Annotated in this window: 43 protein-coding genes and 1 tRNA gene (2 of these 44 running past the window's edge); 24 read left to right on the top strand and 20 right to left on the bottom strand. The window is 39.7% G+C overall.

What is annotated here, in order from left to right; all coding sequences use genetic code 11:
- On the bottom strand, positions 1–1,863 hold the 5' portion of the coding sequence (locus tag ACVWYN_RS02365; RefSeq protein WP_457287213.1) for a carboxypeptidase-like regulatory domain-containing protein. 966 nt of this gene lie to the left of the window's left edge; only the first 1,863 of its 2,829 coding nucleotides appear in the window; it begins with the start codon at positions 1,861–1,863; the stop codon falls past the left edge of the window.
- A 346-nt stretch (positions 1,864–2,209) separates the two neighbouring features.
- Between ACVWYN_RS02365 and ACVWYN_RS02360 the strand changes: the two genes are divergently transcribed.
- Positions 2,210–4,837, top strand: coding sequence for a carboxypeptidase-like regulatory domain-containing protein (locus ACVWYN_RS02360; protein WP_457287212.1), 2,628 nt, complete (start codon positions 2,210–2,212; stop codon positions 4,835–4,837).
- Positions 4,838–4,918: 81 nt separating this feature from the next.
- Positions 4,919–5,638 (top strand): hypothetical protein, encoded by a 720-nt coding sequence (locus ACVWYN_RS02355; protein WP_457287211.1) that lies wholly within the window; start codon positions 4,919–4,921, stop codon positions 5,636–5,638.
- A 1,671-nt stretch (positions 5,639–7,309) separates the two neighbouring features.
- Here the strand turns inward: ACVWYN_RS02355 and ACVWYN_RS02350 are convergent.
- Both ACVWYN_RS02350 and ACVWYN_RS02345 read right to left on the bottom strand, forming a co-directional pair.
- On the bottom strand, positions 7,310–8,524 hold the full coding sequence (locus ACVWYN_RS02350) for an ATP-binding protein (protein ID WP_457287210.1): 1,215 nt from the start codon (positions 8,522–8,524) through the stop codon (positions 7,310–7,312).
- A gap of 107 nt (positions 8,525–8,631) precedes the next feature.
- Positions 8,632–8,997, bottom strand: a complete 366-nt coding sequence (locus ACVWYN_RS02345) for a hypothetical protein (RefSeq protein ID WP_457287209.1) — start codon at positions 8,995–8,997, stop codon at positions 8,632–8,634.
- A gap of 72 nt (positions 8,998–9,069) precedes the next feature.
- Here ACVWYN_RS02345 and ACVWYN_RS02340 point away from each other — a divergent pair, with 72 nt between their 5' ends.
- From ACVWYN_RS02340 to ACVWYN_RS02330, 3 genes are read left to right on the top strand one after another with little or no spacing between them, the layout of a single operon-like run.
- The gene (locus ACVWYN_RS02340) at positions 9,070–9,276 is read left to right on the top strand and encodes a YtxH domain-containing protein (protein WP_457287208.1); all 207 of its coding nucleotides are present in this window, start codon (positions 9,070–9,072) and stop codon (positions 9,274–9,276) included.
- A gap of 8 nt (positions 9,277–9,284) precedes the next feature.
- The gene (locus ACVWYN_RS02335; protein WP_457287207.1) at positions 9,285–10,682 is read left to right on the top strand and encodes an MBL fold metallo-hydrolase RNA specificity domain-containing protein; all 1,398 of its coding nucleotides are present in this window, start codon (positions 9,285–9,287) and stop codon (positions 10,680–10,682) included.
- 14 nt (positions 10,683–10,696) lie between these two features.
- Positions 10,697–11,386, top strand: coding sequence for a class I SAM-dependent methyltransferase (locus ACVWYN_RS02330; RefSeq protein WP_457287206.1), 690 nt, complete (start codon positions 10,697–10,699; stop codon positions 11,384–11,386).
- Here ACVWYN_RS02330 and pepT read toward each other — a convergent pair.
- On the bottom strand, positions 11,364–12,617 hold the full coding sequence (gene pepT, locus ACVWYN_RS02325; RefSeq protein ID WP_457287205.1) for a peptidase T: 1,254 nt from the start codon (positions 12,615–12,617) through the stop codon (positions 11,364–11,366). The two genes, ACVWYN_RS02330 and pepT, sit on opposite strands and share 23 nt — an antisense overlap.
- A gap of 35 nt (positions 12,618–12,652) precedes the next feature.
- Here pepT and ACVWYN_RS02320 point away from each other — a divergent pair, with 35 nt between their 5' ends.
- From ACVWYN_RS02320 to ACVWYN_RS02310, 3 genes are read left to right on the top strand one after another with little or no spacing between them, the layout of a single operon-like run.
- A complete protein-coding gene (locus ACVWYN_RS02320) occupies positions 12,653–13,354 on the top strand; it encodes a hypothetical protein (RefSeq protein WP_457287204.1) in 702 nt (233 codons plus the stop codon).
- Positions 13,355–13,363: 9 nt separating this feature from the next.
- Complete coding sequence (locus ACVWYN_RS02315) at positions 13,364–15,091, top strand: M14 family metallopeptidase (protein WP_457287203.1); 1,728 nt, start codon at positions 13,364–13,366, stop codon at positions 15,089–15,091.
- 13 nt (positions 15,092–15,104) lie between these two features.
- Positions 15,105–15,722: a rhomboid family intramembrane serine protease gene (locus tag ACVWYN_RS02310; RefSeq protein ID WP_457287202.1), complete on the top strand. Its 618-nt coding sequence runs from the start codon at positions 15,105–15,107 to the stop codon at positions 15,720–15,722.
- 7 nt (positions 15,723–15,729) lie between these two features.
- Here the strand turns inward: ACVWYN_RS02310 and ACVWYN_RS02305 are convergent, their stop codons facing one another.
- Positions 15,730–16,695, bottom strand: a complete 966-nt coding sequence (locus ACVWYN_RS02305; protein ID WP_457287201.1) for a hypothetical protein — start codon at positions 16,693–16,695, stop codon at positions 15,730–15,732.
- An 85-nt stretch (positions 16,696–16,780) separates the two neighbouring features.
- Here ACVWYN_RS02305 and ACVWYN_RS02300 point away from each other — a divergent pair, with 85 nt between their 5' ends.
- A complete protein-coding gene (locus tag ACVWYN_RS02300) occupies positions 16,781–17,830 on the top strand; it encodes a dipeptide epimerase (RefSeq protein WP_457287200.1) in 1,050 nt (349 codons plus the stop codon).
- Here ACVWYN_RS02300 and ACVWYN_RS02295 read toward each other — a convergent pair.
- On the bottom strand, positions 17,793–18,005 hold the full coding sequence (locus tag ACVWYN_RS02295; RefSeq protein WP_457287199.1) for a DUF6358 family protein: 213 nt from the start codon (positions 18,003–18,005) through the stop codon (positions 17,793–17,795). The two genes, ACVWYN_RS02300 and ACVWYN_RS02295, sit on opposite strands and share 38 nt — an antisense overlap.
- 3 nt (positions 18,006–18,008) lie before the next feature.
- Positions 18,009–18,326: a rhodanese-like domain-containing protein gene (locus ACVWYN_RS02290; RefSeq protein WP_457287655.1), complete on the bottom strand. Its 318-nt coding sequence runs from the start codon at positions 18,324–18,326 to the stop codon at positions 18,009–18,011.
- A 131-nt stretch (positions 18,327–18,457) separates the two neighbouring features.
- On the opposite strand from ACVWYN_RS02290, the gene ACVWYN_RS02285 reads away from it, so the two are divergent.
- Together ACVWYN_RS02285 and ACVWYN_RS02280 are read left to right on the top strand one after the other, a co-directional pair.
- A complete protein-coding gene (locus ACVWYN_RS02285; RefSeq protein ID WP_457287198.1) occupies positions 18,458–19,543 on the top strand; it encodes a DUF4407 domain-containing protein in 1,086 nt (361 codons plus the stop codon).
- Positions 19,544–19,554: 11 nt separating this feature from the next.
- Positions 19,555–20,499, top strand: a complete 945-nt coding sequence (locus ACVWYN_RS02280) for a M20/M25/M40 family metallo-hydrolase (RefSeq protein ID WP_457287197.1) — start codon at positions 19,555–19,557, stop codon at positions 20,497–20,499.
- Between the two features lie 6 nt (positions 20,500–20,505).
- On the opposite strand, the gene ACVWYN_RS02275 is transcribed toward ACVWYN_RS02280, so the two are convergent.
- From ACVWYN_RS02275 to ACVWYN_RS02265, 3 genes are read right to left on the bottom strand one after another with little or no spacing between them, the layout of a single operon-like run.
- Positions 20,506–21,000, bottom strand: coding sequence for an N-acetyltransferase family protein (locus ACVWYN_RS02275; RefSeq protein WP_457287196.1), 495 nt, complete (start codon positions 20,998–21,000; stop codon positions 20,506–20,508).
- Entirely contained in the window at positions 20,997–21,563 is a 567-nt protein-coding gene (locus tag ACVWYN_RS02270) for a thiamine pyrophosphokinase (protein ID WP_457287195.1), read from the bottom strand. The genes ACVWYN_RS02275 and ACVWYN_RS02270 overlap by 4 nt, the downstream gene beginning before the upstream one ends.
- 14 nt (positions 21,564–21,577) lie before the next feature.
- Entirely contained in the window at positions 21,578–24,037 is a 2,460-nt protein-coding gene (locus ACVWYN_RS02265; RefSeq protein WP_457287194.1) for a family 20 glycosylhydrolase, read from the bottom strand.
- 204 nt (positions 24,038–24,241) lie between these two features.
- Between ACVWYN_RS02265 and ACVWYN_RS02260 the strand changes: the two genes are divergently transcribed.
- Entirely contained in the window at positions 24,242–25,429 is a 1,188-nt protein-coding gene (locus ACVWYN_RS02260) for an ROK family protein (protein WP_457287193.1), read from the top strand.
- 462 nt (positions 25,430–25,891) lie between these two features.
- A complete protein-coding gene (locus ACVWYN_RS02255; RefSeq protein WP_457287192.1) occupies positions 25,892–27,106 on the top strand; it encodes a glycosyltransferase WbsX family protein in 1,215 nt (404 codons plus the stop codon).
- A 14-nt stretch (positions 27,107–27,120) separates the two neighbouring features.
- Here ACVWYN_RS02255 and ACVWYN_RS02250 read toward each other — a convergent pair whose 3' ends face one another.
- A complete protein-coding gene (locus tag ACVWYN_RS02250; protein ID WP_457287191.1) occupies positions 27,121–30,984 on the bottom strand; it encodes a TIM-barrel domain-containing protein in 3,864 nt (1,287 codons plus the stop codon).
- Between the two features lie 376 nt (positions 30,985–31,360).
- On the opposite strand from ACVWYN_RS02250, the gene ACVWYN_RS02245 reads away from it, so the two are divergent.
- Complete coding sequence (locus ACVWYN_RS02245) at positions 31,361–33,286, top strand: hypothetical protein (RefSeq protein WP_457287190.1); 1,926 nt, start codon at positions 31,361–31,363, stop codon at positions 33,284–33,286.
- A gap of 856 nt (positions 33,287–34,142) precedes the next feature.
- Here ACVWYN_RS02245 and ACVWYN_RS02240 read toward each other — a convergent pair.
- A tRNA-Arg gene (locus tag ACVWYN_RS02240) sits at positions 34,143–34,214 on the bottom strand.
- 292 nt (positions 34,215–34,506) lie between these two features.
- Between ACVWYN_RS02240 and ACVWYN_RS02235 the strand changes: the two genes are divergently transcribed.
- The gene (locus ACVWYN_RS02235; RefSeq protein WP_457287189.1) at positions 34,507–35,334 is read left to right on the top strand and encodes a hypothetical protein; all 828 of its coding nucleotides are present in this window, start codon (positions 34,507–34,509) and stop codon (positions 35,332–35,334) included.
- On the opposite strand, the gene metG is transcribed toward ACVWYN_RS02235, so the two are convergent.
- Entirely contained in the window at positions 35,327–37,432 is a 2,106-nt protein-coding gene (metG, locus tag ACVWYN_RS02230) for a methionine--tRNA ligase (protein WP_457287188.1), read from the bottom strand. The two genes, ACVWYN_RS02235 and metG, sit on opposite strands and share 8 nt — an antisense overlap.
- Before the next feature lie 40 nt (positions 37,433–37,472).
- On the opposite strand from metG, the gene ACVWYN_RS02225 reads away from it, so the two are divergent.
- On the top strand, positions 37,473–38,375 hold the full coding sequence (locus ACVWYN_RS02225; RefSeq protein WP_457287187.1) for a S66 peptidase family protein: 903 nt from the start codon (positions 37,473–37,475) through the stop codon (positions 38,373–38,375).
- Between the two features lie 75 nt (positions 38,376–38,450).
- On the opposite strand, the gene ACVWYN_RS02220 is transcribed toward ACVWYN_RS02225, so the two are convergent.
- The 3 genes from ACVWYN_RS02220 to ACVWYN_RS02210 all read right to left on the bottom strand — a co-directional run bounded on the left by ACVWYN_RS02220 (position 38,451) and on the right by ACVWYN_RS02210 (position 46,010).
- On the bottom strand, positions 38,451–39,950 hold the full coding sequence (locus ACVWYN_RS02220; protein WP_457287186.1) for a SusD/RagB family nutrient-binding outer membrane lipoprotein: 1,500 nt from the start codon (positions 39,948–39,950) through the stop codon (positions 38,451–38,453).
- 14 nt (positions 39,951–39,964) lie between these two features.
- The gene (locus tag ACVWYN_RS02215) at positions 39,965–43,201 is read right to left on the bottom strand and encodes a SusC/RagA family TonB-linked outer membrane protein (protein WP_457287185.1); all 3,237 of its coding nucleotides are present in this window, start codon (positions 43,199–43,201) and stop codon (positions 39,965–39,967) included.
- Between the two features lie 319 nt (positions 43,202–43,520).
- Positions 43,521–46,010: a M14 family metallopeptidase gene (locus ACVWYN_RS02210; protein WP_457287184.1), complete on the bottom strand. Its 2,490-nt coding sequence runs from the start codon at positions 46,008–46,010 to the stop codon at positions 43,521–43,523.
- 86 nt (positions 46,011–46,096) lie between these two features.
- Here ACVWYN_RS02210 and ACVWYN_RS02205 point away from each other — a divergent pair, with 86 nt between their 5' ends.
- Positions 46,097–47,398, top strand: a complete 1,302-nt coding sequence (locus ACVWYN_RS02205) for a UDP-N-acetylmuramoyl-tripeptide--D-alanyl-D-alanine ligase (protein WP_457287183.1) — start codon at positions 46,097–46,099, stop codon at positions 47,396–47,398.
- On the opposite strand, the gene ACVWYN_RS02200 is transcribed toward ACVWYN_RS02205, so the two are convergent.
- The 3 genes from ACVWYN_RS02200 to ACVWYN_RS02190 are packed head-to-tail and all read right to left on the bottom strand — an operon-like array spanning position 47,381 to position 50,394.
- Complete coding sequence (locus ACVWYN_RS02200) at positions 47,381–47,857, bottom strand: gliding motility lipoprotein GldH (protein WP_457287182.1); 477 nt, start codon at positions 47,855–47,857, stop codon at positions 47,381–47,383. The two genes, ACVWYN_RS02205 and ACVWYN_RS02200, sit on opposite strands and share 18 nt — an antisense overlap.
- A complete protein-coding gene (locus tag ACVWYN_RS02195; protein WP_457287181.1) occupies positions 47,850–49,244 on the bottom strand; it encodes a PSP1 domain-containing protein in 1,395 nt (464 codons plus the stop codon). Before ACVWYN_RS02195 ends, ACVWYN_RS02200 begins: the two co-directional genes overlap by 8 nt.
- A gap of 1 nt (position 49,245) precedes the next feature.
- A complete protein-coding gene (locus ACVWYN_RS02190) occupies positions 49,246–50,394 on the bottom strand; it encodes a DNA polymerase III subunit (RefSeq protein WP_457287180.1) in 1,149 nt (382 codons plus the stop codon).
- A 298-nt stretch (positions 50,395–50,692) separates the two neighbouring features.
- Between ACVWYN_RS02190 and ruvX the strand changes: the two genes are divergently transcribed.
- From ruvX to ACVWYN_RS02155, 7 genes are all read left to right on the top strand, one after another.
- Positions 50,693–51,106, top strand: a complete 414-nt coding sequence (gene ruvX, locus ACVWYN_RS02185) for a Holliday junction resolvase RuvX (protein WP_457287179.1) — start codon at positions 50,693–50,695, stop codon at positions 51,104–51,106.
- A 25-nt stretch (positions 51,107–51,131) separates the two neighbouring features.
- Positions 51,132–51,767 (top strand): O-methyltransferase, encoded by a 636-nt coding sequence (locus ACVWYN_RS02180; RefSeq protein WP_457287178.1) that lies wholly within the window; start codon positions 51,132–51,134, stop codon positions 51,765–51,767.
- Positions 51,767–52,690, top strand: coding sequence for a glucosaminidase domain-containing protein (locus ACVWYN_RS02175; protein ID WP_457287177.1), 924 nt, complete (start codon positions 51,767–51,769; stop codon positions 52,688–52,690). Before ACVWYN_RS02180 ends, ACVWYN_RS02175 begins: the two co-directional genes overlap by 1 nt.
- A gap of 49 nt (positions 52,691–52,739) precedes the next feature.
- Entirely contained in the window at positions 52,740–53,492 is a 753-nt protein-coding gene (locus ACVWYN_RS02170) for a hypothetical protein (protein WP_457287176.1), read from the top strand.
- Between the two features lie 51 nt (positions 53,493–53,543).
- Positions 53,544–54,569, top strand: coding sequence for a DUF3078 domain-containing protein (locus ACVWYN_RS02165; RefSeq protein ID WP_457287175.1), 1,026 nt, complete (start codon positions 53,544–53,546; stop codon positions 54,567–54,569).
- 136 nt (positions 54,570–54,705) lie between these two features.
- A complete protein-coding gene (gene ffh, locus ACVWYN_RS02160; RefSeq protein WP_457287174.1) occupies positions 54,706–56,046 on the top strand; it encodes a signal recognition particle protein in 1,341 nt (446 codons plus the stop codon).
- A 74-nt stretch (positions 56,047–56,120) separates the two neighbouring features.
- Positions 56,121–57,659: a YifB family Mg chelatase-like AAA ATPase gene (locus ACVWYN_RS02155; RefSeq protein WP_457287173.1), complete on the top strand. Its 1,539-nt coding sequence runs from the start codon at positions 56,121–56,123 to the stop codon at positions 57,657–57,659.
- Here the strand turns inward: ACVWYN_RS02155 and ACVWYN_RS02150 are convergent.
- Positions 57,656–57,671, bottom strand: partial view of a hypothetical protein gene (locus tag ACVWYN_RS02150; RefSeq protein ID WP_457287172.1) — the end only. Its footprint extends 245 nt past the window's final position; the window shows 16 of its 261 coding nt (coding positions 246–261); its start codon lies off the right edge, out of view; it ends in the stop codon at positions 57,656–57,658. The two genes, ACVWYN_RS02155 and ACVWYN_RS02150, sit on opposite strands and share 4 nt — an antisense overlap.

The raw sequence follows: 57,671 nt of genomic DNA, 5'->3' as shown, positions 1-57,671 counted from the left end.
GCCATTTGCATCGGCAGTAGCATTTTGAAGGATTCCCACTTTTGTAGCCAAAAGCATGAGTTTGGCATTAGGAACTGCTTTGCCACCCAGCGTTTTTACCGCTCCAGTAATGTCGATACCCAAGCCTTCCGGTTTGAACATCGCATTGGTTAGGTAGGCTGTATTGGGATCTATGCTGGCGTTTGATTCCAGAGGACTGTTTGCTGTACTACCGGCAATTTCCTTCCAGCTAAACCTACGGTAACCCTGTGTCAGCATCAGGTTATCCAATGCTTTGTTCACTTTCTCATCATCCTTTGTAAAGTAATAATTAGGTTTTTCAATATATCCTTTCAAGTCCGCAGTCAGCAACAAGTTCGAAAAGATCGTACTTTCCCTTTCTTCCTCAAAAGGCACCTTGCTCTCATCAATCACTGTTACCGAGAAATTTCCCACTGTCGGCTTATCATCTTTATCCTTTGCATCCAACTCCAGCTCCACAGCTTCTTTGCTTTTGTAAGTTTTCTTTGCTGTCGATAAACTCAGCTGCATCTGGTCCTTGCTCCTGATAAAAGCAATCCGCTCATTCAGAGGCTCCCCGGCAGCATTGAACAGCGTAAACTGTGCTATCCCGGTGGGGAAGGCACTCTTATCCAACCAGAACGAGCTGATCTGCCTGCTGATTTTAACAGGTGAGGCATTGATTGTTGCGCCTCCAGATTGTACAATGATACTCAGGTTAACTGAGTTTTGCACTGCCGCCAGGGTCTTAGCTGAGGTACTTACCCTAACAAGGATACTGTCTTTATTGGGTTGATAGACACTCAGCACATAACCCTCATCTAGTGCCGGGGGCAGTGGCATCATCTTTTCGGTACTGTCAGCAAACCTGATTTTTGCCGTGTAGGTTTTCCCTGCCTCAGGGATGATGTTAAAGCTGCCCATTCCAAACTTTAAGCTTTCAAAGTCTGCTACCTCCTTGTTTTCATTGTCCAGTATTTTGCCTGTTACCATGATGCCAGCACCATCAATTCCGATAGCTTTAAAAGCCACCTTGCTAGTCACCCCGTTTATTAAATTCCCACTCTCGGGAAAGAATTGAACATCGCTTTGCGCCAAGCCAGCTTTAATCGGGAAATCTTTGGTTACCTCCTTTTTTCCGCTTGCTGTTTCTGAAACTATTCTGGTACGGATATAGGCACCACGTAAGTCTGCCTGGTTCTCATTTGAAATTTTTACTGTAATATTTCCCTGCTGGTCGGTTTTAGCCGATTTGCTATAGGCCCTTTGCTGATCAATCATGATGTCGTATGCCACATTTCTTCCCGATAAGGGTTTACCTTCCTCATCGGTGTATTGAAGGGTGGCAGTAAGTACAGATTTATTGTCAACAGTTTGATAACGGTAATCTGATCTGCCTATAACTTCCTCGCTAACTGGGCTGCCGACAGTAAACGTATGGTCAAAGAAATAATCTTCACCGGCATTCCTCATCCATTGTGTATAGGCCCTTATTCTGTAATTGCCTTCCCTCAGCTCATCTTCCAGTACAAAATCACCCATACTCATTCCGGCAGAAAGAGGAAGTTTCAAAGATCGTACAATAGAATCCTTTTCAGTGATCAGGTCTACATGCAATGCCCCGCTAATGGCAGAAAGCTGGTGGCTGCTGCCCGTAGTTACATACGCCTTAAACCAAATCGTATCGCCCAATGCATAATAAGGTTTATCCATATGCAGGTAAACCTTTTCCTGGGGATGGGTATCTGTCCATTGCCTTAGTGAAGCGACCAGCCTGTCTAAAGGATCCTCATCTTTGGAAACAAAAGCACTAAAAATAAAAAGGAGTAAAAGAGGTATTGCTATTTTTTTCAGAGGCGTCATAACAAAAGAGATATACTTGGTTTCAATTAAAGGCAATTCAGAAATGGAAATAGGGGACAACAATCGGATATTAATTTAATGCCACAGGATACAGATATACTTGTCGCCCGATTTGCCCGTCGGAATTAATCCCCTTAACTATCACTTTATAAGTACCAGGCCCATCTGCATTGAAATAATTAAGCTTGGCTTTACAGGTACTGTATGTTTTAACACTTGCATTCCTACTATTTAACAATTAGCTCATCCGGCAGAATGCAAAATATTTTTATTCCTGATAAGTCGTTACCATTGATAACATTTTCGTATTTTGCTTTCGTTACCCCTTTACTAAATTAACTCTCATATGATAGCTCTCCGGTTTTTCGTTATTATCATTTTATTTATTTTCGTAAAAAACGCTCCTAAGGAGTCTGTAGATCCTACAGTTCATGAAAAGGTCTACATCCAAACCAATAAGCAGAATTATACTGTTGGAGATACCCTTTGGTTTAAGGCTTATGTTACCAGTGGCCCAGACAATCGCCTAAGCAATCATAGCGAATCAGTTTATGTTGAATTGATTAACGAAAAAGATTCTGTACAGAGAATCATTAAAGTACCCATTAACAAAGGAGTAGGTTTTGGGGATATCGTTTTGGAAAACGAAATACAACAAGGCGCTTTCAGGCTTCGGGCTTATACCCAGGTCATGAGAAATAATGATCCTAGTTACTTTTTTGATAAATCATTTTTCATTCGCGGGTATTTTGTAAAAGGAATTAAAGCAAAAGCTAACTATGAATTTGTAACTAAGGGAAATCAATCTTCAATATTGGTCAAACTTAATTATAAAGGATTAGATGGCGCCCCCTTATCGGGACAGCAAATTCGTTATAACATCATTTCTGAAAGAGAGCTGATATCTAAAGGCACAAGCAAAACTGATGCATTGGGCAATATAATGGTCGAGGTACAGAAATCTGGTAAAATAAATCTGGATGACAGCTATTTAGAATCTTTTGTAGAACAAAAGCGGGGGGGTGTGATCACTAAAACTTTCCCATTGTTTGGAAAGTGGTCACAATCTGATGTTCAGTTCTTGCCGGAAGGTGGAGTCTTACTTGCCGGTGTTAAAAATAAGATAGGCTTTAGAGCAGTGGGACAAAATGGAAAAGGTTTGGCAATAACAGGTAAAGTTGTAGATGGGGAGGGTCATTTAATCAGTAATATTAATACAACACATGCAGGAATAGGGAGTTTTGAAATTGATACTAAAGCTGGAGTAGATTACACTGCTGATGTTCAGTTGCCAAGTGGCCAGCAAATATCTTATAAGCTTCCAAAGGCTAGAACGGATGCTTATCAATTAAGTTGTAGCCTGCAGGATACCCATCAACTGATTTCAGTGCGGACGAATGAGCCCAGTTTAAGCAACAATAAAGATTTAAGTGTAGTGATTAGTTCAGGGGGAGCAGTTGTTTATCAAAAACCTATAAAATTGATTTCAGGAGAGGCTAATATTGAGATTGAATTAGACAGCCTTCCGATGGGCGTGTCGAAAGTAGAATTGATCAACAAGAATGCAGTGGTCAATTCCAGAACCATTTTTGTAAAGAACCATAAGGTGTTGACTGCAAAATTGAAGCTGAACAAGCCTTCGTTTTTAAAGAAAGAGCTAGTGAAGGTTTCCGTAGAATCGATAGATCAAACGAAATTGAACGGTAGCTTTAGCGTTACCGTAACGCGTCTGGATACTTTACAAAACAATAAGAAAAATGAAGTGACTATTTTTTCCAGTTTGTTGCTTTCGGCGGATTTAAAAGGCTACATAGAAGAGCCTAACTATTATTTTTTGGATCGTGACGAGAAGAGAGGAAAAGCATTGGATAATCTGATGCTAACTCAACAACTTGATAAATACAAGAAAGTAAGAGGTGCTGCGATAGATCAACTTTTTACCGTTGAGAAAGCAAAGACAATCGTTAGTGGTAAAGTAACGACTTTAGATGGCCGGCCGGCCGTTAATGCAAAATTGATTATGGTTTCCCTGAATAGTAATATCATGGAAGAAACCAAATCTGACGGAGCTGGAAAATTTGCCTTCGATGGTATAAGGATTAGTCAGGGTACACGGTTCACGGTTCAAGGCAGGCTGGCAAATAATTCAGATCGATTAATAATTTCAATTGATGAGGTTGCGCGTGTAAGCATGAGTTTAAATCCGAGTAAACCTGAACTCAATATGACGTTGCTAGATATGGATCAGAATGATACCGAAGCACCTCTTTACATAGCCGCAAAATCCAGAAACTTAAAAGAAGTTAAAATCAATGCACAACGTATGCAAGAGGTAACCTATACGAAGCAATATGGAAATATTGTGCCAGATGGCCATTCGGATCAAACCTATATTATTCGGGACGCAGAATATTGCGCATCGTTAGGTCAGTGTTTACAGGGAATGCTTCACAGCATTATCTTCAAGGAATATAAATCCGTGAATTACTATCCATTCTATCGTGACTCTGCAATGACAGTATTTTTAGATGGCAGAAAAGTTATGACTATTGATGAAATCAGAGATATTTTTGATAATAATGTGTTGGAACCAATGGATATTGGAAAGATAGAAGTTGTGACCAACAATTTGGCAATACAAACGATGTTAGGTGGACCGTCTCTTTTAATTATCACTAAAAAAAGAGAGAAGAGAGAAAAATTGTACACTCCGAATATTACTAACTATTTTCCTCTAGGTTTTACCAAACCTCATTCTTTCTTTCTACCGGATTATAGCTCCGGTCAATTTGAATTTATGAATGACTACAGGACTGCAGTTTATTGGAACCCTAAGCTGCTTGGGAATGGCAGTAATAAAATTGAATTTGATTTTTATAACTCAGATCAACCTGGTACATATGAGGTGGTCTTTGAGGGGATCAATAATTTAGGATATTTATGCAGACAAGTGGCCTATTATGAAGTTAAGTAAACCGTATTTAGTAAAAGTGATCCTTTTGTTGACCATGTTTATATTGCATTGGAGACCTATCTTGCTCAGTATCCATTTAATTTGCAAATTAAAATACCTGCTGGCAAAATAAGTTCATTTACGGAAAGCAGCTTTGATCAAAGCTCTGGTCAGCCGGTGCTGATAAAAAAAAGCACTTTCTCTTTTGATGTTAAAGGCAATCTAATTGAGCAGATCATATTTGATACTATTGACAGCAATGTTGTGGAGAACACGATTGTTTATCGTTACGAAAATGATCAGCTAGTAGAAGAAAAGGACAAATATTCTATTAAAAAATACCTTTATGATGTTTTGGGAAATAGGACAGCCATTAAAGAAACAAATGATTCAATCAGCACGTTAACCAGGTATTTGTATAATGTAAAGAAGTTGGTTGAACAGCGTGTTCAATATGCAGAGGATGGCACGCTAAATTTCGAAGAAAAGTTTGTATACGATCTGGAAAGTCATCTCTTATCAAAAAATGTGTTAATCCCTGATACGCTTTCGAAAAGTTATTATGCCAATTACACCTGTGATTTAAAAGGAAATGTAGTCAATGATAGAGTCTATGCGATGAACAACCACATCAAATGGTCAAATAGTTATTCTTATGACCAGTACGGTAATTTGATTGAGCAAAAAAGGCTTAATGAGAACGGTGTAGAACAGTGGAGAATCTCCTGCAAATATTTAATGGACAAATTAGGGAACTGGACGACATTGAAAATTGTACGCGATAAAAACAATTTTTTAATCAAAAGAATTATCAACTATTGAGCTACTCTTTCGGATGTGCCGATGAACCCCTTCGATTAAAGGCAATTCAGAAATAGTTCACTAATATTTAGAAATAATTTTTAAGCAGGTAGGTCCGCATTCCTTACTATCTAATTAATGGGAATTAGGAAATGTTTTAAACAAGAAATTTTGAATTAAGGGACAACATTATAATTGCTTAAAAAATAAAGCAGCATATGTCGGGTAAAATTTATCGCTCAAAGATTTAAAAATAGAAACAATACTTTGGTATTCTCTAAATTTTTCCTCCAAATTCGGGTATAGGTATGCGAATCGCTCAGGGTTATCGAAGTCAGATTCCGTTGTAACTCTGTCTACTTTAGCTTCGACCCAAAAGGACCTGTAGTAACCAAATTTTGGCAAAAGATTTTTTTGGTCTTGCAAGGCCAAAACTTTTTTAGAAATCAAATTTTTGTATATGGAATCAAGATTTTCTCCTAAAATTTGAAATCTTTTATAGGGGTATACCTCCCATTGATAGATCCCTTTTACAGAATCTGGCCTGGGAAAAGGGCTCGTCACCTACTTCCATGTTCACTCGCGGTATATAGCCGAATTTCTATTTCGTTTTTTGATTCTATTATAGGCTTGAGGTGAAAACCCAACATCCCTCCGGTATAAGTAAATTCATCACAATCTTTACAATGTCTATCAATAGTCTTGTACGGATAAAGCTTTTGCGCATGACAAGATAAGCTAACTAAAAGTAAATAGATCGCAAATCTAAATGAGAGACTCAATTTTGAAAACATTTTCATTAATTTAAAAAATCTGTGATATGGTTGCGCTAACAATTCTTGCTTTGTCATATTGAAAACGTTTAACTATATAAATATAATGACATTATTTTACACAGGGGTATTATAGGACTGAAAGTACCTTTAGCCGTACTTTGGAGGGGAAAAGGGTACCTCTAGTGCTCCAAGATACCTAGTAGCCTGCACGAAAGGCGCTCTAAGCGATGTAGGTGCTATGGAAAATATTAGGAAATCAACTGTACCATTGGTTTGGCATCATTCTCGGCTTAAAGGTAGTTTAACCGTAATTTAGTTGTGGTTTCTTCGTGTATGAGGTACCTTAAGTCGCACAAACCGCGACTATACCACGAACAAAACACGAGTAAACCCAAAACAGAACCCCTCAAAAGGTTTAATCAGTATTGCCGGTAGCTGCACAGCTCTACCCCTACACTGACGAGATATTATTACCACATACTGCTGGCATCCCTCTATAAAATGTCACTAGAATCCACGCTTAATTATAGCACCAAAACAAGCGATAATTAAGGTTTAAAACCAGTCTTATTATAGCTACAATCAATAGACATAAAGCGCTGTAAATCAAAGAGTTTAATTCGAAATAATGCCAAAATTTATTTGGAAATATCAACTATTTTTCTTACATTTGCACTTGTAATAAAACGAGCTTTTTATAAGCCACAATTATACCAGCCTATCGGGTAAATCCCAACAATTTGTAGGCATCTGGAATATACTCCGCCATCGCTGATCAGCAAAAAATACCAGGCAAGTATTCCATTTTCAATTTTTTAATTAGTCGACTAGTTAAATTTAAACTGCCAGCTGCGATAGCCGGTAGCATTAGTTCATTGACGTATTAAAAGCTGGTTGGGCTTTCAAGACCAACTTGCTAAAAGTTATCCTCCATCAGAAAATCCCTGATGTTCATGTGGAGGATGCCTTGCTGACTATTGCCTTCAAAATGGGTATTGGTGATGACAATTTTTGGGTAATTGTCCGGTATCTTTAGCAGGTTGCCAAATTCTCGTTCTATAGTTTTTTCACTGTCTAACTTTAGCGCAACCTGTACATACCTGAATTCGCCATTTCGTTCACAGACAAAGTCGATTTCCTGGGTGTTTATGGAGCCGACCTTAATGGTGTAACCAAGGTATAACAAGTGATTGTATACCACGTTTTCGAGCAGTTTTCCAATATCGTTAGGCTTGTAGCCAATAATTGCGTTTCTAATTCCTGTATTTTCGAAATAAAACTTACTACCCGTTTCAAAAATCTTTTTCCCAATGATATCGTACCGCCCTACTTCGTGAACAATGTAGGCGTTTGTTAAATAGCTAGTATAGGTTTGGATTTGATTAGGGGCTATATTTATTTGTTGAGACTTTAGGAAATCACTAATTCTTTTAGCTGAAAAAAGACTCCCTATTGCATCCGCCAGGAACAAAACTAGCTTCTCCAGGAAAACACTATTACGCAGACTATATCTAGCTACCACATCTCTAAATATAATGGTTGAATAGACTCCCTTAAGGTATTCGAACGCCTGGTTATTTAACGGAAGGTTGATTAGGTATGGTAAACCACCATAAGTAAAGTAATGTGATAAACTTAAATCGCTGTCTGCCAATTTGTGAAATAATAGAAATTCTTTGTAAGACAAGCTGTATACCGGAAACTCTATATACCTGCCGCTTAAATAAGTAGCCAGTTCGCCGGATAGCATTTTAGCATTACTCCCGGTAACATATAAGTCATTATTTTCATCAAGCAATAAGGACCTTAATGCTTTTTCAAAATCGGCAATGTCTTGTATTTCGTCTATAAATATATAATTACGTTGATCGGCATTCGTCTTGGACAACACATAGTCGTTCAGGTCCTTGGCTGTTTTTATGAAATCAAATTGCAAATCTTCCATATTGATATAGATCAGATTTGCATTTTTATCTAGGTCTTGAATGCTATTCATCAATTGAAATAATAAATAGCTTTTACCTACCCGCCTCTGACCGGTAATTACCTTAATAAGATTTTTACCTATAAAGGGTTTAAACCGTTCAATATAAGTTGGTCTAACAATAAGATTTGAAGGAATCTTGTTCATAACTCAATACAACTATAATTATAACTAAACCAAATATAACGCTAAATTATAATCATACTTATAACTTTTTCAATAAACACTACAAATTATAATCATGATTGTTAAACTCAATGCACTACGCCTTGTCTGTATTTCAAAAAGACCAGGATGAAATGTAATCCGATAGAAATAACGAAGGGTATGGTTATTAGGATGTAAAGCCAGGTATTGGCAAAATAATTATACCGAATGGAAGACAAGATAACGTGGGTTACCCACAGCACCAGGAATGCCGCAAAGAAAACATTGGTAGCACCAATTATAAAATGCACCAACTTAAAGGATTTACCTTGCTCTATATTTCTAAGCACTAGCGAATTGAAAACAATGACCACCGCTATTCCAGCCATCGCGTAAGCAGTGCTATTCAGCAGGTAGAGCAGGAAATAAAGTATCGCAAAAGCAATATTTAAGTAGGATAAAATTTTCAGCATCTTTATAAATATAGTCATTCCCAGAACTATTCGGTGTCATTGTTGTTAGTATTTATAACAAATTATAAGAAGATGAAAAAGGAAACAAAAATAATTGCAGGTGTATTAGCAGGTGCTGCTCTTGGTGCAGCAGTGGCATTAATTTTATCGTCAAGTAAATCTGATGATGTTAAAGACAAAGTAGCAGACTGGTTTTGCGAACTGTTAGATTCTTCTAAGGATAGACTAGCAGATGTAGCTGATAAGTTTAAAGACAGCATAGCAAACATTAAGGCATAGTTTACTGAATGAAGATTGCTTTTCATGGTGCAGCACGTACTGTAACCGGCAGTAAACACCTGATTACTTTAAAAAACAAAAACCAAATATTACTAGACTGCGGAATGTTCCAGGGCATGGGCGAGGTAACCGATAAGTTAAATGGTTACTTCGGCTTTGATCCTTCGGAAGTTACTTACATGGTCTTGTCTCATGCGCACATAGACCATTGCGGCTTATTGCCAAAATTGGTGGCAGATGGTTTCAAAGGAAATATCTATGCTACCCCCGCTACAATGGATCTGGCTAGAATACTGTTAATGGACTCTGCAAAGATCCAGACACAGGATGCTGAATATATGAACAGGCATAAAAAAGAGCATGATGAACTAGAGGAGCCGCTTTATACAGAGGATGATGTGATCAAAACATTGAGTCAGTTTAAAGTTGTCGATTACAATGAAGATTTTCAACTGGACGATCAGATAAGCTTACATTTTACGGATGCCGGGCACATAGTTGGTAGTGCTGCCGTACATCTTACCATAACTGAAGAAGGCAAAACAACTAAGGTGACCTTTAGTGGTGATGTTGGCCGCTATGGTGATCTCCTGCTCAAAAGTCCGCAGCGCTTTGAACAAGCAGATTATATTTTAATGGAATCTACTTATGGAGATTCTTTGCATAAGGACCTTGATCCTATTGAGGACATGCTGCTTGAAATTATCAAGAATACCTGTGAGGTTAAGAAAGGCAAAGTGATCATTCCTGCTTTTAGCGTGGGCCGTACGCAAGAGCTTCTTTACGCTTTGAATGGTCTTGAATTGAAGCATAAATTACCTGATGTGCCATTTTATGTAGATAGTCCGCTTTCCACTCAGGCTACTGAAGTGTTAAAAAGTCACCCTGAAGTTTACAACAGTGGCGTTAAGCAAGTGCTTAAGGTGGATCACGACATCTTCGGCTTCAAAGGCCTTCAGTTTATTGAAAGTGTGGAAGAGTCTAAGGCTTTGAATAACGACCCGCGACCATGCGTCATCATTTCTGCATCTGGTATGGCTGAAGGGGGAAGAATAAGGCACCACATTAAAAATAACATTGGCAGTAGTAAAAACACCATTTTGATGGTTGGCTATGCAGACCCGAACTCTTTGGGTGGCAGGTTAATGGCCGGTAAGAAATCGGTACGGATATTTCGCGATGATTATGATGTGGCGGCTGAAGTGAAGTCCATCAGGTCTATGAGTGCCCATGGCGATTATGAAGATCTTTTACATTTTCTTTCCTGTCAGGACCCAAAATTAGTAAAGCAATTGTTTCTGGTACATGGCGAATATGATGTGCAGCAGAAATTCGCTGTGCGGTTAAAAGAGGTGGGATTTGAACATGTTGCCATTCCTGAGTACCATCAGGAATATGAAATATAAATTATCTTTGTCCAATGGACGTTTTTGGTGAAGCTTTAAAGGATCAGTTTTTAAAACCGCCTGCAGAAACCCTTTGGGTACACAATTCTTATGATGATCCTGAAGAGATGCCAGTGGATATCTACTTTAGGGATGAGGAGGAAATGCCTGAACTGGAACTGCGCGCAATGGAACTTTGCAAAGGCAAAACGCTTGACGTGGGCGCAGGAGTTGGAAGTCACGCGTTGATACTCCAACAACGTGGCTTTGATATTACCGGCATGGATATTTCTGCTGCAGCGGTTGATATTATGAAAAAGCGTGGTTTAAAAAAGGCAATGGAAGGCGACATCCTCAAATACACCGCCGATACTTATGATACCTTGCTTTTTATGATGAACGGCATTGGCTTAACAGGCACAATTGCTGGTCTTACCTCCTTTTTAGAGAAAGTTAAAGCGCTGCTTAATCCAGGCGGGCAACTGGTATTTGATAGTTCAGACCTGTCTTACCTTTACCAGGAAATTGAATTCCCGGCAAAGGGGTACTTTGGAGAAGTAAGCTTTAGGTACGAATATAGAAGCACCAAAGGCAGTTGGTTTAAATGGATTTATGTGGATCAGCAAACACTAAAAACTATCGCCTCAAAAAAAGGCTGGACAGTAGAAATCATCTTTGAAGACGATAGTGATCAGTACCTGGCTAGGCTTTCTCTTCCCAAATGATAGCAATGTTGACAATCGTTTGAACCGCTTTTTCCATATCCTGCACAGAAGCCCATTCTTGTTTTCCATGGAAGGCATGCTCGCCAGCAAATATATTCGGACAAGGCAGTCCCATAAAAGATAACCTCGAGCCGTCTGTGCCACCTCTTATACTTTGTTGCTTAGGTGTTATTCCCGCTCTTTTGATGGCTTCAATACCGACAGCAATCACTTGTGGATACTGATCCAGTATCTTTTTCATATTGCGGTACTGCTCGGTTATCTTTAGCGTATAAGTAGCGTTTGGATAGTCTTCAATAATATTTTGTACTGTAGCATCCAGGAACTCACCGTTTGCCTGCAATTGCTCATCGTCAAATGCCCTGATGATAAATCTTGCTTCAGCTTGCTCCACACTGCCGGCAATGCTTACCGGATGGATAAAACCCTCTTTATCTTCAGTTGATTCTGGAGAAAGACAATCTGTAGGCAATGCAGTAATCACGTCTGAAAGGATCTTAATGGCACTCTCCATTTTTCCTTTTGCAAAACCTGGATGCGTGCTCACACCATGTATGGTAAGGACGGCGCCATCAGCAGAAAACGTTTCGTCTTCAATAGAACCCAATGTTTCTCCATCAATGGTGTAACCAAAATCAGCACCCAACTTCTTTAGATCTGCCTTGTCCACACCGCGCCCAATCTCCTCATCTGGTGTAAAAAGAATTTTGATCACCCCATGCTTGATGTCAGGGTTTCCCATTAAGAATGCTGCCGCCTCCATAATTTCTGCTACACCAGCTTTGTTGTCTGCCCCAAGTAGGGTAGTACCGCTGGCGGTAATGATATCGTTGCCGATCTGATCTTTCAGGTCCGGATGTTCACTCATTTTCAATACGATGCTTTTGTCGTCCGGCAATACCAGGTCCTGTCCCTGATAGTTTTCATGCACAATTGGCTTAACATCCTGACCACTGCAATCTGGTGAGGTATCCATGTGAGAACAGAAACAGATTACAGGTACATGCTTGTTAGAAGTAGCAGGTATGGTGGCATATACATAACCAAATTCATCCAGATGTGCATCAGCAATGCCGATTGCCAGCAGCTCTTGTACCAGTACTCGACCAAGATCCTTCTGCTTTTCAGTAGAGGGTATGGAAGGTGATAGCGGGTCTGACTGGGTATCTATCTGTACATACTTTATAAAGCGTGATTCGAGTGATTTGGTTTTATTTTGATAATTTTGCATGACTTTTTTAAAAACACAAAGTTATAGAAAGATTCATGAAAAGAGTGAGCGCTTCATTATTTGCAATGCTACTAAGTTTAACAGCTTTGAGCCAATCCAACTTTCAAAAGCTAAGTTTAGGAGCTGGGTTTGGAACCACGCATTCGTTTACAGATTTGCAAAAGCACGACTTTGGTCTGGCAGGTTATGGCACACTAGATTACTATTTTACTCCCTTTTTTAGTATTGGAGGTGAGTTGCAAAAGGGTGAAATAGTAGGTGGCGACATTAATACCGATCCTCATGAGCGGCAGTTTATAAACAGTTACGCTACTGCTACATTAAATGGTAAAGTTGCCCTGGGCACTTTTATTAATTATGAACGCAATTCCTTCAGCAATGCGATAAAAGACCTCTATATTGGTGCAGGAGCGGGCTTGGTACACAACAAAATGAAGAGCGTGGTTAGATATCAGCCAAGTACCGGGTATAAGTTTCCTGGGATGGATAGGTCGTATAATCTTGTTTTTCCAGTTAACCTAGGTATAAACTTCTATTTTAGGAGCAACGATGGAGTTCCAAGATTGGCTTTGAATATTAATCTGCAAAGCAACGTAACCATTGGAGAAGGATTGGATGGATATGACGACTCATCAATAATATTTAAGAACACCAATCCAGATATTTACAATTATTATAGCGTTGGTCTGCGGTACCATTTTGGCCCGTATGGTATTTCTAAAAGAAATCTGTATTAATCCCAGCCAATGAGACTATTATTCCTTTACTTTATTCTTTTCTCAGCAATGGAATCTTCAGCCCAACTAACTCCCTATGAAATCAGCGGAAAAACTGAAACTGCAACCTATAACCAGGCCATTAAACATTATGAGGCTTTAGCAAAAACCTATCCACAGGCCAGGTTGCTAACTTACGGAACTACCGATTTCGGTCAGCCTTTGCACCTGTTAGTATTGTCTAAGGATAAGATATTTAGTCCTGCAGAGATCAAGAAACTGAATAAACGTGTTTTGCTGATCAACAATGGCATCCATCCCGGAGAGCCTGAAGGTATTGACGCAAGTATGATGTTGGCCAGGGATTTACTTAAAGCCAATCTGATACCGAAAGATGTGGTGATTTGTATTGTTCCTGTGTATAACATCGACGGTAGTTTTAACAGAACGGGCACTTCAAGAGCCAATCAAAACGGTCCGCTTGCCTATGGCTTTAGGGGCAACAGCAAAAACTACGACCTGAACAGGGATTTCATTAAATCAGATTCAAAAAACTCGTTGGCTTTTCAGGAAATTTTTAATACCTGGCAGCCTGAGGTATTTGTAGATACGCACACCAGCAATGGGGCCGACTATCAATATACGATGACGCTCATCCCTACCCATAAGGACAAGCTAAATCCCATTCTGTCGGCGTATATGACGGGTGAAATGATTCCTGCGCTATACACAGAGATGAAAAAGGTGGGTTATGAGATGACGCCCTATGTAAATTCTGTGGAAGAAACTCCGGATGCAGGAATCACTGGGTTTTTGGAATCGCCAAGGTATTCTACAGGTTACACTACCTTACACAATACCATTGGTTTTATGCCGGAAACCCACATGCTAAAGACCTACGATAAACGCGTTGATGCTACTTATAAATTGCTGCAAATTTATATTGACCTGGTAGCGAGGGATGCCAAATTGATTGGGGAAAACAAAGTAAAAGCGGATGCTTCAGTAGCGGAACAAAAGGATTTTCCGGTAGAATGGAAGCTGGACGAGAAAACATTTGACCTATTTGATTTTAAAGGCTTCGCTGCAAAGCAAAAGCCCAGTGAGGTGAGTGGCCAGGATCGATTGTATTATGACCGCAACGCGCCTTATACCAAGCCCATTAAATACTGGAATAACTTTATTGCCACAACCGTTGTAAGCAAGCCGGTGGCCTACATCATCCCGCAGGGGTGGACAAAAGTAATTGAGCTGCTAAAATTGAATAGGGTAAAAGTAACTCCATTGCATTCGGACAAAAAGCTTGATGTGGAATTGTATTATATTGATGATTATAAAACTGGTGCCAAACCATTTGAAGGCCATTACCTTCACTCAGCAGTAAAATTAAAGTCGGTACAGCAATTTCTGCAATTTTATGCCGGCGACTACGTTGTGTATGTAAACCAGCCAGCCAACCGGTATATTGTAGAAACACTGGAGCCACAGGCGATGGACTCTTTTTTTAACTGGAACTTTTTTGACTCCATATTGAGCATGAAAGAGCATTTTTCTGCCTACGTTTTTGAGGATACCGCAGCAGAATTGCTAAAGAAAGACCCTGAACTTAGAAAACGCCTGGAAGAAGAAAAGCTTAAAAATAAAGAGCTGGCACAAAGTGCGGCAGCACAACTCGACTTTGTTTATAAAAACTCCGACTATTTCGAGAAAACCTACAACCGTTACCCCATTGCCCGATTGCTTAAAGATTACCAATAAATTAACAAAATAAATGGATTTCATCAATAACACACCAGTAGCCTCTTTTATCTTAATTTTTACTGTTGTTACCAGCATTTATGCTTTTAACGACCATAGCGTGATGGCCAGATTTATACTAAGCCCATATAACGTTTCCCGTAGGCATAAAATCTATACGTTAATCACCAGCGGCTTTATACATGCCGATTGGATGCACCTTCTATTTAACATGTTTACCTTCTTCTCATTTGGCTTTGCATTGGAAAGCATGATCGGCTCTGTAAATTTCGCTATTCTTTATTTTGTGAGTTTAGTGGCCAGCGATTTGCCTACGGTTTTTAAGCATAAGAATGATACTTGGTACCACAGCTTGGGCGCGTCTGGTGCAATAAGTGCGGTGTTGTTTAGCTATATCTTATTTCAGCCGTTCTCACAGATGTACATTATGCCTATCCCATTTGGTATTTGGTCGATAGCTTTTGGCCCGCTATACCTTTTTTATTGTGTGTATGCATCCAAGCAAGCCAGAGATAACATTAACCATGATGCACACTTTTTTGGGGCGATTGCAGGAATTATCTTGACCATACTATTGATACCTGGTGTAATCCCTAACTTTCTACACCAGATTGCTGCAAAAATAGGCTAACAGATTTCTAGTTTTCGGGCAGTGATGCTGGGTTAAAATAGCTGATTGGATGAGTTGGGTCTTTAATGATCTCGAATAAGGTATGTCCCCATGGCTTCCAAAAATCCTGCAGCACCTGTGCATACGTTTTATGTTGCCAGTGATCGAACAATGCCTTATTGAGCGTACCTCTTAGCGGCATCGCATCCACATAGATAGCACCTTCTACAGGTAATATGGTATATTCAGGGAGGCGGTTAAACAGGTAAGCCGAGTAATAAAAACGGGCTGTGAGCTCTTCTAGCTGTTGTGGGCTTAATGGTGTAGTCCCAATCTGGTCCAGTATTTCCTGGTGATATCTTTTATTGGTGCCGTTATCCTGAAGTATGGCGATGATAGCAAAATCCTTTAGCTTTAAGGAGAAAGTAAGGGTATTGATTTCATCCCTGAAACTGAAAGATGTATCTGTCTGCTCCAATGGTAATACCAGGATAGACCAGGGTTTGAAATCTTCAAATACCACACTGGTATAGATTCCTTGAATCATGGTGTGCAAATTCCCGAATTTGTGCATCAGGCCTTGCGACATGTTGATCCCATCTTCACTAATTTGTTGCTGCTTTACCGCGGCGTGCATTTCCACATACAATAACCCGTACATGAACTTGCCTATCCAACGGAAAAGATCCACCTCCTCCAGTTCGGAGACGGCCTTATACCCTATCGCAAATGCGGAAGCAATCTTTTCTTCCAGCGGAGTGATAAAATGCTGGAGCACTTCTTCATTTACCGGAACCTTTAATGAATTGTAACTCCTGATGCTCTCGTCCAGCAGCTTAATTTGCTCTTCGCCGCTATAGTTGGCCACTTCAAGAAGCCATTGTGGTAAGATCGGCGTTTCAACGATGGGCGTAGAAAAAGTATCCCCACTTAAAAAGCAGTTCTTGTATTTGAAGTCGAAGTTTTTAAAAGGCTGATATATGGTACTGTTCATTAGGGGAGCAATATTAAATCTGTTTGCCTGCAAAGCTATGATAAATGATCGTTAACTTTAGCATTACGGAACAAAGCGAAAGATCATGCAAGCAGTTTACAAGCCCTACCTATTAGAATTGAAGCACGCATTCTCTATTGCAAAATTCTCCAGAACCAATACCCCGGTTATGTTATTAAAGTTAACCCACGAAGGTATTGATGGTTACGGCGAGGCTTCAATGGTACCGTACATGGGTGAAAGTTTTGAAACTGCAACACGTTTTTTAAAGCAGGTAGAGTGGAATAGGTTTAGCTATCCTTTTGATTTTAAAGCCATCCTATCTTACCTGGACGATATAGAAACCGGGCATCCTGCCATTAAAGCATCAATAGACATTGCGCTAAATGACATTAACGGGAAGATGCAAGGAAAGCCCTGCTACGAAATCTATAGCGCTGAACCTTCAAAAATGCCGGTAACCTGTTATACTATAGGAATAGATGAACCCGAAATAATCCGTAAAAAGATTGCTGAAGCCAGAGACTTTAAAGTTTTAAAAATAAAACTAGGAAGGGACAACGACAAGGAGCTGATCAATACCATTAGATCTGTAAGCGACCTCCCGCTATATGTAGATGCCAACCAGGGCTGGACAGATAAAGCGCAGGCCATTGATTTAATATACTGGCTGCACGATCAGGGCGCAAGATTGATTGAGCAACCAATGGACAAATTAAACCGTGATGGAAATGCCTGGTTAACAGAAAGGAGTCCTATCCCAATACTGGCTGATGAAGCAGTGCAAAGACTGGCAGATATGGACGAACTGAAAGGTGTATATCATGGTATAAACATGAAATTAATGAAAAGCACGGGCATGTATGAAGGACATCAAATGATTTTGAAAGCCCGGTCATTGGGTATGAAAGTATTGATTGGCTGTATGAGCGAAACATCCTGCGCTACTTTGGCAGGAATTGCGCTGGCGCCGCTGTGCGATTGGGCAGATCTTGACGGGCCATGGTTAACGACCAATAATCCCTTTAAAGATCCTGAACTAAAAGACGGCAAATATTTACTGGAAGAGCTTCCAGGATTGGGCTTGCAGGGAGTTCCTACAGCTCTTTTCCCTTACTCTTTTCCTCACTCTTAAGTGTGGAACGAACATCCTTTATAAGCTGGATTTTCAGATATAGAAAAAAAGCTGATGCGGCTACAAACAAAGCCATGATCAGGTAATTGTTGTTTTTAAAGGCCCAGAATAACCCGCAGACTGAAACGATCAGTCCGAGGTTATAAAATACATTTAAGGCGATCTGCTTCTTCATCGTTTAATAAACCTGCATCTCAGGATCAAATTCTTCCTTCCAGGCAAGAATACCTCCCTTAAGGTTATACAAATTTGTTAATCCCAACTGTTGTTCCAGTTGCATTATTGCAGCGGCACTTCTCTTACCACTTTTACATTGTACAATAACGGGCTTATCAGTAGCAATCTTGTCTGTCTCTAATAGAATACCTCCCAAAGGAATATTTTCTCCGTTAAGGTTAGACGTTTCGTATTCGAAAGTTTCTCTAACATCGATCAGCTGAAAATCTTCTTTATTGTCTATTTTATCTTTTAGTTCTTGAACCGTTATTTCCTTAATCATAACACTTGGATTTTTTTCAAAGATACGAATACTAGCTAGTTTCTAATAATAGTTAGTCAGACTGCCGTAAACAAACAAATTCTGGTTGCAAAACTGTAACAACTAGGTAGTTCGGGCGTTTAATACTTATGAATTCTATATCCAGATTCTTTTGGTTTTGTTCTGGCGCGCACATGGCTACGCTGGAGAAACATCCTACCGAACAAAATAAATATATCGGTATTGGTGCTACCATTTTCTTTACCGGGCTATTTGCTACGCTTTCTGGCGGATATGCCATGTACTTTGTCTTTAAGGGAGACCCTGCCGCTTTACTTTTTGCTGTCCTTTTTGGACTGATCTGGGGCCTTGCCATTTTTAATATGGACAGGTATATTGTTTCCAGCATTAACAAGAGCGCGAGCAACGGAAAGCAAATTCTGCAAGCTACCCCAAGGATCTTGCTAGCCATTATGATCGGTATGGTGATATCCCGGCCACTTGAGTTGAAGATTTTCGACAAAGAGATTAGGGAGCGCCTTAAAGTTAGTTACCTGAACAACCAGCGTGCTAAAATAGATACGCTTAACCTGGCGTTCGACAATAAATACAAAATTGAAATAGGTAAGCTTAATGAAACTAAGGCGCAGCGTGATTCTATGGAAAGCGCCATAAAGTCTGATCGACAAAAGCTGAACTTCGAGATATTTGGCAACAAGACCACTGAGACCTCTGGTGTAATGGGGTATGGTCCATATGCCAAAAGAAAAGATACTGAGTTACAACAGCGACAAAAGGATTTGGATACCCTGTCTTCATCGGTGCGCAGACTGGAAGGTTTTGTGCTGGACCGCAAACAGTTTGATGGAATGATGAATGAGCGATTGTTTACTGGAAAACAGTTGGATAGTTTGGCTTCCATTGCAGGATTTGCAGACCGAAACTGGGCACTTGGGCAACTTAGCTTTAATCCAAATGGAACAAGAGACACGGATACTTCACTTGCTGTAACTTTTATCGGATTACTGTTTATCTTTTTTGAATGCCTTCCGGTATTTGTTAAGCTGATGAGCTCCAGAGGCCCCTATGATAACTCCATATCAAATATAGAAGCGGCACAAGTCCATGAGTCTGATAAAGACAAAGATTTTGAAGTAACGGTGATTAATGGCGTTCATGATACCCGCGTTTCAACAGCCATTAACCAACGAAAAAATAAATTGAACTCATTATAGTATTTACAAGTATGAAAAAAGTCCTCTACCTCCTATCAGCCTTATTCATTAGTCATCAAAGTTACGCTCAAAACATAGATAAAATCATTACTAAAGATTACGTAGAGCGGCTGATTAAAACCCTGAGCAGTGATGAAATGGAAGGTCGAGCAACGTTTTCACCAGGTATTGATAAAGCTGCAAAATTTATAGAATCGGAGTTTAAAAGTATCGGGCTTCAACCGCTCACGGGCGAAACAGGATTTAGACAATCTTTTGAGAAAGATGGCAAACCGCTATTTAACGTGGCAGGAATGATACCTGGCAAAAGTAAAGCAAACGAAATTGTTGTATTCTCCGGCCATTACGATCACCTTGGTATTGTAATAGGAGATGCACAGGATAGTATTGCGAATGGCGCAGACGATGATGCTTCTGGAACTACGGCCGTGATTGCCTTGGCGAAATATTATAAAAAGCTAAACAATAATGAGCGCACACTTATTTTTGTTGCCTTTACTGCAGAGGAAATTGGCGGCTTCGGTGCAAAGTATTTCTCATCAAAGCTTAATCCCGACGATGTGACTGCCATGTTTAACATTGAAATGATTGGCAAGACCAGTAAGTTTGGACAGAACACGGCTTTTATTACCGGATATGATAAGTCAGACTTCGGCCAGATTCTTCAAAAAAACCTGGAGGGTACAGCATTTACCTTCCATCCGGATCCTTATCCTGAGCAGAATCTTTTTTACCGCAGCGATAATGCAACATTGGCGGCACTTGGTGTCCCTGCCCATACCATCAGTACCGATCAGATAGATATTGATAAACTATACCATACCGTAAAAGATGAGTTTAGCTCATTAGATGTAGAAAATATTTTATCGACTATTAAAGGAATTGCAAGAAGTGCCATCACCATTGTAAAAGGTATTGATACCCCTATAAGAATTCCGAAGCTAATAAAGGAATAGAAAAGCTTAGATCGCCTTTTCCATAACATAATCGTTCATGAAGAAACCGTTGCCGATATCCAGGTCTACGGTTTCTTTAATTACAAAACCAGCCGACTGGTAAAAGCTTGCTGCTTTATTATTTCTGTTTACATTAAGTTGCACCGCAGTTCCGCCTTCCTTTTTAATCAGATCAAAAACTTCATTGATCAGCAGCTTTCCAATTCCCCTACCATGAGCTGCGGGCAAAACGTATAATTTATGAAGCTTGTAGGTTTTCAATGCTGGATCAGCAATAGAATATCCGGCGTAGCCGAGATCCTTACTATTTTCTTCTGCAATCAAAAATGTATGGCCTCCCTGGAGTTGCGATAAAAGCTCCCCTTTATTATACATCTTGTTGAGCATATACTTAATTTGTTCATCTGTGATGACACTGCTATAAGTATCATACCAAGTATTGTTGGCAATGTGCTGGATGATTTCAATATCCTTTTCTTTTGCTGTTCTTAAAACAATCATAATGGTTCGCTGATTAACAAATATGGGGAGTTAAATGTAAATTCTACAAAGCCATCAACAATAACCCGATACTGCCCGTCTTGTAGAGGAGACAAGTTCCTGCAAGTAAAAGGTATTTCAGGCGACACATTAAAAAGATTCCCTGCGGGTTTCCAGACCTTAAAACCTGTGCGGATGGCGTATGATTTAACAAACGCGGTGAAGACAACAATATCAATCTTGGAAAGCGCATCAATAAGTTCAGGTAATGAATTGAGGTTATTAATGATGTTCACTGCAGGATATTTCTCAGAAATGAGGTGATCCACAACCGCATGAAGGTTATTTGAAGAGGCATTTATAACCTTGGTATTCTCCTGAAAATAAGAGACATCTAAAGAACCACCAACCACGACATCTACTTTTAAGCCAAGGCTAATTACCTTTTCATACTCCGCAGCATTTACAATTAACGTGGGGCTCCACTCCAACAATTGACCAAGGAACTCTTCATTAAAGTTACCCAGATTATGAATATATAATGCAGGCTCCTGCTTCTCTCTAACAATATGATGTGAAGACATAACAGCGAAGATACTTAGAATTTAACGGTCTTACTGCCACGTCCGGATTTATTGAATGTCCTAAATGCAAGGTTTTTAAGATCCGTTATCGGTTCTGTATATAATTTACTGTTTTTTGTAGGAACTGAGCCATCAGTAGTATATCTGATCTCAAAGCCCGGAAGCTGCGAATTTGCGCTTACTTTACCATCTGCTAACACCAATCCCGGCGATGGAATACGGTAACTGAAGCCGCCACTATAATAATCAAGCCTTGGTAATTCCTTCTTAGCTAATACATTAACAAATTCAGACCATGCATAATTATAGGAGGATGTCGCCCTTTTTGCGTCTTTCTCTGTTGCCCATTCTGGATTAGGCGCCCAACTGCGCTCGGCCAGCCCAAATAATTTTGGTAGCATCAGGTATTCCAATTGCGACTCGGTGCTGATAATTTCACTCCAGAGTGGGGCCTGCAAACCTACAATATTCAGCTTACCCTGCTCTGTTAAAGCACCTTTAGTACCGAATGGAATGAAACCGAAAAGCTTATTCATGTCTACATAACCACCCCAGTATTGCCCGGGCTCATCAAAAGCTTTATTATAGGCTAGATCTACATACATATTGGTAACGTTTGTTAGCACAACTTTGTACCCTGCATTTGCCAGTTTATAAGCAAGGTCTTCATTGGGCGGCAGGTTATTCCAAACATCAGCATGAAAGTTTTCATTGGCAAAACGGGCGTCCAATACCATTTGCTTTTGACCATTTACCACAGCCTTTTTTAAGCCAATCTCTTCCCAGCCTGACAGGTATAAGTTTCTTGATTTTAATACCCCGTTGAGTCTTTTAAAGTAATAGTGCCAAATCTCGTCGACCGATTTAATTGACGTATCTGCTTTTAAAAGGGCAAGTACTGCAGGAGATTTCTCCCAAACTCCAGTGGGTACCTCGTCTCCTCCAAAATGAATGGTTGCCAAGGGCGCATCAGCTTCTTTATACATAGAAAGCGTTTCATCAGCTATTTTCTCTATAAAACTATAAACTGAAGGTAACGCGGGATTGATCACATTATCATTCCATCCTTGTACAGAACGGTATTCAGATTGATCTTCCAGGTCTCTTAACAAGTATTTTTTTGCGCCGATTTCATCTCCAGCCTTCAATAACTTTTCATACCTGGCATCCATTGATTTTATGGCTGCTCTTGCATGTCCCGGGGTTTCAAATTCAGGAATAACGGCTACGTGCCTCACCGCAGCATACTTTAGAATTTCTATATAATCTACCCTGGATAAATAGCCGCTGCCAGAATTTGCATTTGCAATAGGTCCTGATCCATAAGATGGTATCAGGTTATCTTTTTCCGTGAGTGTATGTCCCCTTTTAGCACCCACATCCGTTAATTCAGGAAGGCCTGGTATCTCTATTCTCCAGCCTTCATCATCATTAAGGTGCAAATGCAACACATTGAGTTTATAAAGGGAAATCATATCTATTACCTTTAAAATCTCAGCTTTAGACTGAAAATTTCTGGCCAGATCCATCATAAATGCGCGGTGCGAAAAGCGCGGTGCATCACTTACCATCAAACCAGGTATGTTAACAGACTCTTGCTTAACCGACCAGGCAGCGGGGGGGATTAAATTTTTTAAGGATTGAATCCCATAAAATATACCCTCATTGCCTGAAGCCCCGATAATGATTTCATTTGATGTAATTTGCAGTTTATACGCTTGCTTGGAGCTTAGGGAAAGTTTTTGCAGAATAATTACATTCTGTTTTTCTGTAGTACCCATAATTGGGCGGAAATCAAATATCTTTTCGATCTCGTCTGATAAATATGCAGCCTCCTTGTTGAAAATAGGATCTGTTATAATTTTTGTAAGCTTACTAAAACTAAAAATATCCTTAGTTTTTTTAGTGCTTAAAGGTGTAGGAAATATCGATGGAAGTAGGTTTATTGGTATGTCTTCAATAATGGCATTGTCTGCGAATGTTTGCTCCGATAGTGCCTTTTGCTGTTCCTTATAATCAATTGCCGTAACTGCTTCATAAATCAAAGCCCTTGGATCAGCAGGCTTGCTATCGAAAACAATATAAAATCCCCTTGGCAAATCAGTCCTTTTAATAAGATCCCTTGACAGCAATTGTACCATTTCAGATTTACCGGGAGCTAGTCCTTTAAAGGATTTTCCTGGTGTAGCTTTAAAAAAATCGCCATTGATTTGTTCGATTTTAAGCGCTGGATTCTCCTCGGTTAAGCTCTTTGGATTCGCTGCATTAAAATAAATTACCCAACCTTTTGCAGGAAAGACTTCCTTGCCAAAGTTAGTAAGGGTTAATTTGGAGTAGGTTTCGCCAGTACCTTTGTAGTTGTTCTCTACAGTTTCCCAGGTAATTTTTAATCCTTTGGAATCGAAAAGTGGCTTCTTTTGAGCATAAGAAAAATGGAATACAAACAGAAGAATTAGGAGGAAATATAACTTCATATTTTACTATTCTAACTAAATTATTAAAATTTATGCGATTGTTTATTTTCTCCAGTCGCCCGATTAAAAATAAGATTAGCAATGCATAAGCCAAGTTCTCAAACCTAATAAAAAAAGGTCCTTTAAAAAAGATTAATTCTGTTGTTAAATATTAAGTTTAAGTTTATTAAACATTATTTTTGTGGCCTACCTTAAAAAATTATATTGTTTAATACCAATAAAAAAACTTCAAAGCTGTATGCTGAAATTATTCAGCAGCTGTACTACGGAAAGTTATTGTCTTGCGCAGAACTGAGTCTGAAAACAGCTAAAAGCATTCCCTTGGTAACCAAGTCGCTCAACCATTTAATAACCATGGGACTTGTTATAGAGCAAGGTTATGCACCTTCCAGCGGAGGTAGGCGCCCTTTAATGTATGCAGCAAAATCAGACCGATTATTTATTGTAGCCGTTGCAATGGACCAGCTTTCGACCAGGATTGTTACTGTAGACCTATTGAACAATTATATAACTCCGGTAGCTGGTTTTGACCTGGATTTAAGGAACAATCCTGACTCATTAAATATCCTTACCACTATCATTAAAAATCACATAGATCAACATGGTGTAGACAAGGAAAAAGTGATTGGAATTGGTATTGGAATGCCCGGCTTTATCAATATTAACGAAGGAATAAACTACACATATCTCAGTTCTGGAAATAAAAGTATTCCTGATCATATCACTGATGCAATAGGCCTACCTGTATTTATAGATAACGACAGTAGCTTGATTGCTCTTTCTGAGTTAAAATTTGGGATAGCCAGATTTATTAAAGATGTGATGGTCATTAACCTGAGTTGGGGGATCGGTCTTGGAATGATCATTAATGGCGATCTTTTTAGGGGGCATGCTGGCTTTGCAGGTGAAGTTAGCCATATACCAATTGTTGAAGATGGTGCATTATGCTCTTGCGGTAAGCAGGGTTGCCTTGAAGCAGAAGCGTCTTTACTGGCTGTGGCTGGGAAAGCTATAGTTGGCGTTGAAAACGGCCGTATTTCTGGTTTTCAAAATAACCCTGAAAAATCAAATTTAGATGTCGGGAACGCACTAATGGATCTTGCGCTGAAAGGAGATCAGTTTGCAGTTGAGCTACTTTCTGAAGCCGGCTTTAAGATTGGAAGGGCCCTTTCTATATTGATTCATATAATGAATCCAAAAGTTATAGTGATCAGTGGTCGGGGAGTAAAGGTTGCTAAATTGATACTTGCCCCGATACAGCAGGCACTAAACAAATATTGCATCCCCCGACTGGCAAGTGAAACTGAAATTCTTATCTCTGAAATCGGATTTGATGCAGAGCTGATTGGAGCTGCTATTCTTGTTATGGAAAACTTCCATAAAGACCAATAGATTTAATCTATATTCGTCAACTATTTATAAATCCACAGCGCCATATCAACAAGTATACAATACCTGCTATTCATTTTATTTGCCTTGCAGAAAACGAGTGCATCTGATGCCTTATCATCAAGTTTCACCTTATTTGCTCACGTATATAATCTTTATTGAAGATAATAAAAGATTGACCCGGCTGTGTGTTTCAATTTCTGCTGGCCGAAAAGCGCAAATGGCATTAGAGTCGCTAAGATAAATAAGCAAAATTTTAACATTAACCGTATAAACATGTATCAACTGTAGATCCTGAAATTTAAACCCTCAATAAAGTTAATATTAAACCAGAGAGAAAAACAACAAACTGGCCGTAAACTAGCGCATTTTTTTTAGCAATTAACATGACAGTACATGATGGATAATATGGAAAAAGAAAATAGATTTGATCAGCGCCATTTTCTGGCTAACCAAATATTTCTCATGAGATTAAAATTTACACTTAACTTATCGTTGAATTTTAGGCTGGGTATGCTGGTATTGCTTTCCTACACATCTATTTTGGCACAAACTAAATCTGTCCAGAAAAAGCAAAAATATGATGTTGCTGCATTTTTATACCCTGCATATGTAAGCGATGATCCGCGTTTACGCCCATTTTGGCCAGCAGGTAATGGCGAATGGGAAACAGTAACATCTATGCAGCAGAGATTTCCAGGGCACTATTGGAACCGTATACCATTATGGGGGCCAGTAAACGAGTCAGATCCTGCGGTGATGTCAATGGAGATTAATCAGGCTGTTAAACATGGCGTGAATGTGTTTATATTCGATTGGTATTGGTATGATGGACGACCATTTATGGAGACGACACTTGACAATGGTTTTCTTAAAGCTGACAATTCAAGCGATATGAAGTTTTACCTAATGTGGGCTAATCACGATGTGGTAAACACTTGGGATACCCGTTTAAATAAATACAATGAGAACAATGTCATATGGACAGGAAAGGTCAGTCGCCCAGAATTTGAAAAGATCTGTAAACGCAACATCAACAAGTACTTTAAACTTCCCCAATACTATAAAATTGATGGCAAACCTGTTTTCATGATCTACGATCTTCCCCAGCTAATTGAGGGATTAGGAGGAGTAGATCAGGCGGCTGATGCATTAAAATGGTTTAAGGAAGAAACTAAAAGAGCTGGCTTTCCTGGTCTGGATTTACAGCTGACCATGTGGTCTATCAACACGAATTATAGTGGGTTCGACGGTGGCAAGACGAAGAATCCAGAAAATGCATTTGTTAAAAAGTTAGGATTTACCAGCGCAACACATTATCAGTTTGTACACTTTGCCAATGTTAATGATGATTACCTGAATATATTGGAAGTAGTTAAGAAAGAATGGGCAAGAATTGATACCGCTTTTCAATTTACTTACTATCCACATATAAGCGTGGGCTGGGACAATAGTCCGCGTACAGGGCACAGCGCAGTGGTAAAAAACAATACACCAGAGAACTTTGAAAAGGGGCTAAGGATGGCAAAAGCCTATGTTGATGCACATCCAAAACAGGCTCCGCTAATCACAATTAACAGCTGGAACGAATGGACTGAAACCAGCTATTTACAGCCTGATAATGTATTTGGATATGGTTATCTCAATGCGGTGAAAAGAGTTTTCGTTGATGACAAATAGGTTATTCAGTATACTCAAAACCTGACCGTCTTCAGGTTCTTATCAACCAGAAATCCATCAATTGCTTTAAGGTCAAACTTAACTTTTCGTTTAGCTTTAAATTTCAAAACAAAAAGATCTACACTACCTTCCACAACCGCCTTATTGCCAATGTTTACAAAAGTGGGGTATAAAGCCTTAGTGCCATTGGTATGCAGCCTATCGTTCGTCAAGTTTTCAAAACCCTTAACTTCCCTGGCTTGTACTGTTTCAAATTCATAATCGTTTTGGTTATAAGGCAGGGCAAAACTTATGGCATTAACTGATTTTAGATTTATTCCCTTTACTAAAATCTCTATTGTTTCACCTTGATTATAGCTTTGTTTAGCTGTGCTTAATTCGATCTTTCCTGAAATTTTAACAGTGTTATTATCCGTTACACCACCATCTAATTGAGTAGCTACTACAGAAATATCATAAGCATCAATAAGGTTGTTCTTATTGACGTCGCCATTGCTCACATACCCATCAAAATCAGCATCACCTTTACGTAAGCCTGTATAATTGGTGTAAGAAATGAAGTCGTTTCTATCCACTAAATGGTCGTTATTTATGTCGCCAGGGACAAGGCTTTCTGTACCCGGCATTTTGAACACATATAATTCCCTACCCGACCCGAAATTACCTATGCCATCGGTTATGCTTAGCTTAATATAACGTGCGGTGGGATGCTTATCAAAACTAAATATTTTTACGGCATCACTGCTAGCCCAGTCAAAGTTACCGGCCTGAGTCCAATCTTCTTTGTTATTGCTATAATAAACATTACCTTTTAACAATATACCATTACCTCTTCCCGCGCGTGGCAGATAATGAATCTTATCTAACTGATTAATCGATTTTAGGTCGGCGATCAAATCAAACGGAACTGCCTTTACGCCCCATTTGGTATGCCACATATCGGCCTCATCAAAATTAAAGAGCTTGTCTACATCTGCATCATCCTGGTTTTCCACAGAAGTTTGTCCAACTATTCCTGGAATTGCAAACTCCAACGGGTTATTTTTTGTAATCCCTTTAAATTCTGTCCATTCAGAATGTCCAGCTTTATTTACTGCCCGGAGCTTAAAGACATATGCTGTTTCAGGCTTTAATGCATCAAATAGAAGAGATGTATCTTTTATGGTACTATAAAGCATGTTGTTAAATTCAATTTCATAGAAATCAGCATTTTTAACCTTTTTCCAGGCAGGCTTTAAAGAATATGCTTCACGATTTTCTGCGCTAACACCAACATTTGATGGAGCAGTAAGCAACCCAACAGATAAACGATACTTTTCGACAGGACTGAATTTGAATCCGTTAATTATTGCAGACACGGAGTTCTTACTCACATCGGTAACTTCCAGTTTTACCAGCAACTGGGGGTTTTTTGCTAGCACTTTATTCTCGAAGTTGCTTCCTTTTGTTGCAAATGCATTAAAATTAGGCGCGGCATCGTAATAGTAAACATTCGATTTACTTTTATAGTCTGCCATGCTACTTACCTGCAGCAGGCGAACGGTTTTTGCTCCAATTTTTGCTGAAATGCTTTTCGGTTTTTCTGTAATATTAATCTTAAACTCCGTTGCTTTTAGTCTTATAAACCCGGTAAAACTACCTTTAGTAGGCTGGACCAGTAAGCGGAGTGTGTTTTGCTGATCAAGAGAAGAAGTAATCAAGGTTGTGACACCTGTGCCGGTTTTATAGGCTTCTGTAATTCCATCATCATCATACTCAATAAATGAGCTTCTTCCCCTTGGATAAAATTCGTAGGTGCGATTTCCTCTATTTATTTCTGATACATTATTATTAGGGTTGGTCATTGGAATAATAGCCCCACTTTTAACAAATACAGGTAATTTCCATAATGGGGCATCGAAATTATTAATAACTCGACTACCCTCATAGATTTCACCTGAAAAATAATCGATCCATAAACCTTTCGGTAGATAAATGCCATTTCTGATATCATTCCCTTCTTCATCTGACCTGGTGGACTGATATATTGGAGCTATTAAGAAATCAGAACCATACAAATACTGATATTGAGTAGCCTGCCCAAAAGTATAGGCATTGGGATATTCCAAAAACATTGCTCTGATTATAGGTAGGCCAGTTACAGCAGCTTTTGCGATGCTATAGGTGTAAGGAATGAGCGCAGATTTTAACTTTAAATAATTACGGTTGATAGACGCCGCCGGCTCTCCCAAAGCTTGTGGATACTTAGGATCATAACCCCATCCATCCATATTCAACTGCATAGGAGTAAAGGTTTTCCATTGAAAATCGCGAATGTTGATAACTGGGTTTTTACCACCGAAAATACCATCCATGTCAGACGTAATATTTGGCTGTCCGGATAATCCAGAGCCAATATAGGTAGGAATATGGAACCTAATGTATTCCCAAACTCCACCAGTTTGATCGCCAGACCAAATTGAAGCATAACGTTGTGTACCGGCCCAACCATCTAATGAGATGGTAAAAGGGCGACTATTATTTCCGTAATTTCGCATAATTTGCGCGACATCGGTCACACCATTTAAACCGAAAGAGTAACCTGCACCCACCCATGCCACATCTGTTTTCAATACCCGAACTCCCGCATCTTTTACTTCTTTAAGAATATCCCGCTGCAGTAACGCGCTTACTTCAGGCTTTGGATGCAAGTCTGATTGCGTCCACAAGCCTATTTCAACTCCATTTTTACGGGCATAATCACCAAATTCTTTCAAATTTTTAATATTCCCGTCTAAAGTTTCTGTTTGCCCGTAACCCGCCCCATAACCATCATTAGGCAAGATCCAGCCCAAAGGCATATCATTTCTTTTATAACGATCTATAACCGCGCGTGCTGAAAATTGATAATTGTTCTTTTCTCCGTTTAGTGATTCTTTAATGCCACTGTTGTCTTTTTGACTCTCCTCATATCTTTTCCCATCTTCAAACAAAGCCCCATTTGGATTTTCTTTCCAAAAGTCGCGATTATAAGCATTAAGGTGCCCTTCATAAAAACCAAATTTAGGCAGCAGTATAGGATTTCCGGTGAGTTGATAGAAATCGCTTAACAATGCACCAGCACCAATATCAACCATGAAAAACACGTCCAAATAAGGACTATCATGCGATAGTTTTACCGTTCCTTTTTCTTTAGCACCAAAATCATATTGCCCTTTTTTAAAGGTATCCCATAAAAAGCCATAGCCATTGGTAGACCAGTAATAAGGACTAGGAGAAGCAACGCCACCATCTGTCCAGCTGTTTTGATTTTCAATAGAAATAACTTTTCCTTTATGAGAGAAACGACCATTTTGCACGCCTCCACCAAAAAAATATTCATTAGTGTTTTCTTTCAGACTAATTACTACCTGGTCTGGATTAAAGCTAATTGGTTTATTCAATTCTAAAATAACAGCTTTGGTTATCGCATTCAGCACTTTAAACTCACTAGTTTGTTTATCGAAAAGGATTATTATTCGCTGATTTCCAATTTGGATTTGATCGTTGTTCTCACTTAAACTTAATGCTGAAATAGTTTTCCGAGGATTGTCAACCAGAATTTTCGCTTGAGGCTTTGCTTCTGGATCTCGGACAGGCAGACCCGAGTTATCTTGAAAAAGCCTAAATATATTGTCGCTGTAAAAGTCAATTAGCATTCGCTTATTATCAACAAGTAATAACGCTATGGTATGCTCATTAATTTTCTTTGCACTTAAAATGGCTGGGACTTGCCGAGGAGCACCATTAAGTATCGCAAACTTAGTTACCGCATTTACGGAATGGACAAAGAAAAATGAAAGAACCAGTAACAACAAGATTCTTTTACTTTTTCTTAAATCCCATAGTCTCTTTTCCATTGTATATTATAGCTTCGTTAAATGTAAATCTATAACAATTCCTAAAAAAATTAAATAAGAAATTATTACTACCCATAATTTCAGTAATCTAAATTTAATCACAGGAAGTCAACCAGCTGCTCATTGAATTTACCTATTCCACTTTAAATGAATAATAATATAATCCAGCTTATTAATAACAAAATCCATTTAATTATACAAATTCCTTCCTAAGTTTAGATAATAGATTTTATATAAAGGAACTAGCAATTGGTTTCCTGGTCTTAACTATACATACAATATGTCAAAAACACATTCGAGGCAATATTCCGATTTCCAAATTTCCCGATCCTTTTTAAGCAGTCACAAGAAGCGCCTAAAATATGCGTTATGCTTTTTGACAATATTAGTAGTGTGTACTACAGTTAACGCACAGACTATTTTATTAAGTGCGGGCGACAAAGGCCGTGTTTTTGAAGGCATTGGAGCAGTAAGTGCGGGTGCGTCTAGCCGTAATCTGGTAGATTACCCAGAAAATAAACGTGCAGAAGTACTTGATTTTCTTTTCAAACCTAAATTTGGTGCCGGCTTTCAGCACCTGAAAGTTGAAATCGGTAGCGGTGAAAATTCAACATGCGGCAGTGAGCCTTCGCATGCGATAACACGCGAAGAATTGAATGCGCCAATAGCTAGGGGTTATGAACTTTGGCTAATGGCAGAAGCGCATAAGAGAAATCCGAATGTAATTTTAGATTGTTTACCCTGGGCATATCCCCGCTGGGTAGGTACACGTTTTTCGCAAGAATCTGCCGAATGGATTGTTGCATTTCTGGACCTGGCCCGTAAAAAGTACAACGTAGAGGTTAATTGGGTATCAGCAGGTCAAAACGAAATGGGAACCGATTTAAACTGGATAGCAAATAATTTACGACCAACACTTGATGCACATGGTTTTTCCAAAGTTAAACTGCAAGCACCAGATGATGATAGTGAATTCTGGCAAATATTTGATAAGCTGGAGAAAGATCCTAAGCTTGATAAACTTATAAGCGCAGTTGGCTATCATTATGTAGACGGTAGAGACCCATGGGAGATAGACCAGAAAACAAACCATAGAGCCACAGATAAAGCAAAGCAATCTGGTAAACCATTGTGGGCAAGTGAAGAATGGAGTCAATCTGGACAGGAATGGGGAGGAAAAGGAGCTTTATATCTGGCCCGTGTTATGAATAAATTATATTCATTAGATCGCATCACTAAATTTGAAATATGGTGCCCTTTAGATGGTATTTACAACCAGGTAATCTGGGCAAATACTGGTGTGATGCAAGCTGACGAGCCTTGGAGCGGACATTACAATGTTTGGCCTTCAGTTTGGGCAGTAGCCCATACCACCCAGTTTGCTGAACCAGGATGGGTATATATGGACAGCGCATGTGGTCCATTTACAACCGATTCCTGGCGTGGAAGCCATGTAGCCTTAAGAGACCCGAAAACAGGCGATTGGTCTGTAATCATTGCTACTGGAGACCAGCGAAAAGTAAAACTTGCAATTGGCGACGGCTTAAAAAAAGGCAAAATCCATGTATGGAAATCAACTGAAAAAGATCAATTCATTGAACAAAAACCACCCAGGTTGGTAAAAAATGAGCTAGAATTGGTATTAGAGCCAGACGCGATATACACGATTACGAGTACCAGCGGACAACAAAAAGGTTCTTTTAATAACCCGCAGGTAAGCAAACCTTTCCCTTTCCCATACCTGGAGGATTTTGAAAGTTATCAACCTAACGAAACACCACGCTACTTTTCCGATCAAAAGGGTACCTTCGAAACTACCTTGTGGTCAAAAGGTGGAATGTGTTTGATGCAGGCAGTTCCGGATGAAGGAATTTTATGGTATAACAATTGGCTGCTTAAGCCACATAGCCTATTTGGCGACGTTAACTGGCAAGATTATACCATTGAAAGTGATGTGTTGATTGCAGGTGGGGATGTTGAAATCGGTGGAAGATATGCTGAACGTGACAAGCTAGGTTACCGCTGGATTTTGATGCGTGATGGACGCTGGCAATTAAACTGGCAATATACGACAATAGCTTCCGGCCAAATCGTTAATTTCTCGCCTGGTAACTGGCACAAACTCCGACTTGAAATGAATGGAGCTGAAATAACCGGCTTTGTGGATGGTACAAAATTAACTACCGTTACAGACAGATCAGGTTTAAAGGGAATGGCGTTCATAGCAAGCACATACGACCGCAATCTATTTGACAACATTAAAATAGTGCCCAATACCTCTGTGACATCGAAAGCACAATGAAACTAATAACTCTTACCTCCTACTTGTTACATGGTCTACCAATTTGCCTCAGCTCAGACAAGTGACATCAATAAATGCGATGTGTTTGAACTAAACAAAGTCAAAATTCATCACAATCTATGCCTTTTATCGGAGGAAATTGAATTGAACGTTTATGTACGATACGCTGGCTATAAAATTTCGCAGTTATGTTGGTTTGAAACCCGACAATCTATTTGCTGCCAGACTGGGACTAACCACACATGCAGCAATCAACTTCCAATTTAAAGCTAAGCGGGATTAACTCTGTAGTTTAAAAGATTTAAATTTCTGATCCTATGTTAGTTATTGCAACCTATAAGAATTTAGTATCTTTAAAAGCGATGTGCACGGCTCGCGTAAGCCAATTCCGGCCTACCAATGTGCGAAGCTCACAATTATGAATCATTATGAAATTAATCTTACAGCTAAGGATGTACAAATCCTAAGTGGACTATCAGAAAATTCCTCCAAAATTCTTTTACAAAAAGTAAAGAAAATACTCCAATTAAAATCAACACACTGGATTTCCCTCCAGCTATTCTGCTCTTATCTAAATATAAAATATGGAGATGCTTTGTCGGTTTTATCGAGTCACTACAAAGTCTAGCCAAAATCAGTTTCCCAAAAAACCATGTACTAGTAGAAAAGTAAATGTGCTAAAAAATCCTAGCACATTTGTGGGTATTCTTTCTTATTAGTTATTTTCAAGGCATGAACTGATTGTCGGCTTCGTGCATATGAGTAGGTTATATGATAAACATAAATTTTTACCTGTAAAATTTATAACTTACGATGTAAAGAAAGAAAAGAGAACAATCACATTCTCTTTTCTCTGTGGTCCCGACGAGAATCGAACTCATATCTAAAGTTTAGGAAACTTCTATTCTATCCGTTGAACTACGGGACCCATTTGCAAAGCACAATTAAAATGATTTTGCAGGCGCAAATATAGTAATAAAACTTACGTCTTCAATACCCTCATATTCAGTTTTAATCCACAAACCTTATAGAAGCAGAGCAGGAGAAAATAGTATAAAATCGACAAGACTGTATAATGAGTCCGTGGTAACACCGTGATACTACCGAGATGTCTCCGTTATATTACAAATAATATCGTACTCACCTCGTTTTTATTCCTTTATTTTTTCTAACTTATTATATGGTCATTATTATGTATCTTCGAGCCCAACCTTAACAGTATGGCTAAGTATGACGGTAAATTTATTCGGGGAATAGTAGGGAAAGGTATATTCAGAGAACTGAATGGTCAGCAGATTATTCAGGGCAGAACTGAAAAGCCTAAGATTAACAGAACTAAGGCTACTGAAAAAGCCGCAACAATTTTTGGTGTTGCCAGCAATTTCAGTAGCTATATAAGAGACAATTTTAATTCTGTGATTCGTGATCGCTATGATACACACATGTGTACCCGTCTCAGTTCCCAAGTTCTGCAATGTTTCAGAGCAGCTGCAAGACCAGACAGCGAACTATTTGATTTTACGCCTACTTCTTTCAACAGGCTTATAGGGTTTGAATTTAATTTAAAATCCCAGCTGAAAGATATATTTTTCGCCCAGCCAATGGTTCATATTCATGAAAATCAAATGCAGGTGGTGATTCCGGAAATGAATCTTAATGAGGACCTGAAGTTTCCTCGTAGAGCAAAAAAATGTAAACTAGTTCTTGGCCATGTACAATTTGACCTTACCAATGGTTTTTTCAACGAAACAGAATACGCAATTTTAGACATCGAAAATAACAAGGAAAATCCTATATTTCCCCTTCACTCCACTATCTTTAACTTACAACCTGGTTGCTACAGCGTGCTTACAGTTACTGTTCAATTTATCGAAACCACTTTTTTTGGTGATAATTTTATTAATGATAAATCCTTTAACCCCGTTGCTATCCTGAGCTCCTATATTATAGATGGCACCTTGGATAAAAGCGTTACGGAAAAATGGCACGAGATGTCTTTTAAAAACTATCTGGCAGCCCAACTTCCCCAAACGGTATCGTCTACTTAATTACGCTACCGTTGGTATGTTTTTGTATTGGTGAAACAAAAGCAAGCTTACCATTTGCATCTTCAGACATTAGAATCATCCCCTGAGATAGGATCCCTTTGATCTCTCTTGGTGCGAGGTTAACGATTAAGCTTACCTGCTGACCAATAATAGCTTCCGGAGTATAATATTCTGCTATACCTGATACCACAGTGCGCTGGTCAATTCCAGTGTCTAATGTTAGCTTCAATAGCTTCTTAGTTTTCTCTACCTTTTCTGCTGCAACAATAGTGGCTACACGGATATCAATTGCTGAAAACTGCTCAAACTGTATGTTTTCCTTAGCAGGCTCGGTAGTTGCAGGAACAGCATTATCTGCCTTGCTTTGATTTAATTTATCAATCTGAGCTTGAACAGCATCATCCTCTATCTTTTCAAAAAGCAGTACAGGCTCATTTAACTGATGCCCGCGATGTAGCAAGTTGATACTTCCGGCGTCTTCCCAAAGGTGTCCACCGTAGTTTAACATTTTCATCAGCTTATCAGCTGTGAAAGGCAGAAACGGCTCAACCAGTATTTCTATATTGGCAGCTATTTGTAGGCTGATATACAAGATGGTACGAACACGGTCTTCATCAGTTTTAATCACTTTCCAGGGCTCAGTATCTGCCAGGTATTTATTACCTAATCTGGCTACATTCATCACTTCAGAAAGCGCTTCTCTAAAACGGTAGTTTTCAATTGAAGCGCTGATCTTTGCAGGAAATGCAGCAAGATCATCTATCACCTGCTGATCAACGTCCGTTATCTCCATTAACATTGGCACTTTACCGCCAAAGTACTTGTGGGTCAAAACAGTAACTCTATTTATAAAATTACCCAATATAGCCACGAGCTCGTTATTATTACGGGCCTGGAAATCCTTCCATGTAAAATCATTATCCTTGGTCTCTGGTGCTGTGGCTGTCAACACATATCTTAAAACGTCTTGCTTATCTTTAAATTCTATTAAATATTCATTTAACCAGACTGCCCAATTTTTAGAGGTGGAAATCTTTTGTCCTTCCAGGTTCAGGAACTCATTTGCCGGAACATTATCTGCAAGGATGTAATTGCCATGAGCCATGAGCATAGCAGGAAATATGATGCAATGGAATACAATATTGTCTTTACCTATAAAGTGTACCAATTTGGTGCCTTCGTCTTTCCAGTAATCTTCCCAGCTTCCCTTTTCTACTTCATTTTGGTTGATATAATATTCTTCGGCCTTTGGATTAGATACATCAAGACCGGCATATTCAAAAAGCTCTTTAGTCGCCGAAATATAGCCGATAGGCGCGTCAAACCAAACATAAAGTACTTTGCCGTCTGCACCTTTAACAGGCACTTTTACCCCCCAATCCAGATCTCTGGTCATGGCTCTGGGCTGTAAGCCGGCGTTAAGCCAACTCTGGCATTGGCCGTAAACATTTGGCCTCCATTCCTTATGGCTTTCTATATAGGTCCTTAAACGTTCTTCGTATTTATCTAAAGGCAGGAACCAGTTCTTGGTTTCCCTCCTAACAGGCTTTTCGCCAGATAAGGTTGATTTCGGATTGATCAGATCAGTAGCATTGAGGGTACTGCCGCAGTTTTCACACTGATCGCCGTAGGCATTTTCGTTACCACATTTAGGGCAGGTACCGGTAATATACCGATCTGCTAAAAAGGTTTGTGCCTTTTCATCGTAATATTGCTCAGTTACTTCTTCCGTAAAAACTCCCTTTTTGTAAAGTGTTTCAAAGAAATCTGAGGCGGTATGGTGGTGTGTTAAAGAAGAGGTGCGGTGGTAGATATCAAATGATACCCCAAATTCTTCGAAAGAATCACCAATAATTTTGTGGTACTTATCTACAATTACTTGTGGTGTAACTCCTTCTTTTTTAGCTTTTAGGGTGATGGGAACACCATTTTCATCAGAGCCACAAATAAATTTTACATCGCGCTTGTTAGATCTTAAATACCTTACATAGGTATCTGCAGGCAGGTAAACGCCAGCCAAATGACCAATATGCACAGGACCATTGGTATATGGTAATGCCGCTGTAACGGTATATCTCTTTATTTTACTGTTATCCAAAACTATTTTTATTATTTTGGCAAAGATAAGTGTTTTAACAATGATTAAACAGCCAGCATATTTAAAAAAGGGTGATAAAGTCGCGATCGTTTGTCCGGCTAAGAAATTACCCCGCAGTATTGAAGATGCCATTCTGGTTTTGGAAGACTGGGGACTGGAAGTTGTTGTTGGTGAAACATTAACGGCCGTTTATCATCAGTTTGCCGGAGATGACGCGCTTAGAACTAAAGACCTGCAGACGTTTCTAGACGACACTTCTATAAAGGCTATTATAGCCGGGAGGGGTGGTTACGGTACATTGAGGATTATTGACGACCTCGACTTTACCGCTTTTGCGGCCAATCCAAAATGGATTGTTGGTTTTAGCGATATTACCGTATTGCTCTCGCATGTGTTTGCAAAATGCGAAGTGCAATCTATACATGCACAAATGCCTTATACTTTTCGCAATTCTACTAAGGGAGCCTTATTATCGCTTAAAAAAGCGCTTTTTGGCGGAGAACTTGTTTATGAGTATGAATCCAAAAGTAGTGTTAAAAACCGTGAGGGTGTAGCAGAGGGGATTTTGATAGGTGGTAATCTTACCTTATTGGTAATGCTGCAGGGATCTGCATCTGAAATGGATTATTCCGATAAAATATTGTTTTTAGAGGATGTTGGGGAGCATGAGTATGCGATAGATCGCATGATACGCATGTTAAAACGAAGTGGCAAACTAGAAAAACTAAAAGGACTGATTGTTGGCGCATTTAATGAGGCATCAATAGAAGACATCCCATTCGGAAGCTCGCCAGAGCAAGTAATTTGGGAGAGTGTTAAGGAGTATGATTACCCGGTTTGTTTTAATTTCCCTGTAGGACATATTGAAGACAATAGGGCTATGGTTTTGGGGAGATACACATCAATTCATTCAGAAAAAGGATTTACGTCAATTAAATTTTAATAAAAGGATAAAATATAAAAAGAGGCTATCTCAATATTCTTGAGACAGCCTCTTTTTATATTCGTTCAAACCTAATTACGGTGCAGGTGTGATGGTTGTATTTTTACCCCACCATACTGGAGTATAAGCGGTAACCACGCCCGGAAAGTTCAGATTGGATGTAATCTCACTGTTAGGATATACAAACCTTAATGGAACTCTACCCGCGCCTAAAGTGGAAGCCTTAGAAATGATTAAAAAGTTAGGGTATCCTGTTCTTCTATATTCTGTCCAAGCTTCAAATCCCTGGAAACCACACATTGCATAATACTTCTGCGTGATGATTGCTTTAACCTTATCCTCTGTAGTGACGGCAGCAGTAATAGCAGCTAACCCATCTGGTGCAGCCGTATAATAGGTATCTGCGGTTGCCGCTGTCAGACCTGTTGCAATAAAACTATTGGTTATGCCTAGCTTAAAAAGAGTTGCAACATCTCCAGAACCCCAACCTCTAGCCGCAGCTTCAGCTTGCAGAAAGTTACTTTCGGACAATGAAATCAATTTCACAGGAGCAGTAGCAGAGCCACTGTTAGCCGCATTTCCACCAACTAAAGTTGAAGGTATCGAAACCGTTTTTACAACACCTGAAGCTGCAAATGTACCCTGAACAATAGAGTTCAGTACAGTTTGGCCTGCAACCAAATCATAAAATTTAGCCAATCGTGGATCATTGTTGTTTTTGAATGCTGTAACAGCAGTTGAACTGGCCACAAGATTTTGCGTTCTGCCCAAAGCAACCATCTCATTATACAATGGATTCTCATTACCGCCAGTTGTTGAATATTTGATCGTAGCATCTTTTACCAGGAATGTGGCGCTCGCTGCGTACAATGCTTTAACGCCAGCCTCAGCCTTAACTGCGTTGATCTTGGAAAGTCTTAAATAAGCTCTGAGTTTCAATGTATATGCAAATGCTTTCCAGCTAGGGGCATCACCTTGAAAAACAATATCCTGTGCTCCTGGAGATGCTGAACTTGTTGTATTCAACAATGCAACTCCTTTATCGATATATTTAAAAACACTATCATAAACCTGTTCTTGTGTGTCGTATCTCGGACTTCCAAAAGCATTACCTTTTAAAGCTTCTGTTAACGGCACGTCACCAAATGCATCAGTTGCAAGCTGGAAAGCATAGGCCTTCAAAACATAGGCTATACCTTTAGTATATTCCAAACTGTTTCCTTGACTATTAATGATCAAATCGGTATTCACTAGTGCACTGCGATAGAGTATAAGCCAAGAACGGTCAAATGCAGTGTTGGTTAATGCATATTGATCATACACTTTGTACTGTGAGCTGTTAGGGCTTTGTGTCCAATATTGGCTAAATATTCCTCCATATACTTGGAATGAGTTGCCCACAATCTGGCCTACTGCTGCCTCAACTGTTGGCAAAAGTAGTGTCGGATCCGCAGAATCAGGATTGTTAGGATTCTGGTTAATATCTAAGAATTTCTTACACCCGGATAATCCCAATGCTCCAATTAGGACCAACAGAACTATCTTTTTGGGGTTGAAAATATTTTTCGTTCTCATGTTGATAGAATTTATTAAAATGACACTTTTAAGTTAATACCGTAATTACGTACGGAAGGCTGAGCTGAAAAGTCAAATCCTTGAGCATTACCTGCTCCGGCCGAGTTAACCTCAGGATCAGCAAATTGGTTTTCTTTTGGGGTCCAGATAGCCAAGTTATTTCCATAAAGACCAATAGCTAACGTACCAAAGGGAAGGCTTCTCAGTTGAGTTTTGTTAAACGTGTAAGAAAGACTTGCGGAACGAAGCTTAACAAAAGATCCATCAACGATATTAGAACCAGCTGGTCTGCTACCACCAAAGTAATCTTGCTTAACATAACCTGTTGTATTTGGTGTACTTACCCCACTAGCATCTACATTTACAGAATTAGGAAATACCTCTCCAAACCTGTTACCGCCAGATTCTGCTGATGTACCTACGAAAGCAAGTATGTCCCTAGTTCTTGAGAAAAATTTACCTCCTTGTTTAGTATCAAACAATACGTTTAATCCAATCTGTTTATAGCGGAAGTTTGTTCCCCATGAAGCCATATATTTCGGATTATAATTTCCAAGATATTGTGCTTTAGGAGAGTTAACTGGCAAACCAGTTGCCTTGTCAACAATCGTTCTTCCCTGAGCATCTTTAGCAGTAGTTACAGCATAAAATTCACCATAAGGTCTTCCGACTGCAGCAGCAATAGTCATCCCGGAAAAACCACCCAATGAAATTTGATCTACTCCTGGCAATAAGGAAATTACCTTGTTATTATTCTTGGTGAATGAGCCATACAATTCCCATCTAAAATCACTTGATTTAATTACTGTACCTCTTAAACCTAATTCGATACCTTTATTTTCAACCTCTCCAGCGTTCACAACACTGAATCCATATCCAGTTGAATTTGGAATTGGGATACTTAAGATCTGATTTTTGGAGTTATTTTTATAATAACTGAAATCAATAGATATCCTGCTGTCTAACAACCCTAGTTCAGTACCTACTTCAAATGAAGTTGTTTTTTCCGGTTTCAGGTTAACATTTCCAATAGTTGAACCTGGAGTTAACGCAGCTACATTTCCAAAAGGAAACACCGTACTACCAAAATTTCCATTGATTGTTGTTTTACCAAACACGGACAACAATTGATATGGGTCTGTATCGTTACCAACCTTAGCCCAGCTAGACCTGATTTTACCATAAGACAAAATATCTGTAATCGAAGAGTTTTTCAACAATTCAGTGAAAACAAAGGATCCGCTCACACTTGGATAGAAGAATGAATTGTTTGCTTTAGGCAGGGTAGAAGACCAATCGTTCCTGGCAGTTCCTTCTAAATATAAAATGTTCTTGTAAGACAAGTTTAAATCGGCATATAAACCGATCAGCCTTCTTTTTGACAGAGCATCCGATGAAATATTTACCGGGCCATTGCTGTTGTTTAAGTTATACCAACCTGGAACAACCAAACCTCCCGAAGCATTTGTTCCTGAAGAAAGACTATTTGTTTGTCTTTGACGAATATTGTTACCGATCATCAAAGATCCTTCGAAATCATCATTAAACTTATGGGTTGCTGTTACCATTAAATCATGGACAAGCTCCGTAACATTAAATTGATCAATAGAGTAACCACCTGCACCTGTTCTGGCATTTGTCCCTGCGTATTCAGCAGTATTGTCAATATCTATAAAGTTAAATTTAGGGGTTAAAGTTCTGCGTCTGTCGCCGTAAGTGTCAATACCTATTCTTTCTAAAACTTTTAACCACTCATTTGGATTATAACCAATGTTGAAGTTACCAGTTACACGACTAACTTCATTTAAGTTAGAATAGTTCTTCAGTATCCAGTATGGATTTTGAGTATATGTCCCATAATAACCATACTGATTTGGATGTGAAACGCCATTAGCATCTGTATAACCGTAACCGTTATATTTATTATTCAGGTCACCTAATGTATTCAAAGGAATATCCCTTGGGGTTTGTAGCACATTGTTGTACACAGAAGAACCGCCCTGTCCACCACCAACTTCATTAGCATCACTTCTCAAGTAGTTAAATGAAACTCCTGCAGTGAACTTATTGCCAAGATCAGCTGTACCATTAAATCTTACGCCATATTTATTATAATGATCATAATTACCAGGAAAAATAGTATTAGAGTTTAAGGAATTAATTCCTAAATAGAAAGTAGAGCTTTCTCCACCACCGGATAAACTTAGGTTATTATCTGTAGCAAAACCTGTCTCAAAAAAATCTCTGATATTGTTTTTAACTGCAGAATAGGCTTTAGTCTGACGAACGCCATCAATCATTTGGCCCCACTCCAGATTTTCTCCTGTAAAAGGAGCACCCCAGCTACCATTCTCCTTCAAGTCATGTACATATGTGGCAGATTTACCGTCATCTGCAACTACGTCATAATATCCCTGTCCAAATTCATTTTGAAAATCAGGCAACTTCAAAATATTAGAGAAAGTGTTTGAGGTATTATAAGTAACTGCTGTTTTCTGACCTTTAGAGCCTTTTTTAGTTGTAATCTGTAAAGCACCGTTAGAAGCACGCGAACCGTAAAGTGCTGCAGCAGCAGGACCTTTTAACACAGTAACAGATTCAATATCATCCGGAGCAAGGTCATTACCCCTGTTACCAAAGTCAACACTCGCAAGTACAGAAGCCCCACCGATTACACTTGAATTATCGATAGGTACCCCATCCACAACAATCAAGGCCTGGTTAGATCCTGAAATTGAAGAACCTCCGCGAAGTACAATCCTGGCAGAACTACCCGGTGTATTTGAAGAAGAAGTAATGTTCACACCAGCAACCTTACCAGCTAAAGAACTGATCGCACTGGGGTTTCCACCAGAAGTTAACTCATCATTTCTTAAAGTAGGGGCAGAATAACCTAGTGTTCTTTTTTCTCTTTTAATAGAGTTGGCTGTAACAACAACTTCTGCCAGATCTCTATTGTCGGAAGTAAGTATCACATCAATAATGTCTGAAGAACTTACAGTAATTGCTTGAGAAGCATACCCTATGTAAGCGAACTCCAATTGATTTGAACCCGAGGGTACAGACAATGCATATTTACCATTTGAACCAGTTTGGGTACCAATTTTTGTACCCTTAACAATTACGTTTACTCCTGGAAGTGGCTTGCCATCATCCTTTCCTGTAACCGTACCAGTAATTGTCCGATTTTGCGCCATCGCACTTCCTGCGACGAACAGCAATATGAACAAACTTTGTAAAAGTTTTCTCATAAAAATAAAATTTAGGTTAGTTAATAATTGCTAAATATATGCGCATCTTCTATGCATGCATAATTTTGGAAGGAAATCAGTTTTTATATGACAGTATAATGACTGTTTTTATGTCTAATAAACATCGTGTATTACTTAATTAAAAAAATTATATTTGGTAATAAACATTATTTAACAATTAAAGATCTGACAAACATCATTTTCAATAAAAAAACATAGTTTTTAACGTTTATTTAACATTTACTACTCAAGTTTCTTTTAATACTCCAAATCGGAGTAAAAACCAAATCGAACTGAATCAAACATCTCATTAAGCAATCTACCTCACCAGGAACACAGAATTGGTAAAAACTTGCTTTCCAACCTCCCAAAACGAGCGAAAAAGCACGTCGCTTGCAAAATAAACAACAGAACCCTTGCCAACGTTCTGAACTCCAAACAACATCCCATTATCCAGCTTTTTTAACACTGACTTTCCAGCGATACCGGCAACGTAACTATTCTTCTTTAAAACGCCTGCACTAAACATGGAACCAGAGGTTTCATAAATTTTATCATCTGTTTTTAAGGCGTAATAGTAGTCGCCTAAGCCCGCAGTCAAAGGGTGACTCCCATCCAGATCTACCCTAAATATTGCACCAGGTATGGCATTTACTTGATTATCCCGATTCCTGTCGGCATACTTTTTAGAACTTCCTCCCTTTTTTTCTTCTTTAACCGAATCTTTGAGCTTTATATCAAAGGGCTTCTTACCAACCGCAGCAGACACGGCGCCATCAATCAAGATCAATTTGCCCCCATTACTTATCCATCCTTCCAGCTTATCATTCACTGCATCTCCATAATCTCCATCTGGAAGAATAAGCACGTTAATCCTATTGATGTTCAGGTTTGCTAAATTCTGCATCCCTATTATGGTAAGCGGGTATTTCAACTCCTGTTCAAAAAAGTGCCATACTTCTCCAACTCCCTGCGAGGAAATACCAGGGCCAGATACAACCGCAACCTGTGGCGTTTTCAAAGGGCTGTATACAGAAGATCCAAAATCTTTCCCTTTTTCTACAAAGCCCGTGGCCACCGGGTAAAAATTAATACCGAGTTCTTTCTGTATTGCTGCTATTTTTGAGGCCAGACCTTTAACATTACGCTCATTCTCCGTTCTGTAAACCAGCAAAGAACCAGGATGATAAGTCCTATCCCCAGCTGCAAACCCTTCCTCTGCAATCCGCACCTTAATATTTGTCTGTTGCAAGGCGATCAATGCCTGTGCATCATCTATAGAATTCCAGGGAAGTATCCACGCGTATGGCTTATTCATACTTTCCGCTACATCATTTTTTTCTGCTAATGTTTTAAAATTTCCTTTCATAGATTCTTTAATGGCATAAGCTTTTAACCCATACGCATAAGGCAATGCCCAGGCGGTAATGTCGTAGGTATTAGAGTCTGTAATGGATGTCTGCGGCTCAAAAAGCACATTAGCCAGTACTGCCTTAGGTTGCGACAAGTTCACAATCAAGTCATTCCGATCTACTTTAAACGATTCTGTCCTTTTACTCTCATAACTATAACCCTTCAAAGCTTTATCAAAGCCAAAGGAATATTCAATACCATTCCTGTCCATCAACGCAGCCATCCTTTTTACCCTACCTATGTTTTGCGCCTTTACTACATAGGTCTTAAAAATACCCGGAGGCGATGAAACTGCCTTTTCAAAGTAAAGCTTGAACTCTGAGACCAGCTGATCTGCATTCTTAGAGACAGTTTCCAGTGTAGCCATCCCGGTTGTATAATGATGATCAATTCTATCTTTCAGCGTTAGCGTATCTCCATCAATAGTCACAACAGCCAGTCCGGCTCCTATGCCCCCTTGTTCGTAGGTCATACCAATTGCACCATTATATAAAGGATAGGTATCTCCGTAAGAGGGATACAATAAATCGAAGCGCTCTTTGGTAAAATATTGCCAGCCGTTTTCATCAAAATACTTGGCGTTATTCTTACCCACGGTAACTTGAAAAGCCCGCTGCCATGGTGTAATGTCTACATGTATAGGCTCTGCCGCAGGGGCGAAATAATACGGGTCATTGTAGTTCTGTTCATGAAAATCCACATGTACTTCTGGCATCCACTGGTTATATAGTTTTAGCCGTTGCTGCGTCTCTACCTGAGTTTGCCATGCCCAGTCGCGGTTCAGGTCAAAGTAATAATGGTTGGATCTTCCATTTGGCCATGGCTCAAAGTGCTCACGGGCCATTGGATCGGGGTTGGGCTGCTTGCCAACCACCTCTGCAAAATCAGTAACGTAACGCTCCCGCCCATCTGGATTGAGGCATGGGTCTAATATTACTACTGTATTTTTAAGCCATTCTTTTACATTCCCCTCCTTTTGCTCCGTTAAATTATAAAGCATTTTCATGGAGGTTTCTGTAGAGCTTGCTTCATTTCCATGTACATTATAGCTTAACCAAAGGATGGCGGGCTGCTTTCCAGGTTTTAGATCTAGCTTTTCTGCGCGACTAATACTAAGATTTGTTTTTCTTATCTGCTCCAGGTTATTAATGTTCTCTCTGGATGATATTATGGCGACAAGTAGTTCTCTGTCCTCATACGTTTTTCCGTAACTAACTAGCCTCATATCTTTTTCGTGCATTCTTTGAACGTACTTAAAGTAATCGACTACTTTTTGATGTGGGGTAAAACGGCTACCTAAAGGGTATCCCAAAAAGGCATCAGGTGATTTTACCTGGGCAAATACAGTATTAAAGCAGCATAATAATAAAAGGAATGGTAGCCTAAAATGTTTCATTGGTATTATTTATACTCCAAAATACTAAAGATTGTTTTGTGTTTATGTTACATAGTGTAATTTTACCCTATCTTTTATATTTTTCTATGATGAACACCGAGTCCTTATATGAGTTTTACCTAAAACATCCTATCATATGTACTGATACCAGGAACATTATAGCAGGGTGTCTTTTCTTCGCCCTAAAAGGAGAGAATTTTGATGCGAATACATTTGCAGAAAAAGCCTTGGAAGCCGGTGCTGCTTTTGCCATCATAGACAATCCAGAGGTGAAAACCAGCGACAAGCATATTCTGGTGACTGATGTGCTTACCGCGCTGCAAGAATTGGCCAAACATCACCGTAGTCAATTAAATATCCCCGTAATTGGCTTAACAGGAAGCAATGGTAAAACCACCACTAAGGAGCTGATCAACGCGGTTCTTTCAGAGAAATACCGCTCCTTCGCCACTAAAGGAAACCTGAACAACCACATAGGTGTGCCGCTATCTATACTATCTATCACCTCCGAAATTGAGATCGCTGTGATAGAAATGGGAGCAAATCACCAGAAGGAAATAGAATTTCTATGCACCATTGCACAACCTACGCACGGCCTTATTAGCAATGTAGGGTTGGCGCATCTCGACGGGTTTGGCGGCTTTGAGGGGGTAAAAAAAGGCAAGGCCGAGTTGTACAGCTATCTAAAGGCCAGTCGCGGTACCACATTTATTTACCGCAACAACCCCCACCTGTTGGAAATGAGTAAGGCGGCTGCATTGGATAAGGTAGTCTATTATGGCGCTGAAAAAGAAGACCCCATATCGGGAGCGCTAATAAGTACCGATCCCCTCATCAAGCTTCGCTGGCAAAATAAGGAAGGGTCTTATCAAACTTCGGTTAATTTAACCGGGACCTATAACTTCGAAAACATATTGGCAGCCATTTGCATTGGTCAGTATTTTGAACTCAGGCCAGAACAAATTAACGACGGTCTGGCAGGTTATCTTCCAAATAACAACCGCTCTCAAATTACAAAGACAGTCAGCAATACGGTGATCTGCGATTTTTATAACGCCAACCCAAGCAGTATGACGGCCGCATTAAACAACCTGGAACAACTTGATGCGGTTAATAAAGCGATTATTATTGGTGATATGTTTGAGCTGGGACCAGAATCGGAAGCACAACACGAACTGATTGCCAAACAGGCTGAAGCACTAAATGCCAACACCCTTATCCTAATAGGAAAGCACTTTATTGGCAGTAAAGAAAAGATCAAAGCATTGTTTTTTGAAACGCCAAAAGAGGCGTTAGCTTACCTAACGGAAGCACCCATTAAAAATAGTATGGTTCTTTTAAAAGGATCAAGAGGAATGGCTTTAGAGCAGCTATTGCCCTTGTTGTGATATTTTTATCCCGGCATCACTGACTTCCCTAAGTGGATTGTCGCGCATGTTTTGCTCCACTTCAAATCGGTATTTACCGGCTTTAGGAAATTTATAGTTAGTAAGTAGCGGTAAGGTATACGTAAATAAATTTCCAGAGCCAGCACCAATCCATTGCCCGTCCTGTAGCGCTAGTCTGTATTCATACCTTTTAGTTTGCTTTTTTTCTCCGGCACCCTCAATATGAAGCAAAACAAACAGGTTGGAATACCGGTAATCTGCCGTATGGCGCAATTTAAGGTAAATATTAAACATCTTTGCGGCATCTTTTACCTCAACCACAGCACTAATCCTGTTGGCATAACTCCAATTTCTGGAAGGCATGGCAACATTACTGTCTACAATAGTATTGGTGTCACATCCGCAAAAAAACAAGATCATTACAGCAGAAAGCGACAATGCGACTTTCAAATTATTCATCTTTAGGCTTGTCCTTGCTTTTATTTCTGCGGTTTTTATTCCTGTTCTTATTCCTGTTTGCGGCAGACTGAGCAGTTACAGCCGCATCCCCGGAAACTTCTCCCTCAGGTCTAGGTTGCGGATTGGCCTCTTCCTTTTTCTGCTCCGGACGATTTCTAATGTGTTGCGGTGGTTTAACCGTTTGTGCCGGCCTTGCTCCCTGGGCAGGTCTAGCCGCTTGTGCTGGTTTGGCACCTTGAGCAGGTTTATTTTTATTGTTATTGCTCCTATTATTCTTGTTTCTCGGCTTATCATCAAGACGGGTTAAACTGTCTTGTCCAACTACATTTTCGTAATCAGGAGTTTTTTCCACTACCGTTGCAGGCGTTAATTGAAGCGCTTCTTCTTTCAAGTTTACAGGCTTCTGGCCCTTCTTGTTCATGGCCATGATTTCCTTAACCCTATCCACTTTTAAAGGAATCCAATCTTCTGTATTTGGGTAGGCAAACCACATTATTTTTTTAAAGATATCTGTTTTCTGATGCCTTGCAACGCCGATTTCCGTTTGCAAACTTTCAATACGATCTGGTATATCTTTTAGTGCATCCAAATAGGTATCCAGCTCATAATTTAAACAGCATTTAAGCTTACCGCATTGTCCGGCTAGCTTTAAGGTATTTAAAGATAAGTTCTGATAACGTGCCGCAGCGGTCGATACGGTTTTGAAATTAGTTAACCAAGTAGAGCAGCACAACTCTCTGCCACATGACCCAATACCGCCTAACCTACCGGCTTCCTGGCGCATTCCAATCTGTCTCATTTCGATCCTGATCCTGAATGTCTCTGCCATTTTTTTAATCAGTTCCCTAAAATCAACGCGACCTTCTGCCGTATAAAAAAACGTCGCTTTACTTTTATCTCCCTGGTAATCCACATCACTAATTTTCATAGAAAGACGTAGGTCAAGAGCCAGTGTACGCGCTTTATGCATAGTTTCCCACTCTAAGCCTTTGGCCAGTTTCCATTTTTCTACATCAGCCTCTGAAGCTTTTCTGTATACCTTCCTGGTCACATGTTCCATTGCCGTTTTCCGGCGTTTCATTTGTGTTCTTACCAGTTCCCCGGTTAAAGAAACATGACCTATATCATAGCCACCAGTGGGTCCTTCCACAGCAATAAGCTCCCCTATTTCCAGGTAAATATTATCTGTATTGATGAAAAACTCCTTTCTGGCGCCTTTAAATTTAACTTCTATAACAGGAAAAGGTTTATAATTAGAAGGCATATCCAGGTTGGATAACCAATCGTAAACTTCCATTTTTCCGCAGCCACCTGTAAGGCAAGAACCATTACTTTTGCAGCCCGATGGAGCGCAACCGCCTCCTGTAGAACAACTTCCACATCCCATATTAATTGTATATATATTGAGTCCCTTCAGGGAACGTTTTAAACTTAATTATTTTGACTAGCTGTAAAGATACATCTAAAAACAGAATTTTAGGATTTGCATTTCGCTCTACATGGTAATGTGCTTTTTCGAGCACCGTTATAATGGCATCCGCCATGTTCAGATCCAGCACATGTGCCGATAGTTTCTTTGCCGTTTGCAATGCCAGCGGTGGTAATTTAACCAGTTCGTCAGCACCACTTATCAACAAACTGCACTCTCGCATAAAGCTAATTCCATACTTTAAGAAGTTCTTTTGATTTTCTCTTCCCCATACCGCTACCTGTTCTACAAACACGGTTAGTTCCAACACACGGTTACCATAACCCATCCTCAACCACTCGGCAAATTTCTCCGAGTTTTCATTTTGGGTATTGGCCACCAGCTGTTTAGCATCAATTAAATTGCCATCTGCAAGGAAAGCGTATTCTGTAGCCTGGTTTTCAGACAGTCCGTGCTTTTCCATCAGGTAGGTTTCCACAGTTGCAAATGGAAGCTTCGGTATTTTTACAATTTGCGTTCGCGAAAGTAAGGTAGACAGGATTTGCTCCTGGTTATTGGCCACTAAAATAAATAGGGTATTTGCAGGTGGCTCTTCAATAATTTTTAGTAACGAGTTGCCCTCTTTTTCCAGGTACTCCGGCAGCCACATGATCAGTACTTTAGTATCGCCTTCAAAAGCCTTATAGCTTAGCTTCTTTATAATGTCATGGCACTCGGCAATGTTAATATTTGCCTGTTTATTGTCTACGCTTAACTTAGACCGCCAAATATCCAAATCTATATACGGATCTTCCAGTAATAAGCTTCTCCATTCGTCCAGCACATCAACTGCTATTTTTACATCCTTGGACGCAAAAAAGGGATAGGAGAAATGCAGATCGGGATGGATATAGCGTTCATATTTCCGACAGGATGAGCAAACACCGCAGCTATCGTCTGCCTCTTTGTCTACACAATTGATAAACTGCGCATAGGCGATGGCCAGTAAAAGTGCACCGCTTCCATCGCAGGATAAAAACAATTGCGCGTGACTGATCCTGTTATCTGTTACAGATTGAACCAATTGTTGCTTAATATGCTCCTGCCCTATGATGTTCTTAAATTGCATTTGGTGCAAAATAGTAAATTTTGATCAATATAATTTCCCGTTAAAATCATTCTTTCGTAAAAGGATCAACATCAGTACAGAGAGCTGTCTTGTTCTAGACTGGTTAACCTTTTGGTTGGGTCTTGGTTAGGTTTGGTTGGGTAAAAGGTACCTTTTCCCAACCAAAGCCCAACCAAAGCCTAATTCAGACCCAACCAAGCACAGAAGCAAACCCTTACCAAAACTTAACCTGGTATAAACAAATCACACCAAATAGCTATCTTTGGTCCAAAGAAATCAGCCAAACATCAATTCCTATATGTCCAGAATTATTGCCTTTGATTACGGAACAAAAAGAATTGGGATTGCGGTTACTGATCCGCTGCAGATTATTGCAACCGGACTGGATACCATCCACCCCAAAGACATTATGGCTTATTTAAAGCAATACCTGTTAACTGAAACGGTAGTAGCCTTTGTATTTGGTGATCCGAAACAAATGGATGGCAGTCCTTCAGATTCTGCACAGCACGTTAAGGGTTTTGCTAAAACTTTGAGAAAGACTTATCCTGAAATCCCCCAGCATTGGGTTGATGAGCGTTTTACCTCTCGCCTGGCGCAACAAACGATTATGCAAAGCGGATTAAAAAAGCACGACCGGCAAAATAAAGAACGGGTAGATACCATTGCCGCAACCATCATCCTGCAATATTTCATGGAACAGCCCCGTTAATTGAGGGTGCGTACACTAAACCTATATGATAGAAGAAAACCTGCAACAGCTGCTGCTTAACTACTGCGAGCCCGAAAGCGACCTGTTAAAGAAAATAGACCGGGAAACTCAGCTTAAGGTATTAATGCCGAGGATGTTATCTGGGCATTATCAGGGCAGAGTGCTCAGCATGATCAGCAAAATAGTAAATCCCACAACGATACTGGAAATCGGCACTTTTACCGGCTACGCTACTTTATGCCTGGCAGAAGGGCTAAGTAATGATGGGGTAATTTACACGCTGGACATTAATGAGGAGCTGGAAGATATGGTGAGGGACAATTTTGCAGCTTCGGCCTACAACGAAAAGATTGAGTATCTTATTGGAGATGCCACAGCAAGCATTGCATCTTTGAACAAGATTTATGATTTGGTTTTTATTGATGCCGACAAAAAGAATAACGGCAACTATTACGATATGATTTTTGAAAGCGTAAGGCCAGGGGGTGTTATTATTGTCGACAATGTACTGTGGAGTGGAAAGGTATTGAGTAATGAACAGGACAAAGACACCAGGAATATCACCACATTTAACGACAAGATTGCTGCCGATAACCGTGTTGAAAAGTTGATCCTTCCTGTAAGGGACGGTCTTTTTATCATCAGAAAAAAAACAAATTAATGAACAGAAGCATACTTTACCTCCTCCTTTTTATCCTTATTTTATCCTCTTGTAAAAGCAGAAAATACAGTCGCAATAACAAGCAAATAGAAAAAGCGGCAACAAAGGCCAATCCAGATTATAAATCGCGCACTACCCTTTCCTATATTGAAGAATTTAAGGCCGTTGCCATGCAAGAAATGAATACTTACGGCATACCGGCAAGTATTACTCTGGCACAAGGCATTCTGGAATCTGGTAGTGGCAACAGCAGTTTGGCCAGGTTTGCCAACAACCACTTCGGCATTAAATGTACTTCTGAATGGAAGGGAAAAGGATACTTTAAAGATGACGATCAAGCTAATGATTGTTTCAGGGTGTATAAAGATGCGCGGGAATCATACAAAGACCATTCAGAATTTTTAAAGCGCAAGCGGTATAGCTTTTTATTTGAGCTGGACAAAAACGACTACAAGAACTGGGCGCTTGGGTTAAAGCAGGCTGGATATGCCACCAATCCTAAATATCCGGATATGCTGATCAATATTATTGAGAAGTACAAGCTGTATCAATATGACATGCCCGAATCTGAAACAGAGAAGCTGAAAAGAGAAGATAGGGTATTCATAGAGATTAATGCCAACATGCCAAAAGAATACAAAAAATTTACGCCGGTAGATGCGCCACCATCAAAACAGATACTTACCGTTCCTGATACCACAGTGGTAAACCCAGTTAAGATCATCACTACAATACCTGTTAAGACTGTCCCGGAGGCTGCTGCCACAGTTTTACCAGCAGATAAAACCTATTTTGTGAAACAGGGAGACACCCTTTATAACATCTCTAAAAGATTCAATATCAGTATCGATGACCTTAAAAGTATCAATAGTCTTTCTGCAGATGGCATTAAAATTGGTCAGAAGCTAATAATAGTTAAATAATGTTAAGGTAGGTTTACCTCATTTGGTTAACTTGTAGCTTTGTAATCCTATGAGATTTTTTATCCTCTTGCTGCTTTCTTCTTGTTTCACTGCCCGGCTCTGTGCACAAACCGGAACAGTGCAGGGTTTTGTGGTGGATAAAGATTCTAAGCTCAGGCTGGCAAAAGTTTATATTTATAATTCCCATAATGATGAAGGGATTTATAACACGACAAAAGGCGAGTTTAGAATAAAGGGTATTGCAGGCGATACTTTATTTGCTGTTTTGCAAGGATACGCTGTTGATACGGTAGTATTGAAAGGAACATCTTCCATTTATTTTCAGTTGAAATCATTGGGAATTAACTTGCAGGAAGTCGCTATCAACGGAAGAAAACTTACACCAAAGGAGATTTACGAAAAACGGCTTAAAGATTATAAATATAAACTGGACAGAGGGAGCGGCAAAGATTTGCTCAATTTGGGTCCAGGTGGGGTAGGCTTAGGAATTGATGCTATATATAACCTGTTGAGCAGGGAAGGTAAAAACGCCAGGCATCTGCAAAAAATATTAGAGCGGGATTACAAGGAATCTCTTATAGATTTTAGGTTTAATCCGAATTATGTAAAAACTATTCTGCAGCTAAATGATTCTGTTACAACAGACTTCATGGAACAATACCGGCCAACGTATGATTTCGTGCTTAGCGCTACTGATTATGCGTTTGTTGTGTTCTTAAGGAACAGCTATGCGAGTTACAAACGCAACCCGGCAGCCTTCAGATTAGCGCCACTCCAGAAGCTGGAAGTAAAAGAGTTTTAATAAAAAGGTGAATTAAACTTTTAATAAGTCACTTTTTTGTTTTTCTTTGTAATGATGAAGCATTTTAATATCTGCCTATTTTTATTACTTCTCGTGTCTTCGGCCCTGGTGGCCCAGGAAATCGACACCATTCCTATTAACACTAAAGGGCTGGAAATCAAGTTAAAACGTAGCCCGCTTCCTACCCGTATGTCAGCAATCCCATACAAGCCAACACCTATTGCTCCGCTTGTCCTTACTGAGAAAATAAATTATTGGAGAACCAGCACTCAGATTGGTATTGATGTAAACCAGGGGGCCTTTTCTAAAAACTGGAAAGCAGGGGGAGTAAACTCGCTTGCACTTGGAGGTCTTATTAACTATAGGGCCGCTTACAGCAAGGAAAGCTATAGTTATACCAGTGAACTTAGGTTGGAATACGGAAAGATTAAAAACAAAGATCAGCTTCAAAAAAAGACACGAGATAGGATATATTGGGATAATAAAGCCAACTTTCAGTTTTCTAAAAGCTGGTACTTTTATGGTTCTGTTACCTTAGAAACACAGTTTGACCGCGGATACGCTTATTTTAAAGACAAAGATAATGCTGAGCAGCAAAGCTTGATCTCAAAATTTATGGCGCCGGGATACCTCACAGAATCCATCGGTTTTGAGTACAGACCAGTTCCTTATTTTTCTACCAGAATTGGTACTGGAACTGCCAAACAAACCTTTTTATTAGACACAGCAGTAATTAATCCAAAATTTAATGGTGGTAATTTTGGCTTAAGGCGGCGTCAAGGCGCGAGGCCTCCTCAAACGTTTAGAAATGAGCTAGCTTTTCAGGTAACAAGCGAGCTGCGTGATAAACAGATTTTAAAAAATGTTTTCTTGTACGCAAGATATAACATGTTCATCCCTTATGACAGAAAGTTAGAACACATAGATCATCGTTTGGATATGACACTAAGGTCAAGAATCAACAAATTTATGGAAGTAAAGATCAACGCTGTTGCTTTGTTTGATAAGGATTCTGATCCAGAAGTTCAGGCCAGTCAAAATTTATCGCTTGGATTCGGATTTACCTTTCCAAGATAGTAAGGATCTGTTTTAACACGGCCATTCTTCTTTCGAACCACTTAAATCATCAATAAAACATGGCATGGTGCCAAGCTTTACGCGCAAAATTTAATAACTTTGCCGCATATACATTTAACACTAAGCATTAAAGAAGATGTTTGATAATTTACAGGACAAGCTAGACCGCGCATTTAAAGTTTTAAAAGGACAGGGCAGTATTACAGAGATCAACGTGGCAGAGACCATGAAAGAGATCCGTAAAGCGCTTTTGGATGCAGATGTAAATTATAAGACCGCTAAAGTTTTTACTGATGATGTTAAGGAAAAAGCTTTAGGAGCTAATGTATTAACTGCTGTATCTCCTGGTCAGCTGCTGACCAAGATCATGAATGATGAACTTACCGCCTTAATGGGTGGTGAGGTAACTGAGCTTGACCTGAAAAACAACCCTACAATTATATTGATTGCAGGACTAAACGGTGCGGGTAAAACAACCTTTACCGGTAAACTGGCGCTACACCTAAAAAATAAAGGAAAAAAGCCATTATTGGTTGCGGGAGACGTTTATCGCCCTGCGGCAGTTGATCAGTTGCAAATACTTGGTGAGCAGGTAGGTGTTCCGGTTTACGCGAATAAAGAATCTAAAGATCCTGTAGCTATTGCCCTAGAAGGTATAGCTGAAGGTAAAAAGAACAACAACAACGTAATCATCATTGATACTGCCGGTCGCCTTTCCATAGATGAAAGCTTAATGAATGAAATTTCTGAAGTAAAGGCTAAGACTAAGCCTCATGAAATTTTGTTTGTAGTAGATGCTATGACCGGTCAGGATGCGGTAAACACCGCCAAAGTGTTTAACGACAGGCTTGACTTTACCGGTGTAGTCCTTACCAAACTGGATGGTGATACCAGAGGTGGGGCAGCACTGTCTATCAAATCTGTAGTTAACAAACCCATTAAATTTATTGGTACCGGCGAAAAGATGGAGGCACTTGATGTGTTCTATCCGGAGCGTATGGCATCCCGTATATTAGGGATGGGTGATGTGGTTTCACTTGTTGAACGCGCGCAACTGCAGTTTGATGAGAAGGAAGCCGCCGAGTTACAGAAAAAGATCCGTAAGAATAAGTTTGATTTTAACGACTTCTATAACCAGATTCAGCAGATCAAGAAAATGGGTAACATGAAGGACTTGATGGGCATGATTCCCGGTGTTAGCAAAATGATGAAGAATGTTGATATTGAAGACGATGCATTTAAAAGCGTGGAGGCGGTTATCCAATCCATGACTAAATATGAGCGTGAAAACCCTGATAGCATACAACAAAGCAGGCGTCTTCGTATTGCAAAAGGATCTGGCACCAAGGTGGAAGAGGTGACCAAGCTTATTAAACAATTTGAGGACATGCGTAAGGTAATGAAGCAATTCTCAAATCCTGCTGCTGCAGCTAAGATGATGCGCAACATGCCTAAAATGCCGCAAGGAAAAATGTAAAAAAACTTAGTTTCTTTTTACCGCTTTATCAATAATTTTATTGTGTTTAGCTGGTATAATTTCACCAACTAAATATGCTTGTTAAAACTTACGGGAGCGCCGTTTTTGGCGTAAATGCCTTAACCATTACTATAGAAGTAAGTATTGGAAGTGGAAACCGATACCATATTGTAGGCCTACCTGATAATGCCATTAAAGAAAGCTTAAGGCGCATTGAAAGTGCCATACAATCGGCAGGCTTAAAGATGCCCCGCCAAAAGATAGTAATTAATCTTGCCCCTGCAGACATCAGAAAAGAAGGTTCTTCTTATGACCTGCCCATTGCCATCGCCATTCTTGCTGCATCCGGACAAATAGATACGGAAGAGATAGAAAAGTATTTTATTATGGGGGAGCTTTCTCTTGATGGTGGGCTACAACCCATCAAAGGCGCTTTGCCGATTGCTATACAAGCCAGAACCGCTGGTTTTAAGGGCTTTATACTGCCGAAAGACAACTCCAGAGAGGCGGCAATTGTAAGTGAACTTTTAGTTTACGGCATGGGCAATTTAAAAGACGTCATCTCTCTATTTACCAAAACAGAACTGCATGAACCTGTTGTTGTAAAAACAAGAGACGAGTTTTTTGAAAAGGTAAACGCTTATGACCACGACTTCTCTGATGTAAAGGGTCAGGAAAACATTAAACGTGCGCTGGAAATTGCCGCCGCAGGTGGACATAACCTCATATTAATCGGTCCACCGGGATCAGGAAAAACAATGCTCGCCAAGCGATTGCCCGGGATACTTCCGCCTTTAAGTCTGCAGGAAGCCCTTGAAACTACCAAGATACACTCTGTTGCCGGAAAACTCGGCGCAGCCGCTACACTGATGACTGAGCGCCCTTACCGCAGTCCCCATCATACCATATCTGATATGGCTTTAGTAGGTGGTGGAGCCAACCCTCAACCCGGCGAGATTTCCCTGGCCCATAATGGCGTTCTGTTTTTAGATGAATTACCCGAATTTAAAAGAAGTGTTTTGGAGGTAATGCGCCAACCGCTGGAAGACCGGCATGTTACCATATCACGTTCTCGGCTTAGTGTTGATTATCCCAGTAGCTTTATGCTCATCGCCTCCATGAATCCCTGTCCCTGCGGATTTTATAACCACCCTGAAAAGGAATGCACCTGTCCGCCGGGCGTTGTTCAAAAATACCTTGGCCGGATATCGGGGCCACTGCTAGACCGTATTGATCTACATGTTGAAGTTACCCCTGTGGCCTTTAATGAACTGACCTCTGTCGTGTCTGGTGAAAGAAGTGAAGTGATTAGGAACAGGGTGATTGAAGCGAGGAATATTCAGTACCAACGTTTCATTGCCGACCAAAACCTACATTATAACGCACAGATGAGCCCAAATATGGTGCGACAAATATGTCAGATTGACGCATCAGGACAAGCGCTTATTAAAAAAGCAATGGAAAAGCTGGGTTTATCTGCAAGGGCGTATGACAGGATATTAAAAGTATCCCGCACAATTGCAGATTTAGCTGGTAGTGAAGCCATTACATTGGAACATCTTGCAGAGGCCATCCACTATAGAAGCCTGGACAGAGATAGCTGGTCCGGCTAATCTTCTTCTTCA

The sequence above is a fragment of the Pedobacter sp. UYP24 genome (genome assembly GCF_054057295.1).
The sequence above is the reverse complement of the archived record's forward strand: the minus strand, read 5'-3'. Positions and strand labels throughout refer to the sequence as shown.

Coding starts and splice junctions, on each gene's coding strand:
- ACVWYN_RS02360 (WP_457287212.1), top strand. CDS start 2,210: ATGATAGCTCTCCGGTTTTTCGTTATTATCATTTTATTTATTTTCGTA.
- ACVWYN_RS02350 (WP_457287210.1), bottom strand. CDS start 8,524: ATGAACAAGATTCCTTCAAATCTTATTGTTAGACCAACTTATATTGAA.
- ACVWYN_RS02345 (WP_457287209.1), bottom strand. CDS start 8,997: ATGCTGAAAATTTTATCCTACTTAAATATTGCTTTTGCGATACTTTAT.
- ACVWYN_RS02340 (WP_457287208.1), top strand. CDS start 9,070: ATGAAAAAGGAAACAAAAATAATTGCAGGTGTATTAGCAGGTGCTGCT.
- ACVWYN_RS02335 (WP_457287207.1), top strand. CDS start 9,285: ATGAAGATTGCTTTTCATGGTGCAGCACGTACTGTAACCGGCAGTAAA.
- ACVWYN_RS02330 (WP_457287206.1), top strand. CDS start 10,697: ATGGACGTTTTTGGTGAAGCTTTAAAGGATCAGTTTTTAAAACCGCCT.
- pepT (WP_457287205.1), bottom strand. CDS start 12,617: ATGCAAAATTATCAAAATAAAACCAAATCACTCGAATCACGCTTTATA.
- ACVWYN_RS02320 (WP_457287204.1), top strand. CDS start 12,653: ATGAAAAGAGTGAGCGCTTCATTATTTGCAATGCTACTAAGTTTAACA.
- ACVWYN_RS02315 (WP_457287203.1), top strand. CDS start 13,364: ATGAGACTATTATTCCTTTACTTTATTCTTTTCTCAGCAATGGAATCT.
- ACVWYN_RS02310 (WP_457287202.1), top strand. CDS start 15,105: ATGGATTTCATCAATAACACACCAGTAGCCTCTTTTATCTTAATTTTT.
- ACVWYN_RS02305 (WP_457287201.1), bottom strand. CDS start 16,695: ATGAACAGTACCATATATCAGCCTTTTAAAAACTTCGACTTCAAATAC.
- ACVWYN_RS02300 (WP_457287200.1), top strand. CDS start 16,781: ATGCAAGCAGTTTACAAGCCCTACCTATTAGAATTGAAGCACGCATTC.
- ACVWYN_RS02295 (WP_457287199.1), bottom strand. CDS start 18,005: ATGAAGAAGCAGATCGCCTTAAATGTATTTTATAACCTCGGACTGATC.
- ACVWYN_RS02285 (WP_457287198.1), top strand. CDS start 18,458: ATGAATTCTATATCCAGATTCTTTTGGTTTTGTTCTGGCGCGCACATG.
- ACVWYN_RS02280 (WP_457287197.1), top strand. CDS start 19,555: ATGAAAAAAGTCCTCTACCTCCTATCAGCCTTATTCATTAGTCATCAA.
- ACVWYN_RS02275 (WP_457287196.1), bottom strand. CDS start 21,000: ATGATTGTTTTAAGAACAGCAAAAGAAAAGGATATTGAAATCATCCAG.
- ACVWYN_RS02270 (WP_457287195.1), bottom strand. CDS start 21,563: ATGTCTTCACATCATATTGTTAGAGAGAAGCAGGAGCCTGCATTATAT.
- ACVWYN_RS02265 (WP_457287194.1), bottom strand. CDS start 24,037: ATGAAGTTATATTTCCTCCTAATTCTTCTGTTTGTATTCCATTTTTCT.
- ACVWYN_RS02255 (WP_457287192.1), top strand. CDS start 25,892: ATGAGATTAAAATTTACACTTAACTTATCGTTGAATTTTAGGCTGGGT.
- ACVWYN_RS02250 (WP_457287191.1), bottom strand. CDS start 30,984: ATGGAAAAGAGACTATGGGATTTAAGAAAAAGTAAAAGAATCTTGTTG.
- ACVWYN_RS02235 (WP_457287189.1), top strand. CDS start 34,507: ATGGCTAAGTATGACGGTAAATTTATTCGGGGAATAGTAGGGAAAGGT.
- ACVWYN_RS02225 (WP_457287187.1), top strand. CDS start 37,473: ATGATTAAACAGCCAGCATATTTAAAAAAGGGTGATAAAGTCGCGATC.
- ACVWYN_RS02220 (WP_457287186.1), bottom strand. CDS start 39,950: ATGAGAACGAAAAATATTTTCAACCCCAAAAAGATAGTTCTGTTGGTC.
- ACVWYN_RS02215 (WP_457287185.1), bottom strand. CDS start 43,201: ATGAGAAAACTTTTACAAAGTTTGTTCATATTGCTGTTCGTCGCAGGA.
- ACVWYN_RS02210 (WP_457287184.1), bottom strand. CDS start 46,010: ATGAAACATTTTAGGCTACCATTCCTTTTATTATTATGCTGCTTTAAT.
- ACVWYN_RS02205 (WP_457287183.1), top strand. CDS start 46,097: ATGATGAACACCGAGTCCTTATATGAGTTTTACCTAAAACATCCTATC.
- ACVWYN_RS02200 (WP_457287182.1), bottom strand. CDS start 47,857: ATGAATAATTTGAAAGTCGCATTGTCGCTTTCTGCTGTAATGATCTTG.
- ACVWYN_RS02195 (WP_457287181.1), bottom strand. CDS start 49,244: ATGGGATGTGGAAGTTGTTCTACAGGAGGCGGTTGCGCTCCATCGGGC.
- ACVWYN_RS02190 (WP_457287180.1), bottom strand. CDS start 50,394: ATGCAATTTAAGAACATCATAGGGCAGGAGCATATTAAGCAACAATTG.
- ruvX (WP_457287179.1), top strand. CDS start 50,693: ATGTCCAGAATTATTGCCTTTGATTACGGAACAAAAAGAATTGGGATT.
- ACVWYN_RS02180 (WP_457287178.1), top strand. CDS start 51,132: ATGATAGAAGAAAACCTGCAACAGCTGCTGCTTAACTACTGCGAGCCC.
- ACVWYN_RS02175 (WP_457287177.1), top strand. CDS start 51,767: ATGAACAGAAGCATACTTTACCTCCTCCTTTTTATCCTTATTTTATCC.
- ACVWYN_RS02170 (WP_457287176.1), top strand. CDS start 52,740: ATGAGATTTTTTATCCTCTTGCTGCTTTCTTCTTGTTTCACTGCCCGG.
- ACVWYN_RS02165 (WP_457287175.1), top strand. CDS start 53,544: ATGATGAAGCATTTTAATATCTGCCTATTTTTATTACTTCTCGTGTCT.
- ffh (WP_457287174.1), top strand. CDS start 54,706: ATGTTTGATAATTTACAGGACAAGCTAGACCGCGCATTTAAAGTTTTA.
- ACVWYN_RS02155 (WP_457287173.1), top strand. CDS start 56,121: ATGCTTGTTAAAACTTACGGGAGCGCCGTTTTTGGCGTAAATGCCTTA.